The organism is Pseudomonas sp. 21615526, from assembly GCF_013386245.1.
GTDB lineage: Bacteria > Pseudomonadota > Gammaproteobacteria > Pseudomonadales > Pseudomonadaceae > Aquipseudomonas.
In genome coordinates, this window is sequence record NZ_JACAOM010000150.1 from 1 (window position 1) to 47,310 (window position 47,310).

35 protein-coding genes are annotated in these 47,310 nt (G+C 61.9%); 22 read left to right on the plus strand and 13 right to left on the minus strand.

Going from position 1 to position 47,310, the window contains the following annotated elements:
- Positions 1-196: 196 nt before the first annotated feature.
- From nfuA to HX786_RS29105, 3 genes are all read right to left on the minus strand, one after another.
- Complete coding sequence (nfuA, locus tag HX786_RS29095) at positions 197-781, minus strand: Fe-S biogenesis protein NfuA (RefSeq protein ID WP_003210817.1); 585 nt, start codon at positions 779-781, stop codon at positions 197-199.
- A 59-nt stretch (positions 782-840) separates the two neighbouring features.
- The gene (locus tag HX786_RS29100) at positions 841-1,863 is read right to left on the minus strand and encodes an acyltransferase (RefSeq protein WP_177029366.1); all 1,023 of its coding nucleotides are present in this window, start codon (positions 1,861-1,863) and stop codon (positions 841-843) included.
- Between the two features lie 81 nt (positions 1,864-1,944).
- Complete coding sequence (locus HX786_RS29105) at positions 1,945-4,236, minus strand: fatty acid cis/trans isomerase (RefSeq protein ID WP_003210812.1); 2,292 nt, start codon at positions 4,234-4,236, stop codon at positions 1,945-1,947.
- A gap of 164 nt (positions 4,237-4,400) precedes the next feature.
- On the opposite strand from HX786_RS29105, the gene metH reads away from it, so the two are divergent.
- Positions 4,401-8,111 carry a methionine synthase gene (metH, locus tag HX786_RS29110; RefSeq protein ID WP_178912951.1) on the plus strand — a complete coding sequence of 1,237 codons (3,711 nt, stop codon included), beginning with the start codon at positions 4,401-4,403 and terminating at the stop codon, positions 8,109-8,111.
- A 39-nt stretch (positions 8,112-8,150) separates the two neighbouring features.
- On the opposite strand, the gene HX786_RS29115 is transcribed toward metH, so the two are convergent.
- Positions 8,151-14,783 carry an NEL-type E3 ubiquitin ligase domain-containing protein gene (locus HX786_RS29115; RefSeq protein ID WP_256735334.1) on the minus strand — a complete coding sequence of 2,211 codons (6,633 nt, stop codon included), beginning with the start codon at positions 14,781-14,783 and terminating at the stop codon, positions 8,151-8,153.
- A gap of 141 nt (positions 14,784-14,924) precedes the next feature.
- Between HX786_RS29115 and HX786_RS29120 the strand changes: the two genes are divergently transcribed.
- A complete protein-coding gene (locus tag HX786_RS29120) occupies positions 14,925-15,140 on the plus strand; it encodes a DUF2970 domain-containing protein (protein ID WP_008432997.1) in 216 nt (71 codons plus the stop codon).
- A 6-nt stretch (positions 15,141-15,146) separates the two neighbouring features.
- Here the strand turns inward: HX786_RS29120 and HX786_RS29125 are convergent, their stop codons facing one another.
- Positions 15,147-16,226 carry an ABC transporter substrate-binding protein gene (locus HX786_RS29125; protein ID WP_008432999.1) on the minus strand — a complete coding sequence of 360 codons (1,080 nt, stop codon included), beginning with the start codon at positions 16,224-16,226 and terminating at the stop codon, positions 15,147-15,149.
- Positions 16,227-16,675: 449 nt separating this feature from the next.
- On the opposite strand from HX786_RS29125, the gene HX786_RS29130 reads away from it, so the two are divergent.
- Together HX786_RS29130 and HX786_RS29135 are read left to right on the plus strand one after the other, a co-directional pair.
- Entirely contained in the window at positions 16,676-18,334 is a 1,659-nt protein-coding gene (locus tag HX786_RS29130) for a nitrite/sulfite reductase (RefSeq protein ID WP_003210800.1), read from the plus strand.
- Complete coding sequence (locus HX786_RS29135; RefSeq protein ID WP_003210798.1) at positions 18,318-18,812, plus strand: DUF934 domain-containing protein; 495 nt, start codon at positions 18,318-18,320, stop codon at positions 18,810-18,812. Before HX786_RS29130 ends, HX786_RS29135 begins: the two co-directional genes overlap by 17 nt.
- A gap of 58 nt (positions 18,813-18,870) precedes the next feature.
- Here HX786_RS29135 and HX786_RS29140 read toward each other — a convergent pair whose 3' ends face one another.
- Complete coding sequence (locus tag HX786_RS29140; protein ID WP_256579747.1) at positions 18,871-19,371, minus strand: MarR family winged helix-turn-helix transcriptional regulator; 501 nt, start codon at positions 19,369-19,371, stop codon at positions 18,871-18,873.
- 52 nt (positions 19,372-19,423) lie between these two features.
- Between HX786_RS29140 and HX786_RS29145 the strand changes: the two genes are divergently transcribed.
- A complete protein-coding gene (locus HX786_RS29145; RefSeq protein WP_178912952.1) occupies positions 19,424-20,923 on the plus strand; it encodes an FAD-dependent oxidoreductase in 1,500 nt (499 codons plus the stop codon).
- Between the two features lie 8 nt (positions 20,924-20,931).
- Here HX786_RS29145 and HX786_RS29150 read toward each other — a convergent pair whose 3' ends face one another.
- The 3 genes from HX786_RS29150 to HX786_RS29160 form a co-directional block, all read right to left on the minus strand.
- The gene (locus HX786_RS29150; protein WP_178912953.1) at positions 20,932-22,566 is read right to left on the minus strand and encodes a SulP family inorganic anion transporter; all 1,635 of its coding nucleotides are present in this window, start codon (positions 22,564-22,566) and stop codon (positions 20,932-20,934) included.
- Positions 22,556-23,173, minus strand: coding sequence for a ParB-like protein (locus tag HX786_RS29155; protein WP_008433013.1), 618 nt, complete (start codon positions 23,171-23,173; stop codon positions 22,556-22,558). The genes HX786_RS29150 and HX786_RS29155 overlap by 11 nt, the downstream gene beginning before the upstream one ends.
- Positions 23,174-23,342: 169 nt before the next feature.
- Positions 23,343-24,620, minus strand: coding sequence for a serine/threonine transporter (locus HX786_RS29160; protein ID WP_008433015.1), 1,278 nt, complete (start codon positions 24,618-24,620; stop codon positions 23,343-23,345).
- A 252-nt stretch (positions 24,621-24,872) separates the two neighbouring features.
- Between HX786_RS29160 and HX786_RS29165 the strand changes: the two genes are divergently transcribed.
- The 3 genes from HX786_RS29165 to HX786_RS29175 all read left to right on the plus strand — a co-directional run bounded on the left by HX786_RS29165 (position 24,873) and on the right by HX786_RS29175 (position 26,658).
- Positions 24,873-25,256, plus strand: a complete 384-nt coding sequence (locus HX786_RS29165) for a tautomerase family protein (protein WP_178912954.1) — start codon at positions 24,873-24,875, stop codon at positions 25,254-25,256.
- 52 nt (positions 25,257-25,308) lie between these two features.
- Positions 25,309-25,905, plus strand: coding sequence for a TetR/AcrR family transcriptional regulator (locus HX786_RS29170; protein WP_008433018.1), 597 nt, complete (start codon positions 25,309-25,311; stop codon positions 25,903-25,905).
- Between the two features lie 216 nt (positions 25,906-26,121).
- On the plus strand, positions 26,122-26,658 hold the full coding sequence (locus HX786_RS29175; RefSeq protein ID WP_003210786.1) for a cysteine hydrolase family protein: 537 nt from the start codon (positions 26,122-26,124) through the stop codon (positions 26,656-26,658).
- A 15-nt stretch (positions 26,659-26,673) separates the two neighbouring features.
- On the opposite strand, the gene HX786_RS29180 is transcribed toward HX786_RS29175, so the two are convergent.
- Entirely contained in the window at positions 26,674-27,000 is a 327-nt protein-coding gene (locus HX786_RS29180) for a hypothetical protein (protein ID WP_003210784.1), read from the minus strand.
- Positions 26,997-27,482, minus strand: a complete 486-nt coding sequence (locus HX786_RS29185) for a hypothetical protein (protein WP_177029357.1) — start codon at positions 27,480-27,482, stop codon at positions 26,997-26,999. Before HX786_RS29185 ends, HX786_RS29180 begins: the two co-directional genes overlap by 4 nt.
- Positions 27,483-27,511: 29 nt before the next feature.
- Between HX786_RS29185 and HX786_RS29190 the strand changes: the two genes are divergently transcribed.
- From HX786_RS29190 to HX786_RS29215, 6 genes are all read left to right on the plus strand, one after another.
- Positions 27,512-28,462, plus strand: coding sequence for a 2-hydroxyacid dehydrogenase (locus HX786_RS29190; RefSeq protein WP_087692887.1), 951 nt, complete (start codon positions 27,512-27,514; stop codon positions 28,460-28,462).
- Between the two features lie 91 nt (positions 28,463-28,553).
- Positions 28,554-30,410 (plus strand): pilus assembly protein TadG-related protein, encoded by a 1,857-nt coding sequence (locus HX786_RS29195; RefSeq protein WP_178912955.1) that lies wholly within the window; start codon positions 28,554-28,556, stop codon positions 30,408-30,410.
- 130 nt (positions 30,411-30,540) lie between these two features.
- Complete coding sequence (locus HX786_RS29200) at positions 30,541-31,608, plus strand: phosphotransferase family protein (protein WP_177008208.1); 1,068 nt, start codon at positions 30,541-30,543, stop codon at positions 31,606-31,608.
- A 19-nt stretch (positions 31,609-31,627) separates the two neighbouring features.
- Complete coding sequence (locus HX786_RS29205) at positions 31,628-32,395, plus strand: SDR family oxidoreductase (protein WP_003210776.1); 768 nt, start codon at positions 31,628-31,630, stop codon at positions 32,393-32,395.
- 59 nt (positions 32,396-32,454) lie between these two features.
- On the plus strand, positions 32,455-33,888 hold the full coding sequence (locus tag HX786_RS29210; RefSeq protein WP_178912956.1) for a PLP-dependent aminotransferase family protein: 1,434 nt from the start codon (positions 32,455-32,457) through the stop codon (positions 33,886-33,888).
- Between the two features lie 83 nt (positions 33,889-33,971).
- Entirely contained in the window at positions 33,972-34,373 is a 402-nt protein-coding gene (locus HX786_RS29215; RefSeq protein ID WP_003210770.1) for a cupin domain-containing protein, read from the plus strand.
- A 134-nt stretch (positions 34,374-34,507) separates the two neighbouring features.
- Here HX786_RS29215 and HX786_RS29220 read toward each other — a convergent pair whose 3' ends face one another.
- On the minus strand, positions 34,508-35,137 hold the full coding sequence (locus HX786_RS29220) for a DNA-3-methyladenine glycosylase I (protein WP_177117129.1): 630 nt from the start codon (positions 35,135-35,137) through the stop codon (positions 34,508-34,510).
- A 232-nt stretch (positions 35,138-35,369) separates the two neighbouring features.
- Between HX786_RS29220 and HX786_RS29225 the strand changes: the two genes are divergently transcribed.
- The 3 genes from HX786_RS29225 to HX786_RS29235 all read left to right on the plus strand — a co-directional run bounded on the left by HX786_RS29225 (position 35,370) and on the right by HX786_RS29235 (position 38,234).
- On the plus strand, positions 35,370-36,680 hold the full coding sequence (locus HX786_RS29225) for a C4-dicarboxylate transporter DctA (protein ID WP_008433031.1): 1,311 nt from the start codon (positions 35,370-35,372) through the stop codon (positions 36,678-36,680).
- Between the two features lie 145 nt (positions 36,681-36,825).
- Positions 36,826-37,530, plus strand: a complete 705-nt coding sequence (locus HX786_RS29230) for a FadR/GntR family transcriptional regulator (protein ID WP_102369278.1) — start codon at positions 36,826-36,828, stop codon at positions 37,528-37,530.
- Between the two features lie 17 nt (positions 37,531-37,547).
- Positions 37,548-38,234, plus strand: a complete 687-nt coding sequence (locus tag HX786_RS29235) for a GntR family transcriptional regulator (protein ID WP_102369279.1) — start codon at positions 37,548-37,550, stop codon at positions 38,232-38,234.
- A gap of 145 nt (positions 38,235-38,379) precedes the next feature.
- On the opposite strand, the gene HX786_RS29240 is transcribed toward HX786_RS29235, so the two are convergent.
- Positions 38,380-43,239, minus strand: coding sequence for an NAD-glutamate dehydrogenase (locus HX786_RS29240; RefSeq protein ID WP_003212956.1), 4,860 nt, complete (start codon positions 43,237-43,239; stop codon positions 38,380-38,382).
- 468 nt (positions 43,240-43,707) lie between these two features.
- Here HX786_RS29240 and HX786_RS29245 point away from each other — a divergent pair, with 468 nt between their 5' ends.
- The 5 genes from HX786_RS29245 to HX786_RS29265 all read left to right on the plus strand — a co-directional run.
- Positions 43,708-44,064, plus strand: a complete 357-nt coding sequence (locus tag HX786_RS29245) for a hypothetical protein (protein ID WP_003212949.1) — start codon at positions 43,708-43,710, stop codon at positions 44,062-44,064.
- A 310-nt stretch (positions 44,065-44,374) separates the two neighbouring features.
- A complete protein-coding gene (locus HX786_RS29250; protein ID WP_003218556.1) occupies positions 44,375-45,334 on the plus strand; it encodes a MoxR family ATPase in 960 nt (319 codons plus the stop codon).
- 5 nt (positions 45,335-45,339) lie between these two features.
- Positions 45,340-46,272, plus strand: coding sequence for a DUF58 domain-containing protein (locus tag HX786_RS29255; protein WP_003218540.1), 933 nt, complete (start codon positions 45,340-45,342; stop codon positions 46,270-46,272).
- Entirely contained in the window at positions 46,269-46,763 is a 495-nt protein-coding gene (locus tag HX786_RS29260; RefSeq protein ID WP_003218539.1) for a DUF4381 domain-containing protein, read from the plus strand. Before HX786_RS29255 ends, HX786_RS29260 begins: the two co-directional genes overlap by 4 nt.
- Positions 46,756-47,310, plus strand: a 555-nt coding sequence (locus tag HX786_RS29265) for a VWA domain-containing protein (RefSeq protein WP_177123605.1), incomplete at its 3' end; no start/stop codon positions are given. The genes HX786_RS29260 and HX786_RS29265, both read left to right, overlap by 8 nt.

Here is a 47,310-nt window from a genome sequence, read left to right on the forward strand (position 1 = left end):
GGGCCGGCATTCCGGGCGTTTGCCAAAAGTGACCCGCTGTAAGAGCGGAACCATAAGCCGCCGTTACCTAAATAACGGATATGTACACAACATACCTAACCTAAAACCTCACAACCCTAACGCAACCCACTGAATCCAAACCATAAAAAAACGGCGCTCACGGGGCGCCGTTTTTCACATCCGCAGCGAACACCCTTTAGTAGTAGGCGTTTTCTTTCTGCGTATGGTCAGTCACATCCCGCACACCCTTGAGCTCCGGAACCCGCTCAAGCAGCGTACGCTCAATACCCTCACGCAAGGTCACGTCCGCCTGGCCACAGCCCTGGCAACCGCCACCAAACTTCAACACAGCAATACCATCATCCACCACATCAATCAGACTCACCTGACCACCGTGGCTGGCCAGCCCGGGATTGATCTCGGTCTGCAGGTAATAGTTGATGCGCTCGTTAATCGGGCTATCCGCATTAACATTCGGCACCTTGGCGTTCGGCGCCTTGATGGTCAGTTGGCCACCCATACGATCAGTGGCGTAATCAACCACCGCATCGTCAAGGAACGCTTCACTGAACGCATCGATATACGCCGTGAAGCTTTTCAGCCCCAACGCCGTATCTTCAGGTTTTTCTTCTCCCGGCTTGCAGTAGGCAATGCACGTCTCAGCGTACTGGGTGCCGGGCTGGGTGATAAAGACGCGGATGCCAATGCCCGGGGTGTTCTGCTTCGACAGCAGATCAGCCAGGTAATCGTGGGCGGCGTCGGTAATGGTTATGGCGGTCATGGAAACTCCTCGCAGGCTTGCCGGCAGTTTACGCCAAATTATTACCGAGGTACAAAGTCCTAGTATTTTTGTCGGGAAAGAACCAACCGTTCGTCGCCATCGAACCAGCCTTTGAGCCGACGATAACTGCCCTTTTCCAGCCAGTGGTAGCTGGCCAGCGACCCAAGGGCGATCAGCACCACGCACACGCCGAGCATCACGTAGGCGTTAACCCCATAACGCTGGGCGACAAAACCACCCGCCGACAGCACCAGCACGTGCATCAGATAGACCGAGTAGGAACAATCCCCCATCACCTTGAGCAGCCGGCTGCGCTCGAAATAGCGCTCCATCGAGATACAGGCCACCACCAGCACCGCACTCGGCAAGCCCCAGGTCAGGGCTCGCGGCGATGCCGGCCAGTGATAGATCGCCAACAATGCCCCCGCAATCCCCAGCAATGGAAGCCACAGCCCGGGGCGAATCCAGCCCTTGCGGTAGAGCATGCCGATGCCAATCCCGAGCAAGAACTCGTACACGATGTCCGAACGATAGAAGTCGCTGATCCAGCCAAACGACGTCCACGCCTGGCACACCGCAAACAACAACGCGCCCACCACCAGCACCCGCCACTGCCGGCGAAACAGCAACGCCCACGCAAACAGCACGTAGAAAAGCATCTCGTAGTTCAGGGTCCAGCCGACGTTCAAGGTCGGGTACACCCCATAACCACCGGGATTTTCCGAAGGTATGAACAGCAAGGACATCAACACATGGGCCGCATCGACGCTCTGGTCCGGCAACACCGGCCGCGCAAACACCACCAGCAGCGCCATCAACAGCGTGTAGAACCAGTAGGCCGGGACGATTCGCAGCAGGCGATACAGCAGGAATCGCCAGGGCGGCAGCTGTTTGTTCTCGGTGGAGAGGAAGATCACCAGGCCGCTGATCACAAAAAACACATCCACGCCCGCCGCACCTTTGTCGACAAACAGGTGGCCCAGCGCCGAATCGGCCTTAAAGCCAAAGAAAATCTGCATGAAGTGATGACCCACCACGGTCCAGGCCGCCAGGGCGCGCAGTGCCTGTACTGAAATCAACATCGTCGACCCACTCTCCCAACCCTCGACACCGGTTATTCAGGTGCCTATGGCTTGGGACAGCCGTCGACGGTCAAAGGTCGATCAAAGATTCTCGTAGCGGTTCATGTCCAGCACGCCCTCTTCCACCGGCGTGGTTTCGCGGATGTACTGCGACAGGTCGTGGAAGTACTGCCAGAACTGCGGGTGACTGCGGCGGATGCCCCAGCGGTCGACAATCTTCTCGAAGCGATTGGCGTCCTTGGCATTCTCCATGGCCGCGACAAACTCCGGCACTTGCTGCGCCGGAATGTTGAACATGAAGTTCGGGTAGCTGCTCAGCACGCCGGGATAGATGGTCACGGTGTCCAGGCCCGGCTGATAGCGATAAGCCTCACCGAGCATAAAGGCCACGTTGCTGTGGGCGCGGTTGCGCAACAGGCTGTACATCTCACGTTTGCCGCTGCGGGTTTCGATGCGCAGCATGGTCGCTTCCGGCAACAGGTCGATCACCTTGAGCCCCGCCGCCGGGCGGTTGGTCAGGCGGCTCAGGGCCTGTTCGGCGTCCTGCAACGCAGGGTCAATGCCCGGACGCGAGCAATAGGCGCTGACGCAACGGTTGATCGGGTCCGGGCTGGCGTTCAGGTCGCCGTAGCGGGCCAGCAACTGGTTGGCGAAGTCGCGCTTGGGGTCCTTTTCATCGAGCTTGAGGCCCGTGGGCTTGTCATCGTCGATGGCTTCATAGTCCAGCCACAGCTTGACCTTGCCGCTGTTCTGGTACCAATCGTCAAGGAAGTCATCCCGCGAGTCCGCCGGCATCAGGCGCAGGAAGTTCTGCTCGGCACCGTTGCGGATCAGGTCGAAATACAGGCGCGTCTGGGCCTGATGGGAAACGTTGCCGAACACATCGAAATTCACCGCCAACTGGTAGTAGGTGCGCTCCAGCAGCGGATAGTCGAACAGCCACAGGGTTTGCGGCACTTCACCAATCAAGCCCTTGGTCACCGAGGCGCTGTCGAAGTGACGGAAGATGCTCAACAAGGCGTTGTCGTTGCCCGCCCACAGGCTCGACCAGCTCGGCGGCGGCAGGTCGGCATAACTGTCCCGGCGCAACGCCTCGTACTCGTTGCGCTTGTCGCGGTATTTGAGCCAGAGGCTGAGCACGCTGCCCACATCGTCAATCTGCCCCGGCATCGCCAGCAACGGCGTGGCCTGGCCGCGGTAGCGGGCATCGGTGATATACAGGTCGTGGTCGGGGTCCTGGAACAGGGTCCAGAAGTTGTCGCGGATCACGTCTGTCGCGATCTGGCCCCGGCATACCGGCCCGCGAATAAAGGTGCGCACGAAGTATTCGGCGTTATCCAGCATGAACTGGTAGCGCGCCTTGGCCGGAATCGCCTCGAAGGTCTCGAACGGGTTTGCGCGCCGGCCCGGCCCGTAGCCCGGCAAGGCTTGCACCTGCCAGTCATCGGTATAGAACAGCGACTTGATCCGGGCCATCTTCTCGGCGCTGAACGGATAGGTGATGTGAGTCTTGTGCACGATCACCCCCTGCACCGGCCACAGGCGGTAGTACACCTGGGTGCCCGGGTCGTCGTTGGGGCGGCGGGTGTTGATCAGGTCGATCGGCTGCCCGCTCGGGGTGCGCGAGCGTACCCACTGGAAGAAATGCCCCGGTTCGCCGCCTTCAAAGTAGATGTGAGCAAGGAACAGGTGCTCGAACAACCAGCGCGCCACCAGGCTTTCCCGGGCCCCGGGCTGGTTGAACAGGTTTTCCCATTGCTGCACTTGCAAGGCTTCCTTGGCACTCGGGGCCAGGCCTTGTTCGTCGATCGGTGCGCCGGAGGCCAGCCAGCGTTGCAGGGTCTGGTACTGCTGGTCGGTCAGGCCGGTGACGGCCAGGGGCATGCCTTCCTTCGGGTGGTTACCTGCGTAGGCGTTGAACTCCCCCGGCATCGGGCAGGTGTTTTCGCGGCTCAGGCCCAGCACGATGTCGTCGGGCAGCTTGGCGTTGGGCGCAAGCGGCGCGTTATGCCCCAGCTCCAGCATGCGCGCCATCAGTGCGGCCTGGCTGCCCTGGGCGTCGAGTACCGAGTAGAAATCCTTTTGCTGCCAGGCGGCTTTGCCGAAGGCGTCATAGAACAAACGGGTGGGCTGGCTGGCCTGGCTGCGCTCGCCGTCGTACACCGGCACCTTGGTCGCGCCACGTGCGGCGCCTTCGGCACTGCCCAGGTTGAGCTGGCAGGCCGAGTCGTAGCAGGCGTGGCAGGCCACGCATTTCTCGGTGAAGATCGGCTGGATGTCACGGGTATAAGAGATCGCCGGGGCGGGACCTTCTGCCTGTGCGGTAAGGGCGAACAGCGCAAACGCGGCGCTGACGATGAGGCGAAGTGACATGTTTCCGGTCCCGATTCAATGCGTGCAGTGAAAAACCCGTCGATTCTACCGATGTAACGCCCCCGCCAACATGAGCGATATTCATGCAAACCCAGCACATGCTCTAAAAGCGCACAGGTTTGTTATGATCTTCGCCCTCCGTAATACCTGACCAGAGTAGTCCCATGCCCGATCGTAGCGCTCGTCTGCAAGCCCTCCACCAAGCCCTCAAGGAACGCATCCTGATCCTCGACGGCGGCATGGGCACGATGATCCAGAGCTATAAACTGGAAGAGCAGGACTACCGTGGCAAACGCTTCGCCGACTGGCCGAGCGACGTCAAGGGCAATAACGACCTGCTGGTGATCACCCGTCCGGACGTGATCGGCGGCATCGAAAAAGCCTACCTGGATGCCGGCGCCGACATCCTGGAAACCAACACCTTCAACGCCACGCGCATTTCCATGGCCGACTACGGCATGGAAGACCTCGCCTACGAACTAAACGTAGAAGGCGCGCGCCTGGCGCGCAAGATCGCCGACGCCAAGACCCTGGAAAACCCGGCCAAGCCGCGCTTCGTCGCCGGGGTGCTCGGTCCGACCAGCCGTACCTGCTCGCTGTCGCCCGACGTAAACAACCCCGGCTACCGCAACGTGACCTTCGATGAGCTGGTGGAAAACTACACCGAAGCCACCAAAGGCCTGATCGAAGGCGGCGCCGACCTGATCCTGATCGAAACCATTTTCGACACCCTCAACGCCAAGGCCGCGATCTTCGCCGTACAGGGCGTGTTCGAAGAATTGAACGTCGAACTGCCGATCATGATCTCCGGCACCATCACCGACGCCTCCGGCCGCACCCTGTCGGGCCAGACCACCGAAGCCTTCTGGAACTCGGTCAGCCACGCCAAGCCGCTGTCTGTGGGCCTGAACTGCGCACTGGGGGCGAGCGAGCTGCGTCCGTACCTGGAAGAGCTGTCGAACAAGGCCAACACCCACGTTTCCGCCCACCCGAACGCCGGCCTGCCCAACGAATTCGGCGAGTACGATGAACTGCCGTCGGAAACCGCCAAGGTCATCGAAGAATTCGCCCAGAGCGGCTTCCTGAACATCGTCGGTGGTTGCTGCGGTACCACCCCGGGCCATATTGAAGCCATCGCCAAGGCCGTGGCCGGTTACGCACCGCGCCCGATCCCGGACATTCCGAAAGCCTGCCGCCTGTCGGGCCTGGAACCGTTCACCATCGATCGCAGCTCGCTGTTCGTCAACGTCGGCGAGCGCACCAATATCACCGGTTCCGCCCGCTTCGCCCGCCTGATCCGTGAAGACAACTACACCGAGGCCCTGGAAGTCGCCCTGCAGCAGGTGGAAGCCGGCGCCCAGGTGATCGACATCAACATGGACGAAGGCATGCTGGATTCGAAGAAGGCCATGGTGACCTTCCTCAACCTGATTGCCGGCGAGCCGGACATCTCCCGCGTACCGATCATGATCGACTCCTCCAAGTGGGAAGTGATCGAGGCCGGCCTGAAGTGCATCCAGGGTAAGGGCATCGTCAACTCCATCAGCATGAAGGAAGGCGTGGAGCAGTTCATTCACCACGCCAAGCTGTGCAAGCGCTACGGCGCGGCGGTGGTGGTGATGGCGTTCGACGAAGCCGGCCAGGCCGACACCGAAGCGCGCAAGAAAGAAATCTGCAAACGCTCCTACGACATCCTGGTGAATGAAGTCGGCTTCCCGCCGGAAGACATTATCTTCGACCCGAACATCTTCGCGGTCGCCACCGGTATCGAGGAACACAACAACTACGCCGTCGATTTCATCAACGCCTGTGCCTACATCCGCGACGAGCTGCCGTATGCGCTGACCTCGGGCGGCGTGTCCAACGTGTCGTTCTCGTTCCGCGGCAACAACCCGGTGCGCGAGGCGATTCACTCGGTGTTCCTGCTGTATGCGATCCGCAACGGCCTGACGATGGGTATCGTCAACGCCGGCCAGCTGGAGATCTACGACCAGATCCCGGCCGAGCTGCGTGACGCGGTGGAAGACGTGGTGCTCAACCGCACCCCGGAAGGCACCGACGCCCTCCTCGCCATTGCCGACAAGTACAAGGGCGACGGCAGCGTCAAGGAAGCCGAGACCGAGGAATGGCGTGGCTGGGAAGTCAACAAGCGCCTGGAACACGCGCTGGTCAAGGGCATCACCACCCACATCGTCGAAGACACCGAGGAATCCCGGCAGTCGTTCGCGCGCCCGATCGAAGTGATCGAAGGCCCGCTGATGTCCGGCATGAACATCGTCGGCGACCTGTTCGGCGCCGGCAAAATGTTCCTGCCCCAGGTGGTGAAATCCGCCCGGGTGATGAAGCAGGCCGTGGCCCACTTGATCCCGTTCATCGAGCTGGAAAAAGGCGACAAGCCGGAAGCCAAGGGCAAGATCCTGATGGCCACGGTGAAGGGCGACGTGCACGACATCGGCAAGAACATTGTCGGCGTGGTGCTGGGTTGCAACGGCTATGACATCGTCGACCTGGGCGTGATGGTCCCGGCCGAGAAAATCCTGCAGGTGGCCAAGGAACAGAAGTGCGACATCATCGGCCTGTCCGGGCTGATCACTCCGTCCCTGGACGAGATGGTGCACGTCGCCCGCGAGATGCAGCGCCAGGATTTCCACCTGCCGCTGATGATCGGTGGCGCCACCACTTCCAAGGCCCACACGGCCGTGAAGATCGAGCCCAAATACAGCAACGACGCGGTGATCTACGTCACCGACGCCTCCCGCGCCGTGGGCGTGGCGACGCAGTTGCTGTCCAAGGAATTGAAGCCGGCATTCGTCGAGAAAACCCGCCTGGAATACATCGACGTGCGCGAGCGCACCTCCAACCGCAGCGCGCGCACCGAGCGCCTGAGCTACCCGGCCGCCATCGCCAAGAAGCCGCAGTTCGACTGGAGCAGCTACACGCCGGTCAAGCCGACGTTTACCGGCGCCAAGGTGCTGGACAATATCGACCTCAACGTCCTGGCCGAGTACATCGACTGGACACCGTTCTTCATCTCCTGGGACCTGGCCGGCAAGTTCCCGCGCATCCTCACCGATGAAGTGGTGGGTGAAGCGGCGACGGCGCTGTACGCCGACGCACAGGAAATGCTCAAGAAGCTGATCGACGAAAAACTCATCAGCGCCCGCGCGGTGTTCGGTTTCTGGCCGACCAACCAGGTGCAGGACGATGACCTGGAAGTCTACGGCGATGACGGCCAGCCGATTGCCAGGCTGCACCATTTGCGCCAGCAGATCATCAAGACCGACGGCAAGCCGAACTTCTCCCTGGCCGACTTCGTCGCACCCAAGGACAGCGGCGTAACCGACTACATCGGTGGCTTCATCACCACCGCTGGCATCGGCGCTGAAGAAGTGGCGAAGGCCTACCAGGACGCCGGCGACGACTACAACTCGATCATGGTCAAGGCCCTGGCCGACCGCCTGGCCGAAGCCTGCGCCGAGTGGCTGCACCAGCAGGTGCGTAAAGAGCACTGGGGCTACGCCAAGGACGAAGTGCTGGATAACGAAGCGCTGATCAAGGAGCAGTACAGCGGTATCCGCCCTGCCCCGGGTTACCCGGCGTGCCCGGACCACACCGAGAAGGCCCAGTTGTTCCAACTGCTGGACCCTGAAGCCCAGGAGATGCACGCCGGCCGCAGCGGCGTGTTCCTGACCGAGCACTACGCGATGTTCCCGGCAGCAGCCGTCAGCGGCTGGTACTTCGCTCACCCGCAAGCGCAGTACTTTGCGGTGGGCAAGATCGACAAGGACCAGGTCGCCAGCTACACCGCCCGCAAGGAGCAGGACCTGAGCGTGACCGAACGCTGGCTGGCGCCGAACCTGGGTTACGACAACTGATATGCGGCAGGCCCGCTTTCGGGCCTGCCGCGGTGCGTCTTATAGCCCCAACGTCGCTCTCTCCTGTACGGACAGGCGAATCAGCAGGGCCTGGCGTTGCTCAGTCCTTTGCTTGGCCAATACCACGGCTTGCGCCTCGTACTGCGCACCAAACGCCGGATAGCGATCCTCCAGGGCTTCAGCCTCGCGGGCCTGGGTCTGGGCCAGCGTCGTAAAGTCGGCGGTGTATTGCTTCTGCACGTAGTCGACCCAGTACTGGCGCGTGACCAGATCGGCCGTGAACGCCTCGGTCGCCTCCCGGCCGATGATGCTGGCGTAGGCCTGGTCGATATCGGCCTGTTTCACTTGGGAAAGGTTGCGGTACAGCATGCCGGACGGCTGGCGCGGCAACTCCAGGCGTTGGGCCAGGCCGATGCGGTAGGCCAGGCGAATTTCCGCCGGGTCAACACTGGGCTTTAGGCTGACCACGCGGCTGGCGGTGGCTTCAGTCTGTTCCAGGCGGATCATGCTTCTGGCCAGCTTGAACAGCGCCGCGCCTTCTTTTCCGGGTTCCACGGTTTCCAGGGCCTTGAACTCATAGACACTGACTTCAAGGTCGCTGAACAGCAGGATCCAACCGTCACCGCAGGTCGCGTTGATCCGCATGCCGCGAGCCTTGCCGAACAGTTGCTCGCGCAACGCCGGACGTTGCTCGGTGGCCTCCAGCACCTCCCATACCCGGCGCGTCAACTCAGGGCGGTCGGTGATGAAGTCCTGGGCGTTTTTCAGCTGGGAAATGATGTAGAAGAAATCCTCACTGTCGTCAGCGCTCTTGAGCGACTCCCAGACTGCGTGTTTGCTGGAGTCGGCCGCCACGCCAGCAAACCACTGGGCCTTCTGTGCTGCGGGCGTCAGCAGCTCCGGATGCAGCTCACCGCTCAGATCCGCTTCCTCGTGACTGGTACTGAGGAGGAAGCCATCGAGCTCGCGATCAATTTGCTCCCGGGTATAGCCCAGGCCGAACCCCGTTTCCTCGAGGAAGTCGCTCAGGCGCTCGAACACGCGTTCTTCCAGCCCGTTGTCCGTCAGGTTGGTGTTGCTCATCAGGAGGTTGTGGCGAGGTAACAGGGCATCGTCCGGGATGGTCTCGATCTGGTTATTGCTGAGGTCGAGGGTGCGCAGTCGCGGCAGTTCCAATGCCCCGGCCGGCCATTCCTCCAGGACGTTGTTGTGCAGGTCCAGGTTTGTCAGCCCGCGCAGGCCGCTGACATCCAGGCTGGCCAGGGTGTTTTCGCCAAGATCGAGCCATTCCAGCGCACTTAATGGGCCGAGCAGTGCCTGTAGCTCCACAGCGTCGCGCAAATCATTGTAGGTGGCTTCGAGATGAGTCAGCGCCGTGTATTGGTTGATCACCTCGGGCAGGTGCGCCAGGCCATTCTTGTTGAGCACAAGCCGGCGCAGGTGGGGGAAACTGCCCAGGAACCCATTGGACCCCTGCTCCGTCAGCTTCACCTCGGTGAGGTCGAGCACGCTGACGTGGCTCATTGAAGCCGGCAACGTCGGCAGGTCGCCCAGATACAACCCGGACAGGTCCAGTACCTCGCGCCCGTCCACCGGCGGCACCTCGGGCCGGGCACGCAGGTTGTGGCGCCAGCTTTCAAGGAGCCGGCCGGCGGCACGACGACGGTCGAGGGCACTGACCCAGCCGCCCCCCTCGCGATAACCCTCGGTGTCGATCCAACTGTTCAACACCCGGCTCAAGCGTTGATGCTCGGCGTGCAACTGCACCAGGCGTGTGTCGACGCCGGTGGCGCCCAGGCCGGCGGCCAGCCATTCATCAATGCGCGCCACCGCCTGGGCACTGCTCAAGGCAGGATCCAGTTGTTGCAGGCGCGCCGCCGGAGTGAGGCGTGCTTGCGCGTCGACGTTCTCGACGTGCAGGGGCAACAGCAACTGGCCGGGGTCGTCGGTGACCCTGACCGGGAAATACTCCGGATCGCCGCCGGTCCGGCCGATGCGCAGCTGTTCCTGGGGAATGCCCAGCGGCTTGTGCAGGTAGATTTCCGGCCCCACCAACGGCAGTAATTCCACATCAAGGCCCAATGGATTTTCCCGCAGGGTGCGTTGCGCAAAGGCCAGGATGTCGGCGCAGGCCCGGGCAGTCAGTCGGCAACCCCGCAGGTTGCTCTTGAGCATCAGCGTGTCGTGGCCGGTGAGCGCCTGGGCGGGCACCCGGGTGATAGCGCTGTGGCTCAGGTCCAGGCTCTCCAGGACTGGCAAGTCCAGGACACCCTCGGGCCATTCGGTGATTCCAGTGCGGCTGAGGTTCAAGTGGCGCAAGGCGTTGAGGCCACGCAGATCCAGGCTCGCGACACGGTTGTATTGCAAGTCCAGGGTTTCAAGAGCCGTCAGGCGGCTCAAGCGTTGCTGGATGGACGGGATGATGCTCAGTTGGTTGTGGGAAAGATCCAACTGGCGCAGGGCGGTGAAGTTGTCCAGGGCCGACGGCAGCTGTGCCAGGTTGCTGGCACTGAGGTTCAAGTCTTCAATGGCGTTGAATGCGCCGAGAAAGTCATTCAGCGCCTCAATCGAAACCCGGGTGCCGCTCAGGTTGACCTGTTTGACATGGGCGAACGCGGCCGCCGGCAACCCGGGCAAGTCGCCCAGCACGCCCCCCGACAGGTTCAGTGTGGCGGTCGGCAGGTTGGAGCGCGCCGACATGCCCGACGGCGCAAGCCGCGGCCCCAGGCCTTCACGCCAACTGTCCAGGAGCCGCTCGGCGGCGCGCTGGCGGTAAAAGACATCCACCTGCCGGCGGTCAACCCGCAACTCCCTGGCCGCCCACTCCTGCAGGTCCCGGCTCAGGGCGAGCTGTTCGTCGAGTACCTGGTGAGTGCGAGCCAGTATCTGTTCAGTGGTCAGACCCTGCTGCCGGAACTGAGAGACAACGTCTATGCCAAACCCCCAGTGCACATTTTTCAAGCGGTCCATCACGCCTTCACAGTAACCCTGCACCAGGGCTTGCTCATTGAGCAGGTGAGCCGGATTGCCCCGCACATGTTCATACACCGCCATGAATTCCCGGCGGTCAAACGCGGCCCACCGCAGGTTCAGGCCGCGCCACAATCGTTCATGCCCGATGAGCATCGACGGGGGTACCGAACGGATGTTTGTTCGCCACAGGTCGAGCCTCTCAAGGTGCTCAAGTGACGTCACCCCCTGTGGCCACTCCTGCACCGAGCCCTCCATGCGCAACGAGCGCAGGTGCGTGAGGGGGCTGACGTCCAGGTTTTGCGAAAGCCCCGCGACGGACAGGTTACGCAAGCGCTCCATTGCCCCCAGGCGTTGAATGAAGGGGACCGAATAGGCCACGTCCCGACCATTCAACGTCAGTTGGTTGAGATCGACGAAGCGGTTCAGCCCGTCGACCAGTCCGGTGCCCGGCGTTGCGTCAAGAAGCACCTCAAGGTGTCGCACCCGGGAAAACTGATCGGCCAGGCGCACGCCCTGATCACCCAACAAAAGCTCGGCATGTGCGCTCAGCGCCTGCACATGGGAAAAGTCTGCACTCAGGCGCGGAAGGTCCGTCACGCTGCCCAACGACAGAATGCTCTGGGGCGGCCGCTCGCGGTAAATGCCCTGGCGCCAGCAACCGATGATGTCAGCCGCTACCCGTTGTTGCTGGCTGGCCCCGCCCGCCTGCCCGGCTGCAGCGGCGGTCCACTGATCAAGCTCTGCCTGCAACAGGTCGAACTCACGCTGGCGGTTTCCCAGCAGGGTGAAAATCTGTTGGGCGCTTTCACCGGCCTGCAATCGGCTCAGGACAAAATCGCTGGCCTGCCCGGCGTTGAGGTTCGGATAGAGCGCCTGCACCCTCGCCGTCAGCGATGCATCCACGTCAAAGCCTTTGCCCCGACCGCTCAACGGGTAACCCAGGACGCCCCCCGCCCCCGTCAACACGGGTCGCGAACGCGGTGCGCGCAGGCCGAGCACATTGGACATTTGGCTACGGCGGCGGGTGGCATAACTGGCCACCGCCTGTTGCAGTTCCCGGTCCAGGGTCGCCACGGGCATGTCCAGGCCAGGTCGGGCCGCAGCGGGGATCGCATGCACGACGGACTGGAAGAAATTACGCCGCCCGGTGGTCCGGCTGTTCAGCGCGACACCGCGCTCGTCGTAGGCCTGGAAGGCTTCGCCCTGCTTGACCAGGTATCTGCGCAGCGGCGCATCTTGCGGGCCAATGCTGTTCAGTAACGGTCCTTCGACAGCCTGAAAGCGCACTTCCAGGCGCAGATTGGTGGGCCAGCCCGGCAAGTGTTGCAGGCAATGCAGGGCCAGGCGGTCAGTGTCGGCACCGGCGTCGGCCTGACGATGCAGCCCCGCCAGGGCACGGCTCAGGCGGCCTTGTTGGACTGCGCGGCGAGCGGCATTGTCCAGGCGCGCCGAGGCTCCACGCTGACTGCGCAGTTGCAAGCGCTCCTGTTCGCTGGCGGTATCAAGAATTTCCTGGATGGCTCGCCTCGACAATCCAGGGAAGCGCCGTTGCAGCACCGCCTCTTCGCCAGCCAGCGGCGCCGTATCCGCCACTGGCTGGCTGCGGAACTGCTCCAGGGTATCGGCCAGCACGGCGGGCAGCGGCCTGCCTTCGATATACGCCTTGCGCAACACGTCATCCTGGACCCCACTGATATCCCCAATAATGCCCAGTGTCGTATCAGAGAATTCTTCAGTGGCGGGCCCCAGTCGTCGCAACAGGGTCAGGCGGTCCCATTTGAAGGGCTGCTCATGCACATGCCGCCAGGCACCGGCGTTGTTGTGTTCAAGGATCGGTTGGTAAGCCTCGGGATTTTCCGGGTGTTTGATCCGCCACTTGCGGATTCGGCTGTCGAAGACCTTTTCATGCAGGTTTTCGCCGATACGCACATAAATCTTGCCGCCTGTCTCGTACTGGCCCCGGGCATTGGGCTTGACAGCCGGGGCCAGCACCACCTCGCTGCGGTACGGCGCCAGGTCCGGTTTCCACAGCCGAGCCTCACCACTGGGCAGTTTGACCGGTACCAGGCCATCCACCCAGCGGGACACCTGGATTTTCGGCGCGCGACCGGCCAGGGCCGTCGAACCGCCGAGGGCGGCCATGAAGGCCACGTTCAGCGCCACCGACTCCAGATGTCCCCAGGCGGCATCCATGTCGCCTTCCTTCCACGCCTCGATGCCATGGTAGACCTCCAGGCCCAGTTGCACAGCCGTGACCGCCAGCATCACCTCCCCCAGGCCGGGCACGACAAAGGCCGCCACGTTCAGCACATTCAAGCCAATACTCAGCCAATGTTCGTGGCGTTCCTGGGCAGCCTTGCGATCCGCCTCGGCGGTGGGTACGGCGAGCGTTCTGGCGTTATCTTTCAGGCGTTGCAGGTGGTTGTCATAGAGCGCTCCGAACAGCTCGCCGCTGATCAGGCTTTCGCGGCGCGCCAGGTTGACGTTCGGGTCGTAGACCTGCTCCATGTAGCCTCTGGAGTTCCACTCGAAGGTAAAGAGCTTGGTCTTCAGTCGTTGCAGGAAAGCCGGGGCTTCGTCTTGCGGCACCAGGCTGGCAAACAGCCGCTGATACTCCGGGGAGCGCAGGTTGATCGCCAGTTCCGCCTCGAACGCCTTTATCGACGGGTATTCCTTGAGCGGGTACAACGGCGCACCGGGGATCCACGCCACCAGCCGCTGGTCGGCCGCGGCCGGCACCAGCAATTCCCCGAGCGAGGCGCCGGGCACCAGCACAGTGCCCCAGCCCAACGGCTGCCGGGCATCTGCCATCGCGCCGACGCCCGGCCCGATCAGTACGACTTCACCCACCTTGCAGCCGAGAATCGCCAATTGGCTGCAGGCGACGGGCTTGCCATCCAACTGCGGCCGTTCGGTACCGGCCAGTAAGGCGTTGAGCATGGCATAGGCACTGTCGCTGACTTCGTTCTTCATCCGCGCCGTGTGCAGCCTGACGGCCAGCAGTTTCTTGTGCGCGTCGATCATCTGCTCGCGCACCACAGCCTTGGTGCCCGCGTCCTCGAACACCTGCTGCAAATGCGCCTGGTATTGCCGGCCCAGGTCCAGCGTGCGGCAGAGCGCGGCAAACTGGTCCGGGGTGACGGCGAGCTTTTCGCGGTAGCGATAGCGGGCCCGGCGTGAATGGTCGTTCAGAATTTCGCCGTAGTACTCGGTGAACAACGCCCCTTCGGGGGCCAGCGCGCTGGTTTGCTCAAGGGCGATATCGGCAAAGTCTTCATTGCCTTCAAAGTTGAGCAATGCTGCCTGCAACAGCGAATGCTGTTGCGGCACCTGACGGTAACGCAGGTAATGCAACTGGTGCTTGTGGACGTCCGGTACCTCACCGAACCGTTTGCGCCAGGCGTCTTCCAGCAGCGGCTGGGCGAACTCGGTGATGCCCTTGAGGCCGTCGAGAGTCTTGGCCAGCCGCTCGTGGGCGCGGCGACTGGCCAACTGGCTGTCGGCGAATGCCTGGCGCAACCCCTGGGGCGCGTTACTGAGCCAGGCAGGTGGTGCATCCTCGGGGACGCGCCCGGGCAGCAGGCCCGGCTTCAAGCGTCGGATGTCCGCAGCCGCGCTGCGGGCAATCCAGCCGGGCAAGCTGTTCTTGATCAATGCGGTGTGTAGCCCCTGCTCTGTCGGGGCGGGTAAGGTTGGCATGCGCTCGTTCCTGATGACTCTGTTAAGGAGTCCCAGTACAGCGAACGGGCCAACCGCCAGGGCGGTAGATAGCTACAGCCGGTGTTTTGCGGGAACTTGGCTATCCTCATCCATGGGTTTGATCCCTACCGCGAGGCCTTTATGGACGATTCCAACAACAAGCCACCGACTTTCTGGCAGATGCTTCACAGCGTGATGGCAGCCGCCTTCGGGGTGCAGAGCGGGAAGAATCGCGCCCGCGACTTTACCCATGGCAAGCCCAGCCACTTTGTCATCCTGGGTATTGTGTTTACCGCCGTGTTTGCCTTGACCCTGTTTGGCATCGTCAAGCTGGTGCTGCACCTGGCCGGTGTTTGAAGCCGGTCAATGCATCAGCAGTTGCAGGCTGAACGGGTAGCGATAGGTGGCTGGCTTGCCCTGGGCTGACAGTGCTCGAAAGTCGACGCCGTAGTCCTCGCGCCCCTGCATCTCTAAAAGGCGCGAGGCTTGTGGCGGATCAATCAATCGAAAGAGCCCAAGCTTGCGCTCACGCCCACCGTACTGCGCCATGCCCAGGCCGCGGGCATCGTCATGCAGCACCACCATCGCCCAGCCGCCAAGGGTGAAATGCCCGGCCACCAGCACACTCAGGCGCCCCTCAAGGCGCGCCTGCAACGCTTCGGGCGAACTGTTGACCGCGCTGAACAACACGTCCGTGCCCGGCGTGCGCCCGCTGCCTTTGAGTGCATCCATTGCCCCCAGCGCCATTTCATCGTTGGCCGCCCACACCAGCGCGGTCTGCGGGTAGCGTTTGAATAACTGCGTGGCCTGGTCGAAAGCGCGCTGGCGACTCCACTCGCCATACACCAACTGGCGCAGGCGCACCTGCGGATGATCCGCCAGGGCGCGCTGCAAGCCTCGCTCGCGCAGTTGCGCGGCGGGAGTGGTCTTGGCCCCGGAGAACGCGATCAGGTCGAGGGTCTGGCCGGGGGCGACAGGCCCATGCAGGCGCAACAACTGGGTGAGCATCAAGTAGCCCGCCTGTTCGTCGTCGGCGACCATGCTGCCGATCCAGTCAGGGTATTTGCCGGCGTCCAGCAGTTGAGTCTGGTCCGCGGTCAGCGCGTTGTTGACGATCAGCAGCTTGACCCCGCTGCCCTGGGCCAGGCGCAAGATCTGTGGGGCGATGTACTGCTCGTTGACCAGCACCAGGTAGTCCGGGCGCTCGGCGCCTTGCAGGGCTTCACGGGCCTGCACCAGCGTGGTCTCGGGGTTGCGCTCGGAATAGCGCACACGCAAATCCAGGCCGAGGTCCCTGGCGGCGGCCTGCATGAATTGCGCGTAGCTGACCCAGAAGGTCTCGGTCGAATTGCCAGGGTTGAGAAACACCACCGACGTCGCCTGGGCGATGGCCCAGAACGGCATGCTCAGCACCAGCAAGCACTTGCAGAGAACCTTCAACATCGTTGCCTGAGCCCTTCGGAATGACGGCCCATGATAATGGCATCAGGCCGGTCAATCTCGGCTAATTGCCGATTGTCGACAACAAGGCTCGATAACGCCCTTTTATTGATGGCTGACCCAGAACACGGCAGTGGAAACCACCAGGATAATCAAGAACAGAATGGCCCACGCATCGACACTGCTGTCACTTTTGCGCGCTTTGGTCGGATTGCTCATAGCATCGCCTCTTGTCGGTTTTATAGGTGATTGCACAAAGACACGAGCACAGTAAAGTTCATGATTGCCCGCATGACAAATGTGGGTATCGCGATAACCGTTCTCATTAGGCCATTTGGTTATTTGCATATACTCAAACATCACTTTTGCGCATAAACGCAAACTGGTATCGTGCGCCGGCTCCGTTGGGAGTGCGCGGCCGTGCGCGCAGATTTGCCGAGAACAGGACCTATATGTACGTATACGACGAATACGATCAGCGCATCATCGAGGACCGCGTCAAGCAGTTCCGTGATCAGACCCGACGCTATCTGGCAGGTGAACTGAGCGAAGAAGAGTTCCGCCCTCTGCGCCTGCAAAATGGCCTTTATGTTCAGCGCTTTGCGCCGATGCTGCGGGTTGCCGTGCCTTATGGCCAACTGACTTCCCGTCAGACGCGCATGATGGCCAAGATTGCCCGCGACTTCGACAAGGGCTACGCCCACATCAGTACTCGCCAGAACGTTCAGTTCAACTGGCCGGCCCTGGAAGACGTGCCGGACATCCTGGCTGAATTGGCCACCGTGCAGATGCACGCCATTCAGACCAGCGGTAACTGCCTGCGCAACGTGACCACCGACCAGTTCGCCGGCGTTGCCGCTGACGAGCTGATCGACCCCCGCCCATGGTGTGAAATCGTCCGTCAATGGACCACCTTCCACCCGGAATTCGCCTACCTGCCGCGCAAGTTCAAGATCGCCATCAATGGCTCGACCTCGGACCGCGCCGCCATCGAAGTGCACGATATCGGCCTGGAGCCGGTGCACAACGCGGCGGGCGAGTTGGGCTTCCGTGTGCTCGTCGGCGGCGGCCTCGGTCGTACGCCGGTAGTGGGTGCCTTCATCAACGAATTCCTGCCGTGGCAGGACCTGTTGAGCTACCTCGACGCGATCCTGCGGGTCTACAACCGCTACGGCCGTCGTGACAACAAGTACAAGGCCCGGATCAAGATCCTGGTAAAAGCGCTGACCCCCGAGGTGTTCGCCCAGAAAGTCGACGCCGAGATGGAACACCTGCGCGGCGGCCAGACCACCCTGACCGACGCCGAAGTGCACCGCGTTGCCAAACACTTCGTCGACCCGGACTACAAGGCCCTGAGCAATCAGGACGCCGCGTTGGCCGAGCTCGATGCGCAGCACCCGGGTTTCGCCCGCTGGCGCACCCGCAACACCCTGGCCCACAAAAAGCCGGGCTATGTGGCCGTGACCCTGTCGCTGAAACCTACCGGTGTTGCACCGGGTGACATCACCGACAAGCAACTGGACGGCGTCGCCGACCTGGCCGAGCGCTACAGCTTCGGCCAACTGCGCACCTCCCACGAGCAGAACATCATCCTCGCCGATGTTGAACAGTCTCAACTGTTCACCCTGTGGGGCGAGCTGCGCGAGCAGGGTTTTGCCACGCCGAACATCGGCCTGCTGACCGACATCATCTGCTGCCCGGGCGGCGACTTCTGCTCCCTGGCCAACGCCAAGTCGATCCCGATTGCCGAATCGATCCAGCGCCGTTTCGACGACCTGGACTACCTGTTCGACATCGGCGAGCTGGACCTGAACATCTCCGGTTGCATGAACGCCTGTGGTCACCACCACGTCGGCCACATCGGCATCCTGGGCGTGGACAAGAAAGGCGAAGAATTCTACCAAGTGTCCCTGGGTGGCAGCGCCAGCCGCGATGCGAGCCTGGGCAAGATCCTCGGTCCGTCCTTCGCCCAGGAAGCCATGCCTGACGTGATCGGCAAGCTGATCGACGTGTACGTTGAACAGCGCACCGAAGATGAGCGTTTCATCGACACTTACCAGCGCATCGGCATTGACCTGTTCAAGGAGCGCGTCTATGCAGCGAATCATTAAGAACAACGAAGTCCTCGACGAAACCTGGCACCTGCTGCCCAAGGATGCGAGCTTCGATGGCATCTCCAATTGCGACGACCTGATCGTGCCGCTGGCCCTGTGGCGCGAGCACGCTCACGCCCTCAAGGCCCGCGACGGCGGCCTGGGTGTGTGGCTGGACGCCGATGAAGAAGCCGAAGAGATCGGTGATGACGTGGAGCACTTCCAGGTCATCGCCCTGAACTTCCCGGCCTTCACCGACGGTCGCAACTACTCCAACGCCCGCCTGCTGCGTGACCGTTATGGTTACAAGGGCGAGCTGCGGGCGATTGGCGATGTGCTGCGCGACCAGTTGTTCTACCTGCGCCGCTGCGGGTTCGATGCCTTCGCCTTGCGCGCGGATAAAGACCCGTATGAAGCGCTGGAAAGCCTCAAGGATTTCTCGGTGACGTACCAGGCCGCGACGGATGAACCGTTGCCGTTGTTCCGCCGCCGGTAACCGCTGGGAGTCGTTTAAAAATGCCCCTCATTGAGGGGTATTTTTTTGCCCGGCTTTTCTATCGATTCTCAAGCGTCAGAGTGACCAGCGCATCGTCGTTGAGGTCGGCGGCAAACTTGCCCATCAGTCGCACCAGGTCGTCGATGTCCTGCTGTTCCCAGGTGGCGAAAATGGCCATCCCCATTCGCGTACGTGCCTCATCCACCCGATCCGTCATTGCCTTGCCCTGCGGGGTGATCACCGACTCGCGAACCCGGCGGTCCTTGGCACTTTCCTGGCGGTCGACCAAACCGAGGCTTTCCAGCTTCGCCACCTGGCGGCTGACCGTGGTGTAGTCGCGTCCCACGCGGTCGGCCAGCTCCACAACGCCGATCGGCCCCAGCCGCTCCACCAGCACCAGCAGCGGAAACAGTGCCCGATCAAGGGCGATACCCGCCTCCCGGACCATCACTTCGTCGCGCTGCGGCCGGTTCATGGCACCGACAATTTCAATCAGCGCCCCGTGAAGCTCGCGAATCTGAAGACCTATAGGTGTATTTTGCACGCTTTCTGTTGACACGGAATCTTCCTTGCTCAAATATATGTGCATATTACATATAAAGGCAGTCCAGATGAAAGAGCAATGCGCAGTCGACGTTCTGATTTGTGGTGCCGGTGCGGCCGGTTTGACCCTGGCGATCGACCTGGCGCGACGAGGCATTTCCTTCCGGCTGATCGAAAAATCCCCCGCGCCGTTCCACGGCTCGCGGGGCAAGGGTATTCAACCCCGCACCCTGGAAATATTCGAAGACCTCGGCATTCTCGACCGGATCACCGCTGCGGGCGACGTCTACCCGCCCGAGCGGCGATACAACGAAGATGGCAGCCACATCGACGCCGAGGTTATCGAGCTCTCGGCGCCAACGTCAGCCGAACCTTATCAGCAGCCTATGATGCTGCCGCAGTTCCTCACCGAACAGGTGATGCGCGAGCGCCTTCTGGAATTGGGGCACCGCCCGGCGTCTGGCTGCGAGTTAGTCAGCTTCGAGCAGGACAGCCACGGCGTGACCGCATATTTGGTCGGCAACGAAGGCGAACAGACACTGCGTGTACGTTGGCTCATTGGCGCAGACGGCGGCCGCAGTGTGGTACGCCGCACGCTGGACATCGGATTTCCTGGGCAGACCCTCGGGGTCCGTGCCATCGTAGCCGATGTGCTTATGACCGGCCTGTCGCGTGACTACTGGCACCGGTTCAGCACTGAGTGCATGACAATGCAGGTCGCAATCTGCCCATTGGCGGGGACCGAGCTGTTTCAGATACAGGCGCCGATTCCGCTGGACACAGAAGTTGACCTCAGCGCTGAGGGGCTCATGAACCTGGTGGCAGAGCGCACGGGTCGGCAGGACATTCATATCGACTCTGTCTCCTGGGCGTCGGCCTACACGATGAATGCGCGGCTGGCCGATCACTATCGCGTAGGACAGGTATTTCTTATCGGCGATGCCGCGCACATCCACCCACCCACCGGCGGCCAGGGCCTCAATACCAGCGTGCAAGATGCCTACAATCTGGGCTGGAAGCTGGCGGCGGTGACGGCCGATGCGCCCGAAGCGTTGCTCGACACCTATGAGGAAGAGCGACGGCCTGTGGCAGCCTCGATGCTCGGCCTGTCGACCAGGCTGCTGGACGGAATGAAAAAGGGCAACATGCGCCGCGGCCGCGAGGTGCACCAACTCGATATCGGGTATCCCCACTCCTCGCTCGCAGTGCAACCGGCAGAACGAGAAGGCCGCTTGCTCGCCGGTGACCGGGCGCCCGATGCAACCGTGCGGGACGCCAGCGGCCATTCGTCCCGGCTATTCAAGCTGTTCCAGGGCGTGCATTGGACATTGCTGGGCTATGAGGTGGAACGCGGGTCACTGAAGCCTGCCGCCGGGCTGCATATCCATCGCTTCGGGCCGGGCGGCGACCTGGTGGATGATCAGCGACAGTTCAATGACGCTTACAACCTCGCCCATGGCGAATGGGTGCTGGTGCGCCCGGATGGCTACGTCGGCGCGATCTTCACAGACGTTGAGAAACTGCACGGCTACCTCGCCCAAGTGGGGCTCAGCGCCGAGGCGTTTTAATGTCGGGCTCAGGCAGTTGGCTGCAACGCCAACTGCACCGCGCCATCAACACTCAAGCCGCTGATCAATACCTGGGGAGCACACGCCTCAGGCAGCGTCTGCAACACCTCCTGCGCCTCATGCCGTACGCGGGCCAGCACCAGGCATTTGCCCTCCCCTCGCACCTGTACGAAAAACGCCTGCAATGCCTCGATGCTGGTGCCGTCCAGGTCGGGGGATTCTTCCAGGCTGAGCACTACCGTGTGCACCGGTAACGTAGCGTGCCGCATCAGGCTCAACACCGCCCCCAACACGCGCTCGGCATTCGCGAAGAACAGCGCTTCACTGGGCCGCACGATCAGCACACCGGGGATCCGTTCGGCGCTCGGGTGATGCAGCAAGTCGACAAAATCATGCCCACCGTCAATGCGCCCCAACTCGCGCACGTCCGCCGACGACATCTGGCGCAACATCAACACCACGCTGATCCCGACCGCCACCAATAACCCATCCAGCACCCCCAGCACCAACACCGCCGCCACCGCGCAAATCACCAGCAACCGGTCGCGCCGCCAGGAGAAATAGCGGCCCAGGGGCTGCAGGCTCAAGCCACGGCCCAAGGCGTAAATGACGATGGCGGCAAGCACCGGCACCGGCGTCAATGCCACCAGCGGCAGCACCGTCAGCACGATCGCCAACACCACCAGCGCCGCCACGGCGCCCGCCAGCCGCGAGTTGGCTCCCGCCGCCTCATTGGCCGATGTCGCCGAATACCCGGCGCCGGTGGGCATGCCCTGGAACAGCCCGGACAGCAGGTTGGCGGCCCCCAGCGCCAGCAGGTCACGGTTGGATGACACGCGATCACCATGCTTGAGGGCGAAGGAGCTGATGGAGCCGTAGGACTCGGCGTAAAGAATCATCACCATGGCAAACGCCAACTCTCCCAGGCGCAGCCAGTCGGCGAACGGCAACACCGGCAAATGCGCCAGTTCCAGACGCAGGTCGATGACGCCGATCAACGCCACGCCATGGGCCTGCAGATCCAGCCACTGGCCGGCGGCAATCCCGAGGATCACCACCAGCAACCCGCCCGGCAGGCGCCGAACTCGCGCGCATAGCCAGAGCAGCAGCAACGCGACGCCCGCGACGGCAGCGGCGGCCCAGTTCCAGCGCGGCAGTTGCTCCAGGAGTTGGGGCAGGAAGCGAATCAGGTTGTTATCAGTCAGGTGCACGCCCACCACGCTGGCCAACTGCTTGAGGATGATCGTCAGCGCCAGGCCAAAGGCAAAGCCACGCAACACCGGCTTGGCGATAAACGAGGTCAGCCCGCCCAGCTTGAGCATCCCGGCCAACAGGAAAAACGCCCCCGTCACCAGTACCAGGCCCATTGCCAGGCTCAGCCTGAGTGCCGGGTCATCCCCCGCCAGCGTTGCCGTGGCCGCCGCCAGCACCGCTGCCGAGGACGATGTGGCAGAGACAATCGCGAAGCGGCTGGTGCCAAACAGGCCGTAGCACAACAATCCGGCAAACAAGGCGATCACGCCCGCCTGGGGCGGCAACGCGGCGATGCTGGAATAGGCCACGGCCTCGGGCAGCAACAGGCCGGCGATGGACAGGCCGGCCAATAAATCCTGGACGCGGCTCTGTCGGGTTTCAGTGGTCAATCGGGCCTACCCATCCTGGCAAGTAACGGGCTTCCTGGCTGCGGGCCAGGGTCATGGCCTTGCCCATCAACTTGGGGCTCAGGTCGCCGATCAGGTCGCTGCCGATGCGGCTGCGGAAAAAGTCGGCCCAGAGAAACTCGCTGAAAGGCGCGGCGTCCTTGGCATACCCGCCGGCGGTACGCAGCAGGCCCGCGAGACTGCGGTAGGGATCATCCTGCAAATCGGTAATCCTCCGGGGAATGGCGTCGTAGGAGCGGCGGATACCCCGCGCATCATAGGGATGCACCCATTGGTTGAAGGTCATGACGTTCCAGAACGTAGTACGCTCGACAAACGACAGGTCCTTGAGCACCAGCAACGACACACTCTTGACCTCTTCCTGCAACAACGCCAGGCCGAAGTGATGATGGTCGGTGATGTAGTAACGCTCGTCCGGCCCAATTACACAGGGAAACCAATGCTGGTCGAGTGCGGCGGCGCGCTCCTTGCGCTTGAGCTTTTTCCAGGCCTCGCGCTTGGTCGCGACCTCGGCGAGGCCCACCGTCAATTGAGTGGGGTGCAGCTTTTCCAGCTTGCCGGTGATCAACTGCGGGCGGGCGCGAGCCATGAACAACCTCCAGGTAAGAATTCGACGTGCCCTGTCAGACACCCGCGACAAGCTTAGCCGTGATTGATCGCCTGGCGTTGATACTTATCAGCACCTTGCGGCGTGCAGGCACAAAAAAAGGCCGACTCGCGTTATGGCAAGTCGGCCCTTTTTCACAGCGTCCCGGGGATCAGGACATCAACGAGTAGATCAGCGCGGTAATCGCCACCAGGCCCACCGCCGTCACGAACACGTTGGACGCCTGGCCACGGTACTTGGCCATCGCCGGCACCTTGCGGATCGCGTACATCGGCATCAGGAACAGGATCGACGCAATGATCGGCCCGCCCAGGGTCTCGATCATGCCGAGGATGCTAGGGTTGAGGGTCGCGACGATCCAGCACACCACCAGCATGAAGGCAGCCGTCATGCGGTCCAGGGTCTTGGCAGCCGGGCGACGGCCGCTTTTGAGCACCAGGCCCTTGAGGCCTTCACTGGCGCCGATGTAATGGCCCAGGAACGACTTGGCAATCGCCACAAACGCGATCAGCGGCGCGGCGAACTCGATGGTCGGGTTGCTGAAGTGGTTCGCCAAATAGGACAGGATCGACAGGTTCTGCGCCTTGGCTTCGGCCAGTTGCGCCGGCGACAGGGTCAGTACGCAACTGAACACGAAGAACAGCACCATCACTACCATCAGGATGTGTGCCCGGGACAGGATCTGCGAGCTGCGTTCCTCGGCGTGTTCGCCGTACTGGCGCTTCTGGTCCACCGCAAAGGCCGAGATGATCGGCGAATGGTTGAACGAGAACACCATCACCGGAATCGCCAGCCACAGGGTATGCAGCAGCGCCGACGGGGCCGGCACGGTGCTGGCGGTGCTGAGGATGCCGCCGTTCCAGTGCGGCACCAGGTACACGGCGAGGAACAGCAAGGCGACGATAAACGGATACACCATCAGGCTCATGGCCTTGACGATCACCTGCTCGCCGCAACGCACCACGGCCAGCAGGCCGAGGATCAGCACGAGTGACAGGATCGCCCGCGGTGGTGGCGCGATGTGCAGTTGATGCTCCATGAAGCTGCCGACGGTGTTGGTCAGCGCCACGCTATAGATCAGCAGGATCGGGAAGATCGCGAAGAAGTACAGCAAGGTGATCGCGGCGCCGGCCTTGAGGCCGAAATGTTCTTCGACCACGTCGGTGATGTCCGAGCCTTCACGGCCCGAGAGCACAAAGCGGGTCAGGCCACGGTGCGCGAAAAACGTCATCGGGAATGCCAGCAGCGCGAGGATCACCAACGGCCAGAAGCCGCCAAGGCCCGCGTTGATCGGCAGGAACAAGGTGCCGGCGCCGATGGCCGTACCGAACAGGCCGAGCATCCAGGTGGTGTCCTGGCGGCTCCAGCTTGTGAGGGTTGCAGGTGTCGTTGCGTAGCGTTCGTCGACGCTATTGGCCTGATCATTCATCCGTTCGGATCTCCGCATTCACTCAGTCGAGACGAGTCAGAAAAACCTGACAGGCAGCGCCACGACCGAAACAGGGGCGCGATTGTCCGGGATTCGCTTGAAGAAGCAAAGACTTAGCTGAGGAATGGTTGTGCGGTGCAGAGGATTGAAGGCGATTTTGGCAGCGTCAATTTTACATTTCATAAGAAATCTATTTTATAAATTCATCACGTCATGTATTTTTAAAGCACGCCCCTCACTGGACTACCTGCCATGCCAATCGTGCGCATCGACCTTCGGAAAAACCCCGACGTCACCTACGCCAAGCGCGTCGGCGTATTGATCTACAACGTCATGCACACGGCCATCGGCGTGCCTGAACACGACAACTTCCAGATCCTCACCGAGCACGATGAACACCACTTCATCTATGACCCGGAGTACCTGGGCATCCAGCGCACCGACAACCTGGTGATCATCCAGATCACTCTGAACGAAGGCCGCAGTACCGAGCAGAAAAAGCTGCTGTACAAAACCATTGCCGAGAGCTTGCACCGTGAACTGGCGGTGCGCCTGGAAGATGTGTTTATCAGCCTGGTGGAGGTCAAGAAGGAAAACTGGTCGTTCGGCAACGGGATCGCGCAGTACGCCAGCTAAACGTTTTATGATGCCACCCATCCCTGCCACCACCTGATCCTGAGAGCCCTCGATGCCACGCGTGTCCCGCAAACAAGCCGAACTCAACCGCGAAATCATCGTCGAGGCCGCCACGCGGCTGTTTCGTGAACGGGGCATCCATGGCATCAGCGTGTCGGACGTGATGGCCGCCGCCGGGCTGACCCATGGCGGTTTCTACGGGCACTTCGAGTCCCGCGAGGCGCTGGCCACGGAAGCCTGCAACCGGGCATTCGAGCAATCGAGCGAGCGCTGGCAGGCCAGGGTCGAGCAAAGCCCTGATCCCGAGGCTGCGCGCCTGGCGTTGATTGATCCGTATCTGTCGGCCGCCAATCGTGACAACCCCGGGGACAGTTGCCCGGTTGCGGCTTTTGCCGGGGAGATATGTCACGAAGCGGTCGACAGTCCGCTGCAGCAGAGCTTTATCCAAGGCTTTGAGGCATCCGTGGGGATCCTGAGCGCTACCCAGGCGACCGGCACACCTGAGGGTGACCGCCAGGCCGCCATTGCCCAGTACGCGATGATGGTAGGCGCAATTACCCTCGCCCGTGCGACCAAGGGAAACAGCCTGTCTGATGAATTCCTCGAAGCAGCCAGAAATCTGCTGATCCCGCAAAAAAACCTCGACTGACGCGTTGACAGGCAAACGTCAGCGCCAGCATGATCGGCCCATGAACATTTTCCAGCTGGCCCTCACCCGTACCACCACCACGACCGCTTCCGGCGGGTCGTGTGGTAGCGGTGACTGGCGCGCAAACTAAGCCACCCGGATTTACCCAAGGCCCCGCCAGCAATGGACGGGGCCTTTTTATTGCTCCGCCATCTGGCAAACACAAGGAGCAGTACCATGCCTGACAACAAGCGCCCCGCCCTGCTGATCATCGACATGCAGACCGGTCTGTACGATGGTCCGGAAAAACCCTACGAACGCCAGCGCGTACTCGACAACATCAACCAGCTGATTCAGCGCGCCCGACACGTTGGCGTGCCGGTTTTCGCTGCACGTCACACCGGCCCTGCGGGTTCGCCCATCGAGGTGGGCAGCCCGTTTTGGCAACTATGGCCAGCACTGGAGGTTGATGAAGCTCGCGACACGGTTTTCAATAAAACCCGGCCCAGCTGTTTTCTCGGCACCGAGCTGTCGCAGCAACTGGCGGCGGCACAGGTGAATGAACTGGTGATCGTCGGGATGAAAACCCAGTACTGCATCGACACGACGTGCCGAGTGGCCGTGGAGCTGGGGTTCTCGGTGCTGCTGCCGGAGGATGCCCATACTTGCATGGACACTCCGGCGTTATCGGCCGCATCGATTATCGAGCACCATAACGCAACCTTGGCCGGGGCATTTGTGCAGCGTGTGAAAGCTGACGATATCTGCTTCTAAAGCCTGGAGCTTTACCTAAGCCGAGGTTCTCAATACGTTGCGCAGTTCGCCATTGATCGCGCTCTGCGCAACAGCCAGTTGCTCCACCAGATCACCGGCTGCGTGCGCCGTTAACGCAATCACTGGGCGGTCCCAGTCGTAATTTCTTATTACATTGATGCGGAACCCACCATGGGTATCGAAGGAGGGGTACCAGCCGACATCCAATATAAGCCCACCGGCGTATTCAACCTGAAGCATGTCCTCTTTCAACAGGTGAACCTGACTCTCCATCGCCCCATCCTGCAAGATGGAGAGATCATCATGGGTGACGTTTCCGTCAATAAAGCCTAGTGAGATCAACTTGTTAACCTCCTGAATTCCTGCTCGGAAATCGGATGACCATGTATGACGCCCGCGCTTGACTCAATTCGAACCCAGTAACTGGGCTTGCCATCACTGGCACCTATGACTTGCGGATACTCCCTGAGTTTCCAGGGTTTTGCATGAGTGCTTGGCACTCCATTTTTATAGGCTTCTCGCTCAAGCTTTTCAATATTTATACCGGGCTTGTATTTGGCCGGGCCGTATCGGGTGCTGCTGACAATATCTTCCCAAGCTAGGTTTTTTGATGGGCTGTGCTTGTAGCCATAAGAGGTCCACTCGACGATTTCGGAGGTGGCAGGAACATGCATCCATGACGTCTCTGCTAAGGAAAGTCGTCGAAGTCTGCTGCAGTAAAAAGGCCTGGGACGAGCGGTCTGGAAAATCAGATTAGGCTGGTGAGAAATGAAATTTTTCTGCGGTAAAGAAACGATCGGGACTACAAATCCCGCATAATCCAAGCCTCTAATCCTTCAGGAAGAACCTTCCGATGCCCGTCACCGTTCTGGTCCTGGTTGAAACCATCAACGACTACCTGCCGATCATCGAAGGCAATGGCTTTCACGTGATTCTTGCGCCCACCCCGGCCGAACGCGCCAAGGCCATCAAGACCCACGGCGGGCAGGTCCAGGCGGTGCTGACCCGTGGCCCGCTGGGCCTGTACGCCGAGGAAATCGCCGCGCTGCCGCTGCTTGAGATCATCTGCGTGATCGGCGCCGGGTATGAACACGTGGACCTGCAAGCCGCCAGCAACCGTGGAATCGTGGTCACCAATGGCGCCGGGGTGAATGCGCCGTCGGTGGCCGACCACGCCATGGCTTTGCTGCTGTGCCTGGTGCGGGACATTCCCCGGGCGGACGCAGCAGTACGGCGCAGCGAATGGCCCAAGATAATGCGCCCTTCCCTGGCCGGCAAACAGCTGGGCATTCTCGGCCTGGGGGCCGTGGGCCTGGAAATCGCCAAGCGGGCTGCCCTGGGTTTTGGCATGGAGGTGAGTTATCACAACCGCCAGCCCCGCGAAGATGTGGACTACACCTACTGCGCCACCGCCGTGGAACTGGCGCGGGCCTCGGACTTCCTGATCCTGGCCACCCCGGGCGGCGCCAGCACGCGACATTTGATCGACCGCCAGGCCCTCGACGCACTGGGGCCCAACGGTTTCCTGGTGAACATCGGCCGTGGCAGCGTGGTGGTCACCGCCGACCTGATTACCGCCCTGGAGCAACGGCGCATCGGCGGCGCGGCACTGGACGTGTTCGACGATGAACCCAACGTGCCCGACGCGCTCAAGCGCCTCAGCAATACCGTGCTCACGCCCCACGTCGCCGGGCTGTCGCCGGAAGCCGCCCATGACACCGTGCAGCGCGTGGCGGACAACCTGCTGGAATACTTTGCCGGCCGCCCTGTGCTGACGCCCGTGGCACTGCCTCCGCGAAAATAATGGCCAATAGCCATAAATCCTTGCAAAACCTGACTACACTGCCTGAGGGGATACTCAGGATGCCGGTACTGGACCGGCGAAGGAACGCAGGATGGTTTGCCAAGGACCCGGCTCGGTCCGCCAACGCGGCGCAATAGGACTGATGGGTGCGATGACCCTGGGGATCGCACTGTTGTTCCTGTTGGTGGTGGTCGACAGCGGCCGGCTGTACCTGGAAAAGCGCAAGCTGCAACGGGTTGCCGACACCGCGGCCCTGGAAGTGGTCATCCGCGGCGGCGCCTGCGTGACGCCGAATACCAACGCCGCGCAATTCGCGATCCAAAGCGCAGCCCGCAATGATTTCCCGCTCAACGCAGACCGTACCCTGGTGACCACCTGCGGCACCCTGGTCACCGGGGCTGACTTCATGCGCGCCTTCAGCCCCAATCCCTCAAGGTCCGATGCGATCCAGGTCATCGCCACCCACCGCGTCGTCACCAGTATCGCCAACCGCCTGTTCATGCTGCTCTCCACCGGCCCTTTCGAGCCGACCATCCGGTTGCAGGCAGTGGCCGTGGCCGCCGTGCCCGCGCCACCGGTGGCCGTACTGACCATCCGCAGCACCTTGCTGACCGTGGACAGCACCAAGTCCGCCGCACTCAATGCATTGATCGGCGGACTGCTGGGGGGCAAATTGCAACTCGACGCGGTGGGCTGGAAGGGCCTGATCAATACCGATATCAACCTGCTCAGTTACCTGGACGCGCTGGCGATTCAATTGAAGGTCAGCGCCGGCAACTACGACGAGTTGCTCAAGACCGACGCCAGCGTCGGCGATCTGATCCAGGCCGCGATAGATGTACTCAAGCTGGGGGGCGATGCGGTCAAGGTGGTGATCAATAACCTGGAAGCGATCAAGCTGATTGCACCCGGCACCAAGATCCTGCACCTGGGCGACCTGCTGACCATCCAGAACGGCACCGACAAGAGCGCCCTGGACGTTAACCTGCAACTGTTCAACCTGATCCAGGGGTTTGTGCAACTGTCGAACAAGTACAACGCGGTCGCGGTGGAGTTGCCGGTGGATGTGCTGGGACTGCTGAATATCACGGTCAAGACCAAGGTCATTGAACCGGCGCAGGTTTCCGCCATAGGTAACCCCAAGCTGATCGCCACCCAACCGATCTACGTCAGGACCGCGCAAGTCAGGACGTTGATCTCGGTGAAACTGCCGGCAATCGGCGCGGTGAACGATTTACTGGGCGGGGTAACGGCGCTGGTGGGCATCTTGTTAGGCAGCTCCTTTGACCCCAAAATCGGCCAGCAAATCGATGTAGCACTGGAAGCCGCCAGCGGCAGCAGCACGGTCACCGGATATCGCTGCAACGGGCCTGCGGACAAAGCCTTGTCGGTGCTCGGTACCACCTCGGCGGTTAGGCTGATGGTGGGCCAGATCGACCCAAAAAACCTGTTTTCCTCCACAGCACCACTGAACGTTGACGAATTCCCATTACTCGACCTTGGGGTGAAGACCTGTAGCAACGGTGTCTGCGATCCCCGGCAACCGTATGGCGTGGGTGGCATCAGCCTGAAGATCGACAGCAGCGTGGCCAAGACCGTCCGGAACCACACTTACCTGTCGCCGCCCGAGTTGAAAAGCCCCCCGGATTACTTCAGTTTCAGTTCCAACAACGTGGTGGGCAGCTTGAGCAACACCCTCAATGGCATCCAGTTGATCAACCATCCACCGACACAGGGCGGACTGATTGGGCTGGTGCTGAACCTGGTGGTCGGCCTGGTCACCGGCGTACTGAATCTGCTCAGCGGCATCATCTCCGGACTGCTCAGCCCGCTCCTCGACCCGCTGGTCAATAACCTGCTCGCCGGCCTGGGCATCGACCTGGCAAAAGTCGAAATCGGTGCCAACCTGTCCTGCAACCCCGGCGGGCGCGCAGTTCTGGTGATCTGAGCACATCAAGCCCGCTGATCATCGGCCAACACGCTAACCTATTAAGCCGCCCCAACCTTGTGGCTTGGCGGCCGCGCGCATTAGATTAGCCAATAGTCCAAGGCCTTAAGAATAAGCAGAAGGGATAAGCATGGCGCTTAATGACCAATCGACCCAGATTCGCCCCGGCGAAGAACTTGATGCCAGCCTCATCGATCCCTACCTCAAGGCCCATATCCCGGGCTTGAGCGGCAGCGTCAAAATCAGCCAGTTCCCCGGGGGTGCCTCCAACCTGACGTACCTGCTGGAATACCCCGGCCAGGAATTCGTGCTGCGCCGCCCGCCCTTTGGCCACAAGGCCAAGTCCGCCCACGACATGGGCCGCGAATACCGGATTCTCAACCAGCTCAAGGACGGTTTCCCGTATTGCCCCAAGGCCTACGTGCACTGCACCGACGAGTCGGTGATCGGCGCCGAGTTCTACGTGATGGAGCGGGTCAAGGGGATCATCCTGCGCTCGGACCTGCCGCCGGAACTGGGCCTGGACGCGGCGAAAACCGAAGCCTTGTGCAAAAGCTTTATCGACAAGTTCGTCGAGCTGCACCAGGTCGACTACAGCGCCTGCGGCCTGGCCGACCTTGGCAAGCCCGAAGGTTACGTGGAGCGGCAGATTCGCGGCTGGAGCGACCGCTACGAAAAAGCCCTGACCCCCGACGCCCCCAGCTGGGAAGCGGTACGTGCCTGGCTCAACGACAAGATGCCGGCCGACCACCCCACCTCGAGCATCGTCCACAACGACTACCGCTTCGATAACGTGATCCTCGACCCGCATAACCCGATGCAGATCATCGGCGTGCTGGACTGGGAACTGACCACCCTCGGCGACCCGCTGATGGACCTGGGCAACACCCTCGCCTACTGGATCGAAGCGGCCGACCCGGCCCCGGTGCAACTGATGCGCCGCCAGCCTAGCAACGCCCCCGGCATGCTTACCCGCCGCCAGTTCGTCGACTACTACGCCGAACGCTCCGGGATCCAGATCGACAATTTCGACTTCTACTACACCTACGGCCTGTTCCGCCTGGCCGGCATCGTGCAGCAGATCTACTACCGCTTCTTCCATGGCCAGACCCAGGACAAACGCTTTGCACAGTTCATTCACATGAACAAGCTGCTTGAGCAGATGAGCCTGAATGTCATCAAACAGTCTTCCCTCTGACCCTCTTCAAGGAAAAACCATGTCCAAGACCCAACTGTTCGACCTCGACGGCAAGATCGCTTTCGTTTCCGGCGCCAGCCGCGGTATCGGTGAGGCCATCGCCAAGTTGCTGGCCCAGCAAGGCGCCCACGTGATCGTGTCGAGCCGCAAGATCGACGGCTGCCAGCACGTGGCCGACGCGATCATCGCCGACGGCGGCAAGGCCACGGCAATTGCCTGCCATATCGGCGAAATGGAACAGATCACCAACGTGTTTGCCGCGATCCGCGAACAGTTCGGCCGCCTGGACATCCTGGTCAACAACGCCGCCACCAACCCGCAGTTCTGCAACGTGCTGGACACCGACCTGGGCGCATTCCAGAAAACCGTCGACGTGAACATTCGCGGCTACTTCTTCATGTCGGTGGAAGCCGGCAAGCTGATGCGCGAGAACGGTGGCGGCAGCATCATCAACGTGGCCTCGATCAACGGGATTTCGCCGGGCGTATTCCAGGGCATCTACTCGGTGACCAAGGCCGCCGTGATCAACATGACCAAAGTCTTCGCCAAGGAATGCGCGCCGTTCGGCATTCGTTGCAACGCACTGCTGCCGGGCCTGACCGACACCAAGTTCGCCTCGGCCCTGGTGAAAAACGATTCGATCCTGAAAATGGCCCTGGCGCAGATCCCCCTCAAGCGCGTGGCCGACCCGAGCGAGATGGCCGGCGCGGTGCTGTACCTGGCCAGCGATGCGTCGAGCTACACCACCGGTGTATCGCTGAATGTGGACGGTGGTTTCCTGTCCTGATTCGGCTGGCGGGTGACTTGCGGTAATCTTGCGGGTGATTGCTTGCCTCTGGATGAAACATGGAACTGCACGTCGTTATCAAGGGCCGCAAGGACCTGGCCGAACAGCTTTACCAGCAATTGCGCACGGCCATTGAGTCGGGACAACTGGTGGCCGGGTCGCAATTGCCTCCCAGCCGCTTGCTGGCCCTGCAACTGGGCGTGTCGCGCAAGACAGTCTCAGACACCTACGCGGCGCTGACCTACGAAGGGTTGTTGGTCGGCAGGATCGGCCGTGGCACGTTCGTCAACGCCTGGGCCACGCGCCGCGAACACCTGCAAAGTGCCGCCGACCTTGCCTGCGCCGCCAACCTGGCCAAGTGGCAGGCCCTTCCCGCGCCCATGGGTCACCCCAACCGTGAAACCCGCCCGAGCCGGGACTTTATCGGCGGTGCCACCGCCCGCAGCCAGTTCCCCCAGGATGAATGGCGGCGCTGCACCCTCGATGCCTTGCGCCGTATCTCACAGGACAGCGGCTTCTACAGCCGGCCGGAAGGCTTGCCGGCCCTGCGCAGTGCAATCGCCGGGCATATCGCATTTTCCCGTGGGGTCAGGTGCAGCGAAGACGACATCGTAGTCACCAACGGCGCCCAGCAGGCGCTCGACCTGATCGCCCGCGTGGTGCTGGAACCGGGCACCGTCGTCGCCATGGAAGACCCCGGCTACACCCCGGTGCGACTGATGTTCGACGCCATGGGGGCGATCGTGGTGGGCGTGCCGGTGGACGAACACGGCCTGCGGGTCGACTTGATTCCCGACGGCGCGCGGCTGATCTACGTGACACCGTCCCATCAGTTCCCCCTGGGCATGCCCATGAGCGTGCCGCGCCGTGAGGCGTTGCTGGCACGTGCGCTGGCGTTGGGCGCCATCGTGATCGAGGATGACTACGACAGCGAATTCCGCTACGAGGGCCGCCCCACCGACTCCCTGCAAAGCATGGACACCCGCGGCGTGGTCGCCTACGTCGGGACCTTCTCGAAAACCCTGCTGCCGGAGTTGCGCCTGGGTTACACGGTGTTGCCGCCGGCGATTTTCGGCGCGGTGCTCAAGGCCAAGCAACTCACCGACCAGCACAGCTCCACCCTGCCGCAATGGGCCCTGGCCAAGTTCATCAGCGAAGGCTACCTGCTCAAGCACATTCGGCGCTGCCATGGGGTATATGCCGGGCGCCGGGAACGGATTCTGCAGCGCCTGGCGGGGGACCTCTCGCCGTGGTTCGACGTGGTGCCCACCGTGGCCGGGTTCCATCTGGCCGCACTGTGCAAGGTGCCGGTGAATATTCCGCAGCTCACCCAATTGGCACGGGAGGCTGACGTGGGGCTCTATCCGCTGAGCGTGTTTTTCCACGACACACCGGTACGCGAGGGACTGAAGATCGGGTTTGGCGCGATCGAAACCCTGGACATTGACCCGGCGCTGGACGTGGTGCGGGATATCCTGCGACAGATTGGCTGAGGGAATTTCCGCCGGATTGGCTATTGGTCAAATCCGGATCGGGGCCTAGGGTGAACGGGTCTCGACTCACTCGGAGCCTCACCATGAAAGTACTGCTCGGCACCACCCTGCTGCTGGCTTCGTTAAGCGCCTTTGCCCACGACCCGGTGTACAACCAGGAAAAGATCAACGTGTTGCAGGAACACGCCCTGGCCAACGTCCCCGGCAAGAAAACCGTGATGCTCACCGTGGACTATGCGCCGGGCCAGGCCACCGTGCCCCATAGCCACACCGGCACGGCCGTGGCCTATGTGCTGGAAGGTGCAATCACCTCGCGGGTCAACGATGAAAAGGCGATCACCTACAAGGTCGGCCAGTCGTTCTATGAACCTGCCGGCTCGCGGCACTTTGAATCCAGCAATGCCAGCCAGACCCAACCGGCGAAACTGCTGGTAGTGATGGTGATGGATGACAAGGCCGACGTGCTCACGCCGCTGCCCCACTAACCCGCGCCACCGCACCCTCCTGTGGGAGCTGGCTTGCCTGCGATGGCGGTGCATCAGACACAGTTGTGTTTGCTGATCCACCGCCATCGCCGGCAAGCCAGCTCCCACAGTTTTAACCGCGCACAGTCAGTGGCTCAGGGTCGTTTGAAGTGGTGGCGCAGATGTTCGATTCGAGGCCGGCAGATACAGCCTTCAAGGTGGTCGTTGACCATGCCCATCGCCTGCATGAACGCATACATCGTGGTCGGGCCCACATAGCTCCAGCCACGTTTCTTCAGGGCCTTGGACAAACGTGTTGACGCGACTGACGTGGGGTTGGCCGTCCAGTACGCCATGTCCACCACCGCCGGGCGCTCATCGGCGGCCGGTTCAAACGACCACAGCCACGCCGCCAGCGAACCGGTCTCATCCACCAGCTCACAGGCGCGCCGGGCGTTGTTGATGGTGGACACGATCTTGGCGCGATTGCGCACGATACCCGGGTCGGCCATCAGCCGCTCGATATCCTGCTCGGTGTACTGCGCCACCCGGCGAAAATCAAAGCCCTCGAACGCCCGCCGAAACGCCTCGCGCTTACGCAGGATGGTGATCCACGCCATGCCCGCCTGAAAACCCTCCAGGCAAATCTTCTCGTACAGCGCAATGTCATCGGCCACCGGCACGCCCCATTCGTGGTCGTGGTAATCCGGGTACTCCGGCGCCGCCGTGCGCCACGTACAGCTGGTGACGCCCGCCGCGTCCGTGATCAATCCTGGAATATCCATAACTCACCCTGTGAACCAAGCCCGGGATGATAAGCGAAAAAAATTCCGGGCCGCCAACCGCTCAAGCACGAACCTTGCGAACCAACTGGTCAGACCGGGACCTGCCATCCGCGTAATATTTACTTGCGACTTGAAAAAAACCGAGCGTAGACTGGCCCCGCACTGGACATACCGGTCAGACCACAACAATTAAGCCCTGGACCCACCAGGGCACCGAATAGAGATCCTTCCCATGCTCAGATGGTGCTCGCGTTCGATTTTCCTGCAAGTCGTGATTGGCCTGGTGATCGGCATAATCTGCGGCCTCGCCCTCCCTGAATTCTCCTCGCAACTCAAACCCCTGGGTGACGGCTTCATCAAGCTGATCAAAATGCTGATTGGCCTGATCGTCTTCTGCGTGGTGGTCAGCGGTATTTCCGGTGCCGGCGACTTGAAGAAAGTCGGGCGCATCGGCCTCAAGTCGGTGATCTACTTCGAAGCACTGACCACCGTGGCCCTGGTGATCGGCCTGATCATGGCCTTCAGCACCGGGATCGGCACCGGCGCCAATATCCACCTGGAGCAACTGTCGTCTGCCGGCCTGAATGAACTGGCAGACCGTGGCCAACACATCAAGGGTACCAGCCAGTTCCTGATGGACCTGATCCCCAACTCGGTGATCGGCGCCTTCGCGGACAACAACGTGCTGCAAGTGCTGTTGTTCTCGGTGTTGTTCGGCAGCGCACTGAACCTGGTGGGCGAAGCCGCTTCCGGCATCTCTCGGTTGATCAACGAGCTGAGCCACGTGATCTTCCGCATCATGGGCATGATCGTGCGCCTGGCGCCCATCGGCGTGTTCGGCGCCATCGCCTTCACCACCAGCACCTACGGCCTGGATTCCCTGCAACACCTGGGCAGCCTGGTGGGCCTGTTCTACCTTACGTGCTTCCTGTTCGTCGCGGTGATTCTGGGGCTGGTGATGCGCCTGTCGGGCCTGCGGATGATGCCGCTGCTCAAGTACCTGCGGGAAGAACTGTTGATCGTGATGGGCACCGCGTCCTCCGATGCCGTGTTGCCACAGATCATGCGTAAACTGGAACACCTTGGCATTGGCAGCTCCACCGTGGGCCTGGTGATTCCGACCGGGTACTCGTTCAACCTCGACGGTTTCTCCATCTACCTGACCCTGGCCATCGTGTTTATCGCCAATGCCACCGGCACACCGCTGTCGATGACCGACCTGCTGACCATCCTGCTGGTGTCGCTGATCACCTCCAAGGGCGCCCACGGGATTCCGGGTTCGGCACTGGTGATTCTGGCGGCGACACTCACCGCAATCCCGGCGATTCCGGTGGTGGGCCTGGTGCTGGTGCTGGCGGTGGACTGGTTCATGGGCATTGGCCGGGCGCTGACCAACCTGATCGGCAACTGCGTCGCCACCGTGGCCATCGCCCGCTGGGAAAAAGACATCGATATCCAGCGCGCCAACAAGGTGCTGGACGGTCAACAAGGGTATGCCTTCCAGGCCAAGAAACCGGTGCTGCCCGCCCACCAAGAGTTCTGATGAGACAGACTCACCCCCTGTGGCGAGGGAGCTTGCTCCCGCTGGGGCGCGAAGCGGCCCCAAAAAATGGGCCTGCTGCGCAGTCCAGCGGGAGCAAGCTCTCTCGCCACACCAAGCAGACAGTTCAATTTAAAGGGAGCCACACGTGATCACCTCGTCAACCGTCGTCAATTCAGTGGTAGAAAAACTGCGCGCCGCCCTGGCGAGGGGTCAGTGGCGGCGCGGCGAGATGCTGCCCGGCCAGCGTGAACTGGCCGAGCAAATGGGCATCAGCCGCCCGAGCCTGCGCGAAGCGGTGATCGTGCTGGAAACCCTCGGCCTGGTGCGCTCCATGCCCGGCAAGGGCGTGGTGGTGCTGGAAACCACCCTCAACGAATCCCAGGCCCAGGACAGCGGCGTGGCCGACGCCAGCCTCGAAGACATCCTGCAACTGCGCTACACCCTCGAGCCCTTTATCGTAGGTTTAGTGGCGCAATCCATCAGCAGCAAGGAAGTCGGGCAACTGCGCCTGACCCTGATGGACATGCGCGAAGCCCTCGACGCCGGCGACAGCGAAGCCGGGATGAACGCCTACATCGCGTTCCACGAAGAACTGTTCGCCCTGACCTCCAACCCGATCTTCCAGAACGTGGTGCAACAAACCAGCAACGCCCTCAAGCAAAGCGCCCAGGTACTGCGCAACTCCCCCGAACACCTGGCGGAACGCTTGCAGGAAAACGACGCCGTGGTGCGGGCGATCCGCAACAAGAACAGCGCCCTGGCCAGCGCCGAAATGCGCCGGCATATCCTGCAGGAAGGCTTGCGCATGGGCATTCGCTTGAACATCCCGGACGACCATCTGGGTAGCTGACTTCCAGGAGACCGCGCATGACCGCTCACGCCCTGCACACCCCTTTCCCCTTTACGCCGTTGCGCCTGGTGGGCAAGCCGAAACTCTCGGTGGACGACATCTACCCGGCACTGTTCGACGCCATTCTCGAGCAACGCATCGCCCCCGCCAGCCGTTTTACCGAGGAGAGCCTCGGGCAAAGTTTTGGCGTCAGCCGCAGCGTGATTCGCCGGGTGCTGGCGCGGCTGTCGCACCAGCAAGTGATCATCCTGCGGCCCAACCACCGCGCCCAGGTGGCGGCACCGGATGCACAACAGACCCAGCAGATTCTCGAGGCAAGGCGCCTGACGGAAATCACCGTGGTGCAGTTGGCGTGTGCCCAGGCGAAACCGGCGCAGATCCGCCAACTGCGGGAGTTGATCGCACGGGAGCGCGACTGCATCGAGCGTGACGAACGTGGCCCGGCGATTCGCCTTTCCGGGGAATTTCACCTGCAATTGGCGGCAATTGCGGGCAACGCGCCGCTGGCACAGTTTCTCAACAGCCTGGTGCCGCTGACCTCATTGGCGATTGCGCAGTTTGAGGCCAAGGCTTGCACGTATTGCGCATGGCAGGAACATAGGGCGATTGTGGATGCGGTGGAGCATGGCGATGCCGGCAAAGCCGTCAACTTGATGACCCGGCATCTGGATCATCTGGAAGCCAAGCTACTACGCAGCAATTGATCACACTGTTTTAACCTGTGGCGAGGGAGCTTGCTCCCGNNAAGCTCCCTCGCCACAAGTTGAGATAACACGCCGATAATCAAATGCAAAAAAGCCCGATATCTTTCGATACCGGGCTTTTGGTTTTACCGCTCAATCAAGCCAGTTACAGCACCGATTGACCGCTCATCGCCAGGTCCAGCAACTCACGGTTGGCCACCGCGTACATGGCGTAGTCCGTGCCGACTGCAGCACGAATCTCCACCATCATGGTGCGCCAGCGATCAGCCATGTCCTGGTGCTGCTCAAGCCACAGGGCCACGCGGGCTTCCATGTCTTCTGGCGCATCGGCCATTTGCAGTACGGAAATGGTGATCGCCCGTTGCTGCCAATCCACGTCATCGCGGAAGGCTTCGCGGGCCTGGGCCTGCCAGTTGTTGCCCACGGGCAGGCTGCTGATCTGCTGCAGGTACCACGGCAAGTCCAGGGCGCTGCCGACGGCGAAGTAAGCCTTCGCGACGTCTGCCGCACTTTGGCCTGTCACGTCGGCGGCTTCGATGATTGGCAGCAGGGTGTACAGGTGGGTAGTGCCTGCAACCATGCGCGCCAACAACTCCGGCACACCGGCTTCGACGTAAGCCTGGTAACGGTTCTGCCAACCTTCGCGGGTCGGGCCTTCCAGCAGTTCGTCGAGCTTGAGGCCCAGCGCGGCAAGGTGCGGACCGAAGTGCGCAACATCACGTCCGGCATCCTGTTCGTTGCGACGGCTGCGCAGGAACCAGCGCGTGGCACGGCGGCCCAGGCGCATCAGCTCGTCCATCAGCTCCAGTTGCACGTCGGCCGAGACCTGGTGGTCCAGGGCTTCGATCTGACGGAACCAGTGCGGGAGGTGGAAGATGTCACGCACGATCACGTAGGCGCCCGCCACGTTCGCCGGGCTCATGCCGGTGGACTCTTTGAGGCGCTGAACGAAGGTGATGCCCATGTGGTTGACCAGGTCGTTGGCGATCTGGGTGCTGACGATCTCGCGCTTCAGACGGTGGCGACGCATGGCTTCGGAGAACTTCGCCACCAGGCTCGGCGGGAAAGCGGTCTCCATGTCACGGGTCAGGTAGTCGTCATCCGGCACCAGGGATTTGAGCAACGCTTCCTTGAGGTCGATCTTGCTGTAGGAGATCAGTACCGACAGCTCCGGACGGGTCAGGCCCTTGCCCGCAGCGGCGCGCTCGTTGAGCTGCTCCTCGGTCGGCAGGTACTCGATGGCGCGGTCCAGCTTGCCACGGCCTTCCAGGTCGCTCATCAGGCGCTTGTACTCGGCCACGCGCTCGAAGGCTTTGCGGGCAGCCAGGGACAGGGCCTGGGTTTGCTTGTAGTTGTTGCCCAACACCAGGCTGCCGACTTCGTCGGTCATGCTCGCCAGCAACTGGTTGCGCTGCTTGTCGGTCATGTCACCGGCCTGCACCACTTCGTTGAGCAGGATCTTGATGTTCACTTCGTGGTCGGAGCAGTCCACACCACCGGCGTTGTCGATGAAGTCTGTGTTGGAACCGCCGCCATTGAGGCCGAATTCCACACGACCCAGCTGAGTCATGCCGAGGTTACCGCCCTCGCCCACCACCTTGCAGCGCAGCTCGTTGCCATTGACGCGCAGGGCGTCGTTGGCCTTGTCGCCCACATCGGCGTGGCTCTCGGTGCTGGCCTTGACGTAAGTACCGATACCGCCGTTCCACAACAGGTCCACCGGTGCCTTGAGCAAGGCATTCAGCAGTTCGGTCGGGGTCAGCTTGTCGGCCTGGATGTCGAAGCGTTCTTTCATCTGTGGCGAGATGGCAATGCTCTTCGCGCTGCGCGAGAAGATACCGCCGCCTTCGGACATGATGCTGGTGTCGTAGTCGGTCCAGGCCGAGCGCGGCAGGTCGAACAGGCGCTGACGTTCAGCGAAGCTGTTGGCCGGGTTCGGGTTTGGATCGATGAAGATGTGCAGGTGGTTGAAGGCGGCGACCAGTTGCAGCTTGTCGGACATCAACAGGCCGTTGCCGAACACGTCGCCAGCCATGTCGCCCACGCCCACCACGGTGATGCTGTCTTGCTGGACGTTGATGCCGCGCTCACGGAAGTGACGCTGCACCCCCACCCACGCGCCCTTGGCGGTGATGCCCATTTTCTTGTGGTCGTAACCGGCAGAACCACCGGAAGCGAACGCATCACCCAGCCAGAAGCCGTAGTCGATGGCGATGCCGTTGGCGATGTCGGAGAAGGTCGCAGTGCCCTTGTCCGCTGCTACTACCAGGTACGGGTCATCGTTGTCGTGGCGCACCACGTTCAACGGTGGCACCAGGGCGCCGTCTTTCAGGTTGTCGGTAATGTCCAACAGGCCGGAAATGAAGATGCGGTAGCAGGCGATGCCCTCGGCCGCGATCTCGTCCCGGCTGCCGCCCAACGGCAGGCGACGCGGCAGGAAACCGCCCTTGGCGCCCACCGGCACGATCACCGAGTTCTTCACTTGCTGGGCTTTTACCAGGCCCAATACTTCAGTGCGGAAGTCTTCTTCACGGTCAGACCAGCGCAGGCCGCCGCGAGCGACGTTGCCAAAGCGCAGGTGCACGCCTTCAACCCGTGGCGAGTAGACGAAGATTTCAAACTTCGGCACCGGCTTGGGCAGCTCAGGAATCGCGTGCGGGTTGAACTTGAAGCTGAAGTACGACTTGTTCTGGCCGTTGGCGTCAGCCTGGTAGAAGTTGGTCCGCAAGGTGGCCTTGATCAGGTCCAGGTAGCGACGCAGGATGCGGTCTTCGTTGAGCACCTGAACGTCGTCCAGGGCCGTGAGGATCGCTTGTTCCAGGCGTTGCTGCTTGTCTTCGAGGTCTTCGGCGGTGAGCTTGCGCGCCAGGTAGAAACGGGTCTTGAACAACCGGGTCAACTCGCGGGCGATGTCGGTGTGGTTGTTCAGGGTGCTGGCGATGTAACCCAGGTCGAAGCCCAGGCGAATCTGCTTCAGGTAACGGGCGTAGGCACGCAGCAGCGCCACGTCGCGCCATGGCAGGCCGGCCGTCAGCACCAGGCGGTTGAACGCATCGTTTTCGGCATCGCCGTGCACGATATGCACGAACGCGTCCTGCAGGGTGTCGTTCAATTGCTGGATATCGAGGTTCACGCCTTCGGCGGCGATGAACGCGAAATCGTGAATCCAGAACTCGCGGCCATTGGCATGACGCAGGCGGTACGGGAATTCACCCAGGACACGCAGGCCAAGGTTTTCCAGGATCGGTAGCACGTCGGACAGCGCCAGCGGCGTATCGGCGTGATACAGCTTGCAATGCAGCTCGCGCTGGCCGGAAACCTGGCCCAGCGGCTGGTAGAAGCTCATCACCAGCGGGTTGGCTTCGGTCAGGCTGAGCAAGTGCTGCATGTCGACCACGGCCGAATGCGCGGCGAAACGCTCACGGTAGCCGGCCGGGAAACCTTTCGGGAAATCAGCCAGCACGTTGGTGCCGTGGGCTTCGCCGAAGCTTTCCACCACCAGGCTGGAGTAGTCGTCCTGCCAGCTGCGGCAGGCCTGCACCACTTCTTTTTCCAGTTGCAGCGGGTCGATGTCCAGGCGGTTCTTCGGGTCTACCCGCAGGATCAACTGCACGCGAGCCAGTACGGACTCGGAGAAGAACGTCCAGAACTCGCAGTCCGAGGCTTTCAGGCGATCCATCAGCACTTGCTGGATCTTCTGGCGCACCTCGGTGGAATAGATGTCGCGCGGCACGTAGGCCAGGCAGTAGCAGAAACGGCCGTACGGGTCCTTGCGCAGAAACACGCGGATCTTGTTGCGTTCCTGGATCTGCACGATCGACATCACGGTGCTGAACAGCTCGTCCACCGGGGTCTGGAACAGGTCATCACGGGGCAGCACCTCGACCACCTGGGCCAGTTCCTTGCCCAAGTGCGCCTTGGCCTGGAAGCCCGAGCGACGCTCGATTTCCGTCACCTTGCGACGGATGTAAGGAATCACCCGCACGCTTTCGCCGTACACCGAGGAGGTGTAGAGGCCCATGAAGCGGCATTCCTTGATGACCTTGCCGTCGGCGTCGATCTGGCGGATCGACACGTAGTCCGGGTAGGCCGGGCGGTGCACGCGGCTTGGGTGTGCAGCTTTGGCGAACGACAGCACGGCCGGCTCACGCAGATAGTTCACCGCGTAGTCTTCGATGCGCAGCTCGTCGGCCGTCAGGCCCGGGCGCAGCAGTTTGGTCAGACCGAGGAACGAGTTGGCGTCATATTCGATATGACCGCCGTCCGCCTCGTCACGTACCACGAACTCTTCGTAGCCGAGGAAGGTGAAGTGGTTGCCCACCAGCCATTCCAGGAAGCTCTTGATCTCGGCTTTTTCTTCGCCGTCGATCACGTACGGGCTGGCGTCGATACCGGCCAGCAGCTCCTGGACCTTGGCTTTCATCGGTTCGAAATCGGCGACTGCAACGCGCACTTCGCCCAGTACCTGCTCAAGTTCCTTGCTCAGGACACTCAGCTCGGCGGCGTTGGCGCAACGGTCGATTTCCAGGTACATCAGCGATTCTTGCTGAACGTCTTCGCCCTGGGTGCCTTTGGGCAGGATTTCCAGCAGTTCGCCCTTCTTGCCACGACGCACGCTGAGTACGGTGGTTTGCAGGGTGTGGATGCTGTAGCCACGGCGGTTCAGCTCGGTACGCACCGAGTCCACCAGGAATGGCAGGTCGTGGTGCAGCACTTCGACCGCGGTGTGGGTCGATTGCCAGCCATGACGTTCGTAATCGGGGTTGTAGACCCGCACTTGCGGTTGGTTGTGATCAAAGCGCTCAAGCAGGCGCCAGGCAGACAGGGTGCAACCGGCCAGGTCGGACAAGCGACGCTGGGTCAGTTCATCCAGGGAAATGATGCCGAAGAATTGTTCAGCGAACAGCGCCACTTGTGGCAGTGCCTGTTCACTGATGTGCTGCGCCAGTGCCGCTTGCAGTTGGTGCTGGAAGTCGGCTTTGCTGGCTGCGGTGAAGAACGCCATCTGTGGTACTCCGCTTGGGCTTGTTATTGATGGAAGCGTCGCGTGTTATCCCCTTGCGGGGAGACCGTCAGCTCTGTTCGCGGTCTACAGTAACGAATTCAGAGTGACAGGTGGGTGAAGCTGGACAAGACAATGAGGTCACATTCAACTTCCATAAGATGCGCACCTTGCCAGGTGACGGTACGACGGGCAGGTCAGACTCCTGGCGAGGCACATCCGTTGCGCAGCTTAACGAGTGTAGGAAGCAAGCTGCTTGCGACGCTGCGACATATTCGGTCATCGGCACGCTGCCGGCGGGTTGCGACTTGGGCAACCGGGTGTTTTCGGAGAAATCCCGGGGCGCCGAGTACCGGAAATGACTGATATTGCCCGCCAGGTCATGCCACAAGGTCTGACACACGATGCAGCACAAAATTCGCCGCAATGGCACAATTGCCCTGCTTCGCCCTCCCCCAGACAGGATTAACCATGCCATTGCAACTCACCACCGCCCACCTGATCGTCAACCCGTGCGATGACGAAGAAGACAACATGGCCATGCTCTGCTGCCACGGCGACAAGGGCGAGATGTTCATGGTGACCCGTTATCCGGACGAGGACGAGGTGGAAGTCACCTGGGATTACGAGCCGTCGACCCTGGACGGGCTGAAGATCACCCTGAGTGCCACGACACTGTTGGTGGAGATTGGCGCGGCGGATGCCGATGCATTGGGCGGCCACGATCAATTGGCAATCACCCACGGCACCGCCGAGTCGGATCTGGCCGAAGTGGAAGAAACCCTGCAGAACATTCTCAAGGGCACCGGGACCTATATCCGGGCCTAGCTGCCAAACCCGCACAATGTGGCGAGGGAGCTTGCTCCCGCTGGGCTGCGAAGCGGCCCCAATCCAGCCAACTGCGTTCTGCCTGGAAAAACTCGGCAGCCTTGTTGGGGCTGCTGCGCAACCCAGCGGGAGCAAGCTCCCTCGCCACAAAGGCAGGCGCCTATCGGAAAAAACCTCAGACATTTCCCACATTTCCCGAAAAATACCCCCCGCGCCGTTAGTCTCCACCCCCTCCGATGCATTAAAGTAACGCCCCCAGGCCTGGCATTTTTCGCAATGCCCAGTCTCACCTCTCCAGGAACCGTCATCGATGGAACATCGTGAAGCGCTGCTTGCGCTGCGAACCTTTCTTTCAACGCAGATTCTCGGCCAGGAAAAACTCATCGAGCGCTTGCTCATTGCCCTGCTCGCCGATGGCCATATGCTGGTTGAAGGCGCTCCCGGGCTGGCCAAGACCAAGGCCATCAAGGAGCTTGCAGAAGGGATCGAAGCACAGTTCCATCGCATCCAGTTCACCCCCGACCTGCTGCCCGCCGACATCACCGGCACCGAGATCTATCGCCCGGAAACCGGCAGTTTCGTGTTCCAGCAAGGCCCGATCTTCCATAACCTGGTGCTGGCGGACGAAATCAACCGTGCCCCGGCCAAGGTGCAGTCGGCATTGCTCGAAGCCATGGCCGAGCGCCAGGTCAGCGTGGGGCGCAGCACTTACGAGTTGTCGCCATTGTTCCTGGTGATGGCCACGCAAAACCCGATCGAGCAGGAAGGCACCTACCCGCTGCCCGAAGCCCAGCTCGACCGTTTCCTGATGCACGTGAAAATCGGCTTCCCGGACGCCGCCGTCGAACGCCGCATCCTGCAGCAGGCCCGTGGCGAAGCCCTCAACGGTGAAACCAAGCCCGAGCGGCGCGTCAGCCAGCAGGCGATCTTCGCCGCGCGCAAGGAAATCCTCGGCCTGTACATGGCCGATGCGGTGGAGGAATACCTGGTGCAACTGGTCATGGCCACTCGCACCCCGGCCAAGTTCGATCCGGAAATGGCCGAATGGATTGCCTATGGCGCCAGCCCTCGTGGCTCGATTGCCCTGGACCGCTGCGCCCGGGCCCACGCCTGGCTGGCCGGCCGCGATTTCGTCAGCCCGGAAGACATCCAGGCGGTGCTGTTCGACGTGCTGCGTCATCGCATCATTCTGTCGTTCGAGGCCGAAGCGGCCGGCATCGACCAGGACCGCGTGGTGCAACGCATTCTCGACGTCGTTGCCGTCGCTTGACGCCTATGAACGCTGGCGATGGAACCCGTGTCACCCTGAGCGAATTGATCGAGATGCGTCATCGCGTGCGGGAAGTGCAGCTGTTTTCCACGCCGAGCCAGCGCAGCCCGCTGATCGGCCTGCACCACTCGAAACTGCGCGGGCGCGGGGTCGACTTCGACCAGGTGCGGGTGTATCAGGCCGGCGACGATGTGCGCACCATCGACTGGCGCGTCACTGCACGCACCCAGGAGCCCCACACCAAGCTGTTTCATGAAGAGCGCGAACGGCCGATCTTCATCATGGTGGAGCAAAGCTGCCGCTTGTTTTTCGGCTCGGGGCAGATGTTCAAGTCGGTGCTGGCGGCCCAGGCGGCGAGCCTGATCGGCTGGGCGGCGCTGGGCCATAACGACCGGGTCGGCGGGCTGGTGTTCGGTGACAGCGAGCACTACGAAATCAAACCCCGGCGCAGCAAGCAAAGCCTGCTGCAATTGCTCAACCGGTTGGTACGGGTCAACCAGAGCCTCAACACCGAACGCCGCCCCGAAGCCGACGCCCTCGGCATGGCCTTGCGCCGAGCCCGGGAAGTATTGCGCCCGGGCAGCCTGGTGATTGTGATCTGTGACGAGCGCGCCCTGACCGAAGGCGCCGAGCAACAGCTGAGCCTGTTGTCGCGGCATTGCGACCTGCTGCTGTTGCCGGTTTCCGACCCGCTGGACCACGCCCTGCCCGCCGCCGGCCTGCTGCGCTTCGCCGAGCGCGGCGCACAGCTGGAGCTGGACACCCTGAATTTTGATCTGCGCCAGGCCTACAAGGCCCAGGCCGAAGCCCGCAGCGCACGCTGGGAACTGCTCGCGCAAAAGCTGCGGGTGCTGTTGATGCCCTTGAGTACCCAGGGTGAAATGGTCGAGCAACTGCGCGAATACCTGAACCCGCAACGCCCGGTTAAAAAGCAATGAGCAGCCTCGACCAACTGCAACCCCTGATTGCCCCGCCAGTGATCGGCTTCTGGCCGCCGGCGCCGGGTTGGTGGCTGTTGCTGCTGATCATCCCGTTGGCGGGCTGGGGCCTGTGGTGGCTGCGCCGTTTCCTGCCAGCCAAGCGCCCATTGGCCCGTGCCGAACAACCCCTGGACCCGCTGCGCATCGCCGCCCTCGCCGAACTGGCGCTGATGCCCAAACCCTACGACGGCGCACCGGCCGGTGCCTGGCTGCAACAGCTCAACGGCCTGCTCAAGCGCCTGTGCCGCAACGACTACCCCTACAGCCAGAGCCACACCCTCAACGGCCGCAAGTGGCTGGCGTTCCTCGACAACCGTTGCCCCGCTGCCGGCCTGACCCGCTGGATGGTGCTGGTGGAAGGCGCCTACAAGCCCGAATGCAAACTCGACGACAAGGCCATCGCCGGTCTGACCCAGGCCGTCGATACCTGGATTCGCAAACATGTTTGAGTTCGCCTGGCCGTGGATCTTTGCCCTGTTGCCATTGCCCTGGTTGCTGCGCCTCATCCTGCCGGTGGCCGACAGCGGCGAACCGGCGCTGAAAGTCAGCTTCCTCAGCGACCTCGAAGGCCTGGCCCGCCGCCGCGCGCGGGTCAACCTGCCGGGATGGCGCCAGCAAGCACCGTTTGTGTTCCTGTGGCTGCTGCTGTTGACCGCCGCCGCCCGCCCGGAATGGTTGGGCGAACCCTTGCCGATTGCAGCCAGCGGCCGCGACTTGCTGGTGGCGGTGGACGTTTCCGGCTCGATGGACTTCCCCGACATGCAATGGCAAGACGAAGACGTCAGCCGCCTGAGCCTGGTCAAGCACCTGCTGGGAGATTTCCTGGAGGGCCGCGAAGGTGATCGCGTGGGATTGATCCTGTTCGGCAGCCAGGCCTATCTGCAAGCGCCGCTGACCTTTGACCGGCGCACCGTGCGCACCTGGCTGGATGAGGCACGGATTGGCATCGCCGGTAAAAACACCGCGATTGGCGACGCCATCGGCCTGGCCCTCAAG

Bases quoted from the DNA above. Each gene is read 5' to 3' on its own strand.
- nfuA (WP_003210817.1), bottom strand. From the start codon at position 781: ATGACCGCCATAACCATTACCGACGCCGCCCACGATTACCTGGCTGAT.
- HX786_RS29100 (WP_177029366.1), bottom strand. From the start codon at position 1,863: ATGTTGATTTCAGTACAGGCACTGCGCGCCCTGGCGGCCTGGACCGTG.
- HX786_RS29105 (WP_003210812.1), bottom strand. From the start codon at position 4,236: ATGTCACTTCGCCTCATCGTCAGCGCCGCGTTTGCGCTGTTCGCCCTT.
- metH (WP_178912951.1), top strand. From the start codon at position 4,401: ATGCCCGATCGTAGCGCTCGTCTGCAAGCCCTCCACCAAGCCCTCAAG.
- HX786_RS29115 (WP_256735334.1), bottom strand. From the start codon at position 14,783: ATGCCAACCTTACCCGCCCCGACAGAGCAGGGGCTACACACCGCATTG.
- HX786_RS29120 (WP_008432997.1), top strand. From the start codon at position 14,925: ATGGACGATTCCAACAACAAGCCACCGACTTTCTGGCAGATGCTTCAC.
- HX786_RS29125 (WP_008432999.1), bottom strand. From the start codon at position 16,226: ATGTTGAAGGTTCTCTGCAAGTGCTTGCTGGTGCTGAGCATGCCGTTC.
- HX786_RS29130 (WP_003210800.1), top strand. From the start codon at position 16,676: ATGTACGTATACGACGAATACGATCAGCGCATCATCGAGGACCGCGTC.
- HX786_RS29135 (WP_003210798.1), top strand. From the start codon at position 18,318: ATGCAGCGAATCATTAAGAACAACGAAGTCCTCGACGAAACCTGGCAC.
- HX786_RS29145 (WP_178912952.1), top strand. From the start codon at position 19,424: ATGAAAGAGCAATGCGCAGTCGACGTTCTGATTTGTGGTGCCGGTGCG.
- HX786_RS29155 (WP_008433013.1), bottom strand. From the start codon at position 23,173: ATGGCTCGCGCCCGCCCGCAGTTGATCACCGGCAAGCTGGAAAAGCTG.
- HX786_RS29160 (WP_008433015.1), bottom strand. From the start codon at position 24,620: ATGAATGATCAGGCCAATAGCGTCGACGAACGCTACGCAACGACACCT.
- HX786_RS29165 (WP_178912954.1), top strand. From the start codon at position 24,873: ATGCCAATCGTGCGCATCGACCTTCGGAAAAACCCCGACGTCACCTAC.
- HX786_RS29170 (WP_008433018.1), top strand. From the start codon at position 25,309: ATGCCACGCGTGTCCCGCAAACAAGCCGAACTCAACCGCGAAATCATC.
- HX786_RS29175 (WP_003210786.1), top strand. From the start codon at position 26,122: ATGCCTGACAACAAGCGCCCCGCCCTGCTGATCATCGACATGCAGACC.
- HX786_RS29190 (WP_087692887.1), top strand. From the start codon at position 27,512: ATGCCCGTCACCGTTCTGGTCCTGGTTGAAACCATCAACGACTACCTG.
- HX786_RS29195 (WP_178912955.1), top strand. From the start codon at position 28,554: ATGGTTTGCCAAGGACCCGGCTCGGTCCGCCAACGCGGCGCAATAGGA.
- HX786_RS29200 (WP_177008208.1), top strand. From the start codon at position 30,541: ATGGCGCTTAATGACCAATCGACCCAGATTCGCCCCGGCGAAGAACTT.
- HX786_RS29205 (WP_003210776.1), top strand. From the start codon at position 31,628: ATGTCCAAGACCCAACTGTTCGACCTCGACGGCAAGATCGCTTTCGTT.
- HX786_RS29210 (WP_178912956.1), top strand. From the start codon at position 32,455: ATGGAACTGCACGTCGTTATCAAGGGCCGCAAGGACCTGGCCGAACAG.
- HX786_RS29215 (WP_003210770.1), top strand. From the start codon at position 33,972: ATGAAAGTACTGCTCGGCACCACCCTGCTGCTGGCTTCGTTAAGCGCC.
- HX786_RS29220 (WP_177117129.1), bottom strand. From the start codon at position 35,137: ATGGATATTCCAGGATTGATCACGGACGCGGCGGGCGTCACCAGCTGT.
- HX786_RS29225 (WP_008433031.1), top strand. From the start codon at position 35,370: ATGCTCAGATGGTGCTCGCGTTCGATTTTCCTGCAAGTCGTGATTGGC.
- HX786_RS29235 (WP_102369279.1), top strand. From the start codon at position 37,548: ATGACCGCTCACGCCCTGCACACCCCTTTCCCCTTTACGCCGTTGCGC.
- HX786_RS29240 (WP_003212956.1), bottom strand. From the start codon at position 43,239: ATGGCGTTCTTCACCGCAGCCAGCAAAGCCGACTTCCAGCACCAACTG.
- HX786_RS29245 (WP_003212949.1), top strand. From the start codon at position 43,708: ATGCCATTGCAACTCACCACCGCCCACCTGATCGTCAACCCGTGCGAT.
- HX786_RS29250 (WP_003218556.1), top strand. From the start codon at position 44,375: ATGGAACATCGTGAAGCGCTGCTTGCGCTGCGAACCTTTCTTTCAACG.
- HX786_RS29255 (WP_003218540.1), top strand. From the start codon at position 45,340: ATGAACGCTGGCGATGGAACCCGTGTCACCCTGAGCGAATTGATCGAG.
- HX786_RS29260 (WP_003218539.1), top strand. From the start codon at position 46,269: ATGAGCAGCCTCGACCAACTGCAACCCCTGATTGCCCCGCCAGTGATC.